General features: G+C 63.9%; 49 protein-coding genes and 4 pseudogenes (1 of these 53 running past the window's edge). 27 read left to right on the forward strand and 26 right to left on the reverse strand.

The window, feature by feature from the left end; all coding sequences use genetic code 11:
• Positions 1-192 (reverse strand): annotated as a pseudogene (locus M3I54_RS11880) (IS256 family transposase); the annotation flags it as partial.
• Positions 193-297: 105 nt separating this feature from the next.
• Positions 298-1,416, reverse strand: a complete 1,119-nt coding sequence (locus M3I54_RS11885) for a GlxA family transcriptional regulator (protein ID WP_254336019.1) — start codon at positions 1,414-1,416, stop codon at positions 298-300.
• 255 nt (positions 1,417-1,671) lie between these two features.
• Between M3I54_RS11885 and M3I54_RS11890 the strand changes: the two genes are divergently transcribed.
• Positions 1,672-1,932, forward strand: a complete 261-nt coding sequence (locus M3I54_RS11890; RefSeq protein WP_254336021.1) for a hypothetical protein — start codon at positions 1,672-1,674, stop codon at positions 1,930-1,932.
• 16 nt (positions 1,933-1,948) lie between these two features.
• Here the strand turns inward: M3I54_RS11890 and purU are convergent, their stop codons facing one another.
• On the reverse strand, positions 1,949-2,830 hold the full coding sequence (gene purU, locus M3I54_RS11895) for a formyltetrahydrofolate deformylase (RefSeq protein WP_254336022.1): 882 nt from the start codon (positions 2,828-2,830) through the stop codon (positions 1,949-1,951).
• Between the two features lie 261 nt (positions 2,831-3,091).
• Between purU and M3I54_RS11900 the strand changes: the two genes are divergently transcribed.
• On the forward strand, positions 3,092-3,610 hold the full coding sequence (locus M3I54_RS11900) for a hypothetical protein (protein WP_254336023.1): 519 nt from the start codon (positions 3,092-3,094) through the stop codon (positions 3,608-3,610).
• A gap of 10 nt (positions 3,611-3,620) precedes the next feature.
• Here M3I54_RS11900 and M3I54_RS11905 read toward each other — a convergent pair whose 3' ends face one another.
• Entirely contained in the window at positions 3,621-4,220 is a 600-nt protein-coding gene (locus tag M3I54_RS11905) for a LysE family translocator (protein WP_254336024.1), read from the reverse strand.
• A gap of 513 nt (positions 4,221-4,733) precedes the next feature.
• Here M3I54_RS11905 and traT point away from each other — a divergent pair.
• On the forward strand, positions 4,734-4,961 hold the full coding sequence (gene traT, locus M3I54_RS11910) for a complement resistance protein TraT (RefSeq protein ID WP_254336025.1): 228 nt from the start codon (positions 4,734-4,736) through the stop codon (positions 4,959-4,961).
• 536 nt (positions 4,962-5,497) lie between these two features.
• On the forward strand, positions 5,498-6,769 hold the full coding sequence (locus M3I54_RS11915; protein ID WP_254336026.1) for an NAD(P)/FAD-dependent oxidoreductase: 1,272 nt from the start codon (positions 5,498-5,500) through the stop codon (positions 6,767-6,769).
• Between the two features lie 70 nt (positions 6,770-6,839).
• On the opposite strand, the gene M3I54_RS11920 is transcribed toward M3I54_RS11915, so the two are convergent.
• Complete coding sequence (locus tag M3I54_RS11920; protein WP_254336028.1) at positions 6,840-7,259, reverse strand: ester cyclase; 420 nt, start codon at positions 7,257-7,259, stop codon at positions 6,840-6,842.
• Between the two features lie 141 nt (positions 7,260-7,400).
• Entirely contained in the window at positions 7,401-7,970 is a 570-nt protein-coding gene (locus tag M3I54_RS11925; RefSeq protein WP_254336030.1) for a MerR family transcriptional regulator, read from the reverse strand.
• Between the two features lie 74 nt (positions 7,971-8,044).
• Here M3I54_RS11925 and M3I54_RS11930 point away from each other — a divergent pair, with 74 nt between their 5' ends.
• Complete coding sequence (locus tag M3I54_RS11930; protein ID WP_254336032.1) at positions 8,045-8,407, forward strand: hypothetical protein; 363 nt, start codon at positions 8,045-8,047, stop codon at positions 8,405-8,407.
• A gap of 148 nt (positions 8,408-8,555) precedes the next feature.
• On the opposite strand, the gene M3I54_RS11935 is transcribed toward M3I54_RS11930, so the two are convergent.
• Positions 8,556-10,130 (reverse strand): serine/threonine-protein kinase, encoded by a 1,575-nt coding sequence (locus M3I54_RS11935; protein WP_254336034.1) that lies wholly within the window; start codon positions 10,128-10,130, stop codon positions 8,556-8,558.
• 42 nt (positions 10,131-10,172) lie between these two features.
• Positions 10,173-11,756, reverse strand: a complete 1,584-nt coding sequence (locus M3I54_RS11940) for a S9 family peptidase (RefSeq protein ID WP_254336036.1) — start codon at positions 11,754-11,756, stop codon at positions 10,173-10,175.
• A 269-nt stretch (positions 11,757-12,025) separates the two neighbouring features.
• On the opposite strand from M3I54_RS11940, the gene M3I54_RS11945 reads away from it, so the two are divergent.
• Positions 12,026-12,520: a hypothetical protein gene (locus M3I54_RS11945; RefSeq protein WP_254336038.1), complete on the forward strand. Its 495-nt coding sequence runs from the start codon at positions 12,026-12,028 to the stop codon at positions 12,518-12,520.
• Between the two features lie 83 nt (positions 12,521-12,603).
• Here the strand turns inward: M3I54_RS11945 and M3I54_RS11950 are convergent, their stop codons facing one another.
• The 10 genes from M3I54_RS11950 to tssB form a co-directional block, all read right to left on the reverse strand.
• Positions 12,604-12,999, reverse strand: coding sequence for a DUF4280 domain-containing protein (locus M3I54_RS11950; protein ID WP_254336040.1), 396 nt, complete (start codon positions 12,997-12,999; stop codon positions 12,604-12,606).
• 45 nt (positions 13,000-13,044) lie between these two features.
• Positions 13,045-13,590, reverse strand: coding sequence for a toxin-antitoxin system YwqK family antitoxin (locus M3I54_RS11955; protein ID WP_254336043.1), 546 nt, complete (start codon positions 13,588-13,590; stop codon positions 13,045-13,047).
• 7 nt (positions 13,591-13,597) lie between these two features.
• Positions 13,598-15,586: a type VI secretion system Vgr family protein gene (locus M3I54_RS11960; RefSeq protein WP_254336046.1), complete on the reverse strand. Its 1,989-nt coding sequence runs from the start codon at positions 15,584-15,586 to the stop codon at positions 13,598-13,600.
• Between the two features lie 49 nt (positions 15,587-15,635).
• Positions 15,636-18,287, reverse strand: coding sequence for a type VI secretion system ATPase TssH (gene tssH / locus M3I54_RS11965; protein ID WP_254336048.1), 2,652 nt, complete (start codon positions 18,285-18,287; stop codon positions 15,636-15,638).
• The gene (gene tssG / locus M3I54_RS11970) at positions 18,284-19,414 is read right to left on the reverse strand and encodes a type VI secretion system baseplate subunit TssG (protein WP_254336051.1); all 1,131 of its coding nucleotides are present in this window, start codon (positions 19,412-19,414) and stop codon (positions 18,284-18,286) included. Before tssG ends, tssH begins: the two co-directional genes overlap by 4 nt.
• Positions 19,378-21,165, reverse strand: coding sequence for a type VI secretion system baseplate subunit TssF (tssF, locus tag M3I54_RS11975; RefSeq protein ID WP_254336053.1), 1,788 nt, complete (start codon positions 21,163-21,165; stop codon positions 19,378-19,380). Before tssF ends, tssG begins: the two co-directional genes overlap by 37 nt.
• Positions 21,149-21,643 (reverse strand): type VI secretion system baseplate subunit TssE, encoded by a 495-nt coding sequence (tssE, locus tag M3I54_RS11980; protein ID WP_254336055.1) that lies wholly within the window; start codon positions 21,641-21,643, stop codon positions 21,149-21,151. Before tssE ends, tssF begins: the two co-directional genes overlap by 17 nt.
• 12 nt (positions 21,644-21,655) lie before the next feature.
• Positions 21,656-22,162, reverse strand: coding sequence for an Hcp family type VI secretion system effector (locus tag M3I54_RS11985; RefSeq protein WP_028208509.1), 507 nt, complete (start codon positions 22,160-22,162; stop codon positions 21,656-21,658).
• 133 nt (positions 22,163-22,295) lie between these two features.
• The gene (tssC, locus tag M3I54_RS11990) at positions 22,296-23,771 is read right to left on the reverse strand and encodes a type VI secretion system contractile sheath large subunit (RefSeq protein ID WP_254336057.1); all 1,476 of its coding nucleotides are present in this window, start codon (positions 23,769-23,771) and stop codon (positions 22,296-22,298) included.
• A gap of 21 nt (positions 23,772-23,792) precedes the next feature.
• Positions 23,793-24,362, reverse strand: coding sequence for a type VI secretion system contractile sheath small subunit (gene tssB, locus M3I54_RS11995; RefSeq protein WP_254336059.1), 570 nt, complete (start codon positions 24,360-24,362; stop codon positions 23,793-23,795).
• 548 nt (positions 24,363-24,910) lie between these two features.
• Between tssB and M3I54_RS12000 the strand changes: the two genes are divergently transcribed.
• The 5 genes from M3I54_RS12000 (at position 24,911) to tssA (ending at position 32,978) form a co-directional block, all read left to right on the forward strand.
• Entirely contained in the window at positions 24,911-25,405 is a 495-nt protein-coding gene (locus M3I54_RS12000) for a hypothetical protein (protein ID WP_254336061.1), read from the forward strand.
• A 101-nt stretch (positions 25,406-25,506) separates the two neighbouring features.
• A complete protein-coding gene (gene tssK, locus M3I54_RS12005) occupies positions 25,507-26,874 on the forward strand; it encodes a type VI secretion system baseplate subunit TssK (protein WP_254336063.1) in 1,368 nt (455 codons plus the stop codon).
• The gene (locus M3I54_RS12010) at positions 26,867-27,928 is read left to right on the forward strand and encodes a DotU family type IV/VI secretion system protein (protein ID WP_254336065.1); all 1,062 of its coding nucleotides are present in this window, start codon (positions 26,867-26,869) and stop codon (positions 27,926-27,928) included. Before tssK ends, M3I54_RS12010 begins: the two co-directional genes overlap by 8 nt.
• Positions 27,925-31,866 carry a type VI secretion system protein gene (locus tag M3I54_RS12015; RefSeq protein WP_254336067.1) on the forward strand — a complete coding sequence of 1,314 codons (3,942 nt, stop codon included), beginning with the start codon at positions 27,925-27,927 and terminating at the stop codon, positions 31,864-31,866. The genes M3I54_RS12010 and M3I54_RS12015 overlap by 4 nt, the downstream gene beginning before the upstream one ends.
• Entirely contained in the window at positions 31,863-32,978 is a 1,116-nt protein-coding gene (tssA, locus tag M3I54_RS12020) for a type VI secretion system protein TssA (RefSeq protein WP_254336069.1), read from the forward strand. The genes M3I54_RS12015 and tssA overlap by 4 nt, the downstream gene beginning before the upstream one ends.
• A gap of 586 nt (positions 32,979-33,564) precedes the next feature.
• Here the strand turns inward: tssA and M3I54_RS12025 are convergent.
• The gene (locus M3I54_RS12025; protein ID WP_254336071.1) at positions 33,565-34,863 is read right to left on the reverse strand and encodes an L-fuconate dehydratase; all 1,299 of its coding nucleotides are present in this window, start codon (positions 34,861-34,863) and stop codon (positions 33,565-33,567) included.
• A gap of 86 nt (positions 34,864-34,949) precedes the next feature.
• On the opposite strand from M3I54_RS12025, the gene M3I54_RS12030 reads away from it, so the two are divergent.
• From M3I54_RS12030 to M3I54_RS12050, 5 genes and pseudogenes are all read left to right on the forward strand, one after another.
• Positions 34,950-35,711, forward strand: coding sequence for a GntR family transcriptional regulator (locus M3I54_RS12030; RefSeq protein WP_254336073.1), 762 nt, complete (start codon positions 34,950-34,952; stop codon positions 35,709-35,711).
• 126 nt (positions 35,712-35,837) lie between these two features.
• On the forward strand, positions 35,838-37,349 hold the full coding sequence (locus tag M3I54_RS12035) for a sugar ABC transporter ATP-binding protein (RefSeq protein WP_254336075.1): 1,512 nt from the start codon (positions 35,838-35,840) through the stop codon (positions 37,347-37,349).
• 19 nt (positions 37,350-37,368) lie between these two features.
• The gene (locus tag M3I54_RS12040; protein WP_254336077.1) at positions 37,369-38,394 is read left to right on the forward strand and encodes an ABC transporter permease; all 1,026 of its coding nucleotides are present in this window, start codon (positions 37,369-37,371) and stop codon (positions 38,392-38,394) included.
• Between the two features lie 95 nt (positions 38,395-38,489).
• On the forward strand, positions 38,490-39,431 hold the full coding sequence (locus tag M3I54_RS12045; protein ID WP_254336079.1) for an ABC transporter substrate-binding protein: 942 nt from the start codon (positions 38,490-38,492) through the stop codon (positions 39,429-39,431).
• 286 nt (positions 39,432-39,717) lie between these two features.
• A pseudogene (locus M3I54_RS12050) lies at positions 39,718-39,897 on the forward strand (aldehyde dehydrogenase family protein); the annotation flags it as partial.
• Positions 39,898-40,029: 132 nt separating this feature from the next.
• On the opposite strand, the gene M3I54_RS12055 reads toward M3I54_RS12050, so the two are convergent.
• Positions 40,030-41,484: an aldehyde dehydrogenase (NADP(+)) gene (locus M3I54_RS12055; protein ID WP_254336081.1), complete on the reverse strand. Its 1,455-nt coding sequence runs from the start codon at positions 41,482-41,484 to the stop codon at positions 40,030-40,032.
• Positions 41,485-41,501: 17 nt separating this feature from the next.
• Entirely contained in the window at positions 41,502-42,677 is a 1,176-nt protein-coding gene (locus M3I54_RS12060) for a fumarylacetoacetate hydrolase family protein (protein ID WP_254336083.1), read from the reverse strand.
• A gap of 418 nt (positions 42,678-43,095) precedes the next feature.
• On the opposite strand from M3I54_RS12060, the gene M3I54_RS12065 reads away from it, so the two are divergent.
• The 5 genes and pseudogenes from M3I54_RS12065 (at position 43,096) to M3I54_RS12085 (ending at position 48,977) form a co-directional block, all read left to right on the forward strand.
• On the forward strand, positions 43,096-44,331 hold the full coding sequence (locus M3I54_RS12065; RefSeq protein ID WP_254336085.1) for an acyl-CoA dehydrogenase family protein: 1,236 nt from the start codon (positions 43,096-43,098) through the stop codon (positions 44,329-44,331).
• Positions 44,332-44,359: 28 nt separating this feature from the next.
• Positions 44,360-44,554, forward strand: a pseudogene (locus M3I54_RS12070) (LLM class flavin-dependent oxidoreductase); the annotation flags it as partial.
• Positions 44,545-44,751, forward strand: a pseudogene (locus tag M3I54_RS12075) (glutathione ABC transporter ATP-binding protein GsiA); the annotation flags it as partial. The pseudogenes M3I54_RS12070 and M3I54_RS12075, both read left to right, overlap by 10 nt.
• A gap of 102 nt (positions 44,752-44,853) precedes the next feature.
• Positions 44,854-45,579, forward strand: a complete 726-nt coding sequence (locus tag M3I54_RS12080) for a haloacid dehalogenase type II (RefSeq protein ID WP_254336087.1) — start codon at positions 44,854-44,856, stop codon at positions 45,577-45,579.
• Between the two features lie 50 nt (positions 45,580-45,629).
• Positions 45,630-48,977: an AAA family ATPase gene (locus M3I54_RS12085; protein WP_254336223.1), complete on the forward strand. Its 3,348-nt coding sequence runs from the start codon at positions 45,630-45,632 to the stop codon at positions 48,975-48,977.
• 126 nt (positions 48,978-49,103) lie between these two features.
• On the opposite strand, the gene M3I54_RS12090 is transcribed toward M3I54_RS12085, so the two are convergent.
• Complete coding sequence (locus M3I54_RS12090; RefSeq protein ID WP_254336089.1) at positions 49,104-50,237, reverse strand: porin; 1,134 nt, start codon at positions 50,235-50,237, stop codon at positions 49,104-49,106.
• A gap of 453 nt (positions 50,238-50,690) precedes the next feature.
• Between M3I54_RS12090 and M3I54_RS12095 the strand changes: the two genes are divergently transcribed.
• The 6 genes from M3I54_RS12095 (at position 50,691) to M3I54_RS12120 (ending at position 54,126) form a co-directional block, all read left to right on the forward strand.
• Positions 50,691-52,274 (forward strand): tetratricopeptide repeat protein, encoded by a 1,584-nt coding sequence (locus M3I54_RS12095; protein ID WP_254336090.1) that lies wholly within the window; start codon positions 50,691-50,693, stop codon positions 52,272-52,274.
• Positions 52,275-52,291: 17 nt separating this feature from the next.
• Positions 52,292-52,507, forward strand: a complete 216-nt coding sequence (locus M3I54_RS12100) for a hypothetical protein (RefSeq protein ID WP_254336091.1) — start codon at positions 52,292-52,294, stop codon at positions 52,505-52,507.
• A gap of 36 nt (positions 52,508-52,543) precedes the next feature.
• Positions 52,544-52,744 (forward strand): hypothetical protein, encoded by a 201-nt coding sequence (locus M3I54_RS12105; RefSeq protein ID WP_254336092.1) that lies wholly within the window; start codon positions 52,544-52,546, stop codon positions 52,742-52,744.
• 55 nt (positions 52,745-52,799) lie between these two features.
• Complete coding sequence (locus M3I54_RS12110; protein ID WP_254336093.1) at positions 52,800-53,048, forward strand: hypothetical protein; 249 nt, start codon at positions 52,800-52,802, stop codon at positions 53,046-53,048.
• 105 nt (positions 53,049-53,153) lie between these two features.
• Positions 53,154-53,462 (forward strand): DUF4148 domain-containing protein, encoded by a 309-nt coding sequence (locus M3I54_RS12115; RefSeq protein WP_254336094.1) that lies wholly within the window; start codon positions 53,154-53,156, stop codon positions 53,460-53,462.
• A 304-nt stretch (positions 53,463-53,766) separates the two neighbouring features.
• The gene (locus M3I54_RS12120) at positions 53,767-54,126 is read left to right on the forward strand and encodes a septal ring lytic transglycosylase RlpA family protein (protein ID WP_254336096.1); all 360 of its coding nucleotides are present in this window, start codon (positions 53,767-53,769) and stop codon (positions 54,124-54,126) included.
• 79 nt (positions 54,127-54,205) lie between these two features.
• Here the strand turns inward: M3I54_RS12120 and M3I54_RS12125 are convergent, their stop codons facing one another.
• The 4 genes in view from M3I54_RS12125 to M3I54_RS12140 are tightly spaced (at most 46 nt apart) and all read right to left on the reverse strand, a layout consistent with a single transcriptional unit that may run on beyond the window.
• A complete protein-coding gene (locus M3I54_RS12125; protein ID WP_254336098.1) occupies positions 54,206-55,510 on the reverse strand; it encodes an MFS transporter in 1,305 nt (434 codons plus the stop codon).
• A gap of 46 nt (positions 55,511-55,556) precedes the next feature.
• On the reverse strand, positions 55,557-56,156 hold the full coding sequence (locus M3I54_RS12130; protein WP_254336100.1) for a peroxidase-related enzyme: 600 nt from the start codon (positions 56,154-56,156) through the stop codon (positions 55,557-55,559).
• Positions 56,153-56,668 carry a CMD domain-containing protein gene (locus M3I54_RS12135; protein WP_254336103.1) on the reverse strand — a complete coding sequence of 172 codons (516 nt, stop codon included), beginning with the start codon at positions 56,666-56,668 and terminating at the stop codon, positions 56,153-56,155. Before M3I54_RS12135 ends, M3I54_RS12130 begins: the two co-directional genes overlap by 4 nt.
• A 32-nt stretch (positions 56,669-56,700) precedes the next feature.
• Positions 56,701-57,671, reverse strand: the 3' portion of a protein-coding gene (locus M3I54_RS12140) for an NAD(P)/FAD-dependent oxidoreductase (RefSeq protein ID WP_254336105.1). 499 nt of this gene lie beyond the right edge of the window; only the last 971 of its 1,470 coding nucleotides appear in the window; its start codon lies off the right edge, out of view; the stop codon is at positions 56,701-56,703.

Here is a 57,671-nt window from a genome sequence, read left to right on the forward strand (position 1 = left end):
GCCCAGATGCCTGTTCATCTCGGCGCCCATCGCGCGCTCGATGACGGCCTTGTTGAACGCCAGCATCAGGTCCTGGACCTCGGCGGGCGTCATCGGCCCCTTGACCAGTTCGTCAAGCAGGCCTTCAGGCAGGGCAGGCAGCGGCCCTCGGGCCGCTGCCTGCGAAGCTACCGTGCGCTTCTTCATCGGCATATCCATGATTTTTACCTCTCATGATATGCCTCGCCCACGAAATGACGGATAGGTCCCTCGCATACCACCGCGAAAACAAGAAAAGGCCAAAACGCCCGAGAGACCTCAATGCAACGAACTACCCACATCACATCCCTCAAGCCCCACCCCAGCAAGCGCAGCATCACTCCGCAACAACGCATCGAGGTCGGCCAACTGCACCGCATCCTGCCCACTACGTTGCGCACGAAACATAACAGGCGGCACCCCGAACTGCTTACGAAACTCACGCCCAAGATGCGAGGCATCCGAAAACCCGCAACTCGAAGCAATATCGGCAACGGTGCGGTCCGAACTCGTAAGTAGCCAGGCGGCTGTGCGCAAGCGCAAGACGTTGGCGAATGCGCGCGGACTCTTGCCCGTTTCCGCCTTGAAGAGGCGTTCGAGCTGCCGCGGCGAGAGGTTCAGCTTGCAGGCCAGTTCGTCCAGCGGCACATTGCGGCCAACCTGCTGCTCCATCAACAGTACGGCGCGCTTGACCTTTGGGTGCGTGGCGGGCTCGAGGCCAGGCGGGTGAGGCTGGGGCGCATTGCCCTTTTGCATTTCGCCGACCAGCAAAATGCGCAGCGCCTTTTGCACGGTCGCGTGGTCGAAGTGGCGCAGCAAAATGGCGGCGGCGACGTCGATCGACGCGCGGCCGCCCGAGCAGGTAATGCGACGCCGGTCGATCGCGAACAAGCGGTCGGCGACGATGGCGTCGGCATTGACGTTGGGGAAGCGCTCGATGAAGTCCCAATAGTGGAACCAGCTCACGCAAATACGATGACCGTCGAGCACGCCGGCGCGCATAAGCGCGAAAACGCCGGTGCAGATCCCGACGACCGTCGTCTCGCCGCTGGCCGCGCGGCGGATGTACTGCAGCGTGGCTTCGCTTGCGTGCGGGCCGGAGTGGAGCAGTCCGCCCACGACCACGAGATAGTCGACCGGCTCGGCGTCGGCAAAGGTCTCCCAAGGCGCGATCTGGATGCCGCAGCTCGCCCGCACGGGCGCGAGCGTTTCGCCGATCACGCGCCACGAGCAGCGCACCGGCTTGCTGTAGTCGCCTTCGTCGGCGGACAGACGCAGCATGTCGACAAAACCCGAGAACGCGGTCAGCGTGAAGTTCGGCAGCAGCACGATGCCGAAACGGATGCGCTCCTTGGGAGCGGCGTCGAAGGAAACGGCGGTGGCGAGTGTGTCGGACATGGAGGCACAGGAAAAAGGCGATACGGTTTCAACCAAGCTTCCCCGATATGGCCCCGAGGCGCTTGTCGTTTTCCGCCATCGATCTTCGCAAAAGCGAAATCAGCGGGATGTTGGAGGCATACAAGCCGCATGGCGGGGCGGTTCCGCCGCCCTGGCGCGTTCGTTCTAGCGGTGGCGCCGCCGCTTTGGTCAACTCGCTAGGGGGCACGCGCTCCACGCTGAACCCCGCCGAACCCATCCACGAGGCCTGTTTTCATGCCGCGCACTGAAACCGTCGAACTCAACAAACGCGCCTGTCACGGCGATGCTGAAGCCGCGCTCGCGCTGCTGGAGCAGAGCATGGTGCGCGGGCACGGGCGTATCGGGCTGTTGCGCTATCTGCAGGCGCGTTGCGTGGGCGCGGCGCTCGCGCGGCGGCATCACGACTATGCAGAGCGCGTGGCGAGCAGGATGAGCGAGGACGCGTTCGCGGCGCTGGTGGCGCAGGCGCAGCGCCGCCACCGCATGGCGGCGTGAGCGCCCATACGCTTGCTCACAGTACGACGGTGCGGCCGTCGTTGATGAAAACCCGGCGCTCGAGAAATACCCGCACGGCGCGCGCGAGCGTCACGCATTCGACGTCGCGCCCGACAGCCAGTAGACGCTCGGGGTTCAGCGAGTGGTCGACCCGCTGCACTTCCTGCTCGATGATCGGGCCTTCGTCGAGATCGTCGGTGACGAAGTGCGCCGTTGCGCCGATCAGCTTGACGCCGCGCACGTGCGCCTGGTGATAGGGGCGCGCGCCCTTGAAGCCGGGCAGGAAGGAATGGTGGATGTTGATGGCACGGCCGGCCAGCTTCCGGCTCGTTTCGTCGGAGAGGATCTGCATGTAGCGCGCGAGAATCAGCAGTTCCGAACCGGTCGAGGCGAACAGGTCGAGTATCGCGTCTTCCTGTTCACGCCGCGTTTCCGGCGTGACCGGGAGATAGTGAAACGGCAGGTCGTGCTGCTTTGCGAGCGGTTCGAAATCGCGGTGATTCGAGGCAATGCCCGCAATGTCCATTTGCAGCTCGCCCATGCGCCAGCGAAACAGGAGGTCGGCCAGGCAGTGTTCGAGCCTCGAGACCATGATGAGCACTTTGGGACGCACCCGCAGGTCGTGAATGGCCCAGGTCATTTCGTGCTTGCGCGCGACGCTCGCGAACTCGTCCCGCAGGCCCGCGAGATCGAAGCGCTCGCCCGCACCGGCCTGCACGACCTCGTGAAAGACGCAGCGCAGGAAGAAGCGCGTGCTGATGTCGTCGTCGAACACCGTGAGCTCGTCGATATAGCCGCGGTGGGCGTCGAGAAAGCCGGCGACCGCGGCAACCTGCCCGGCAGCGGCGGGGCAGGACAGCGTGAGCACGTAGCGGTGCTGCGGGTCTTCGGTGGGCATGCGCGTTCTCCTCGTGTCGTGGTGCGCCCGGTGCAACTTGCGGTTCGTGCCGGGGCGCTGGCTTGATGGCGCAAGTAAGCCACCAATCGGCGCGCGGCACATAGAACCCGCGCGCTGTTTCGCGAGAATGAATACGCCAACCTGGCGCCCACGCGACGCCAACATGAAGAAGGTCACCTTTGCCCCGATGGCTGTCGCATTCCTGCTATCCGCCGCTTTTTTCTCCGGCAAGCATGGGGCTGCGGCTAATCTGGAGCGGAGATGGAGAGTTACCTGGGTCTGCAGGCGTGGGCGTTGAACGGGCAGCGTGCCGCGCTTTTTCGCGTGCGCACATCGGTCGCCGACGTGTATATGTCAGTGAGCCGCTCGAACTACGGCAACGAGGAACGGGCCGTGGTCGAAGTGGACTGCGCGCGCTTCTTCAGGCTATGGCGGGACGAACCGCGCAGCGAGCACGCTAGGCTGGCAAACGGAAATCCGCAGATATGGCGTGCAGACCCGCGCTTCGAACTGGCGGCCGAGGGTTTCAGTTTCGGCGAGCAAGACCCCGTGCCGCTTGCAGAAGTCAGTTGCCCGGCGAGCGCCGCCATGCCGTACGTTGCGTTCACGGATGGCGTGATGCGCACCCTCTGGCTGGCCGCCTATGCAGCGAAGTCCTTTCCGGTGGAATGCGGCGTGAACGACGCCGAGGCGCTGCAGCGCCTGGCTGGAACGGCTGGCAACCGTTGGTTCAGCGTTGCCGAACTCGTTCCGCCGCAAGTCGCTAGAGCCCCAGAATGACGCGAAAGCGTTAGTGCGCGAGCGCCCAAATGAGCGACACGGAGAAGGCGCCCACTACGACGGACGCGCAACGCTGAAAGAACGCGGGACGAATGAACGGTGCACGGCCATTGCGCGGCGCGGCGCCGATCGCGATCCACGTAAGGCCAATGGGAATCAGCAAGACCGCGAAGATCGCCATGGCCTGGAGCCACGTGATGACGCTCGCGAATGCCATCGGCGGAAAAATCGAGCCGGCGAACAAAATGGCCTTGGGATTGAGCACCGTGGCGCTGAACAAAGTGCGTGTGCCGACCACGCCCTTTGCCGAGGTTTCGATCGAGTTTGCCGTGAACCAAAGGCGCAAAGCGAGCCACGCAAGATAGAGGCTGCTGGCCACACGCAGCACGTTTGGCAGCCAGCTAAGCGAATGCGACGCATGGGTGAAGCAAAGCCCCCAGAGGGTAATCGACACCAGGTAGCCGGCCAGTTCGGCGAGAGTCAGATGCGCGGAGCGCCGCAGGCCCTGCCTCAAACCGGCGGCGGCGAGCAGGGTGTTGGTTGGCCCCGGCATGAGCAGCACGATCGCGCAGCCCGAGACCATCAGCCCGATGGTGGAAATGGAAAGCATGAGGGCGATTGGGAGAATAGCGGCTCGGGTTATGGAAGGCGGCAGAGAATCTAAATTATTGATTTAAATGAAGTGCTTGATGCGTAACAAATAGTCTCAAATCATTTCGGCGCTTGCCTTCTCCATCGAACCGTATATTGCGCGAGCATTTTCCCCGTCACAAGGGCTTCGTTGAGGAGTGTCCAGGTATGCGTTTTGAATCCGATTAATTCTTCCACTGTTCATGTGAATAGGCGCTACGCGTGGCGTATTCGCGGCTATTGAAAAGACCACAGCTTAAGTTAAACGTTTGCGCACACAACAAATTGGCGGTTATTGCAGCACTGGCAATGAATCAGACGTTTCTTTACATCCCCCGCATTCGGTGATCGTTTAACAAAACCCTCAATTATTTGAAAGCGGTGCTGATAAGAACGTTGCTGTGCAGAACCACACCACAATGAAGCGTTACGCTAAAACAATTTTTGTCGCCACATCCATTGGCGGCAATGGGGTCGACCAGCCTGCTCTCGGGTGTGCGCCGCCACCCGACTTGCCATCGAAAAGCGCGATCTGGATGTTCAGACGAAGCTGTCCGGTACTATCTTCCTTGACCCGATGGCCGAATCGAAGAAAACCATCTTCGTTCAGGTGCGCAATACGGCGCGCCGCTCGGCAGCGAGCCACGAAAGCTCGATGCATAACCTGCACCAGGGCAACAGCGGCGGCACGACCGTTACCTATGCCGACGATACGGACTAGCGCACCTATCAGACGCGCATGATGCGCGTCGCGAGCAAGGTGAACCTCGACTTCAACGACGCGGTCACGCGCGCTGCGCAGTGGTTTTGTGCGAGTGATCTCGGGCGTGTTCTAAGCGCCTGGTGCTCTCCCTCCCGCAACCGTCATTCGGGCGGGCGGATACGCAACATAAAAACCTTCCTTTGGGGTTCGGCCGCTAACGCGATTAGAGTTACGTGCCTGGAAACCGTCTTTTATCCCGCAAACCACCATCGCGAGACCAGGTAACCCGTACAGCAGCTATGGGTCTGCTATGGTCAGATTGCCAAGAAATTAATAAGAATTTCAATTAAATTAACCCGATTTTCGCATTTTGATTCGGATAACGATGTATTTTTCTCAGCCTCGACTAGTGCGTTCGCGGGCGGGATCAGGCATCGTAAATGCATGGGCGGTGCGAGGAGTGTCAAAATCACAGTGTCGTCCAGCGACGTACGCTTGCATTGTACATACAGGGCGTAACAGGATGTAACAAGACGCACAGAAGGGATTGAAATATGGAAGAGAGCATTGGAACAGCAGTTACGACCTCATCCGCGCGACGCGAAGCCGTCGACGTGGCGATCATCGGCGCGGGCCCTTCGGGCGCGGTGGCTGCAGCCCTATTGCGCAAGGCAGGACGCTCGGTGCTCGTGCTGGAGCGCCAGCATTTCCCGCGCTTTTCGATTGGCGAGAGCCTCTTGCCGCAGAGCATGGCGTACCTCGAAGAGGCCGGGATGCTGCAGGCAGTGGTGGAGGCCGGCTTTCAGTACAAGAATGGCGCGCATTTCGTGTGGCGCGACGAGGTATCGTCGTACGACTTCCGCGACAAGCATACGGCGGGCTGGGGCACGACGTACCAGGTGGAGCGCGCGAAGTTCGACGATCTGTTGATCGGCTGCGCCGCGCAGCAGGGCGCCGAAGTGCGCTTCGGCCACACGGTGAGGGACATGCGCACGGGCGATGCGCCGGTGCTGGAGGTGATCGACGAAAACCAGGCGTGCTATGAAGTGCATGCGCGTTTCGTGCTCGACGCGAGCGGCTTTGGCCGCGTGCTGCCGCGCCTCCTGAATCTGGAGGCGCCCACCGGTCTGCCGACGCGCGCCGCGATCTTCAGTCACGTGCGTGACGGCCTGCCGCTGGACGCCTTCGATCGCAACAAGATTTGCATCGCGACGCACCCTGAGCACCGTGACGTGTGGTTCTGGATGATCCCGCTCGCGGGCGGCCGCTCGTCGGTGGGCTGTGTTGCCGATGCTGCCTTCCTCGACGTGCCGCAAGCGGAACGCGAGGCGCGGCTGCGCACGCTCATTCGCGAGGAGCCGACATTGAACCGACTGATCGGCGACGCGCCATTTCTCATGCCCGTGAACCAGATCGGCGGTTATTCGGCCAACGTCGAACGATTGCATGGGCCCGGGTTCGCGCTGCTCGGCAACGCAGGCGAGTTTCTCGATCCGGTGTTTTCTTCGGGTGTCACCATTGCGCTGCGTTCGGCGCACCTGGCCGTGAAGGTGCTCGATCGCGCGCTCGGCGGCGCGGCCGTGGACTGGCAGGCGGAATACGACGTGCCGCTGCGCAAGGGTATCGACACGTTCCGCGCCTTCGTCGAGCGCTGGTACACCGGCGAGCTGCAGGACATCATCTACTACCCGCGGCAGACGCCCTTGATCCGTCGGATGATCAGCTCGGTGCTGGCGGGCTACGCGTGGGACGAGAGCAACCCTTACGTAGCGGATCCGGTGCGCAGGCTCACCGTGCTGCATGAGGCGTGCAAGCTGTCCTTGTAGCGAGCGGTGAGCGCCGCATGCTGGGTTGCCGTCTGCGGCGGGTCGCTGGACCAACCCGGTTTTCGCGGGTTCACTGGCCCGGTGGACGCACCGCGCCCAGCTGGATCATCAGCCCGAGCGTGTCCATGATGAGGCGGGTTTCCTTGATCCTGGCTTCCTGAAAGCGGTCGATGACCATGCCCCATACCTTGACGGAGCGCCCCGTAGCGTCCACGCCGAGGAACGCCCCCCTGTGTGTGCCCGTCCACTCGAACCGGGTTAGCACGCGGTCTCCCTCGGTGAGTTGTTCCTCGACGCGCCAATGCATGTCCGGGAACGCAGCGCGCATCCCTCGCACGACATCCTTGAGGCCCTCGATACCGGGACCCTGGCCGGGGAACGGCACCTGCTCGACCATGTCCTCCCAGAAAAACCGCTCCGCGGCGTCGAGCTGCCCTTGATTCAGGACTTCCTCGATAAACGCGCGAACAATATCGCTTGTTTCATGCATGGAATGAACGTCTCCTGGCTGGCAAGAGTGGGAAGTGAAAGCCGGTTGCTGCAGAGTAGGCGGACAAGCGCAACGACGTGCGCCGGAGTCGCGCGAGAACGTGCGGTGGCGCACATTCGGGGTTTTGACGCTCAATGAGCTTCACGAGGCCACATGCCCGGAGGGTGGGTCGCCCGTGAGTTTCGCGCGCCGGCGGATTACCTTCACCTCTTCGGCTGTCAGCCCGAGCGAAGTGAGAAACGCTGCGTGCGAGTCGGGATTTTCTGCCTCGAACCCTGCATGCCACCTGTCCATCTCCGCCTCGTCGAAGCCTGCGCGACGCAGCAACGCAACCCAGGCATCCTTGCCACGCTGCTTTCCTCGTTGACGAAACGATGGTTGCGCGAGCAACGTTGCAATGGCCTTCTGGCGTTGTTTGAGACGCGCGATTTCCGCCGTCAATCCCATCAAATGCGCTTCGAGGATATGTGCGGCTGCATTGCCCTCGCTCGCCAGTACGTCGCGTATCGCAGCCAATGACAGCCCAGCGGCCCGGTAGGCGCAAATCGCGCGCAGGCGTTCGTGTTGTGTCTCGTCGTATAGCCGGTAGCCCGCAGCGCTGCGTGAAATCGGTATCAGCGAACCGAGCGCTTCGTAGTGCAGGAGCGAGGAGCGCGAAAGTCCTGCCTCGCGTGCCAGTCGTCCTGGAGTGAAACGAGTCAGACGTGTCATGACGGCAAGGGAAGTCTGTCGGGGGAGAGAAAACTACAGCGCGCTTCGGACCGCGCCAGCAATTTGGGCGAATAGTGTTCGGCGACAAGCGCGCGGCAATCGCCGGTAAAGGCCGGTGCGTGGGCGAGAAAAGCTTCGAACGACTGCAATGGATTCGAAGCGCCGGCATGCGCCATGAGCCGGATCAGCGCTTCGGTCATTGTACGGTGGTATCGATCTGGAGCGCCGAGATGAGCGGCGTATTGCGCAATACCAGCACAGATCCGCTCAATTGCCTCTTCCAGTGGGTAACGCTGCAAGTGAATCCACGTTACGCGCAGATGATTGCGATGATTGAACGCAGCCGGTGGCAGCTGGCAGGTGAGGAAGGCTTCGAGGAAGGCTTCGTCAGTGAGATTCCGGGTCGTTTCCATGTGTATCGACACGATGTTCGTTGAACAGAATGTCGATCGTGAAGGTGACTACAGTAGTCGGGTCAAGTGGATTGTGCGGAGATTAATATTTCGGGTCTCGTCATACAAATTGTGTCGCTCGCGTGGCCCAATGGTCACGCGGCATTCATGACCGCCATGCTGACCGCACAACTCAGAAGGCGACGGAGTGCCGGCGCAGGCGGGAGGCCTGTGATCCGCGGGTGCCGCCGAAAAAAGTCACCGCGTCGCGGGCGGAAAACGACTCGCCGTCGAACAGGCGGCGCATCATTTCGTCGAACCACATGAGCAGGATCTGGACGACTCCCGCTTGCGCTTCGCCTTTGAACAGGTGCATACCGCGCCGCGCCTGCGAATAGACGTTGACGTTCACGATTGCACGAGCCGAGGCGCCGCCCATGCCCAAATTGCGTCCGTGCTCAGTGGCGGACCATATTTCCTTGATCAGCACGGCGGTCAGAACGATGCAGCCGTATTCCTGAGGATCGACGGAGGTCACTGTGCCGTGAGCATAGGGATTGTCGCCGATCGTGCCGGGTGAAACGCCCTTGAGTCTGGCGATTGCGTTGATATCGACCTCGCGTAGCTTCGCGGTTACGATTTTCCTGGAGCCGCAGCGCAGACATTCCTTGATGTCGAGTCCCGCCGGATACTGCCGGTTGCAACTCTCACACAGCAGCACCTCCGGCGCGACGCGATAGGCCTGCTGCCAATCGTCGATATATTTCTTCCAGCTTCCTTGCTCCTGATCGTAGTAAGCCTTCTTTGACTCAAGAAACGAATCGTTCTGGAAATAGAGATTCGGGTTGGTTTTGACGTAGGCGACGGGGCTCGCTGATCGCACCATATCGTCCTGCCCAGGACTGAAAATGATGGCCTGGCCGAAGTCGATCAGCCGTAGTTTTCCACCGAACCTCATCAGGTTTTCGCCGTGAATATCCAGGTGCAGCACGCTGACATCCTGCGTCACGTCCACCGTCATGTAATGCCGGGAGAACTCATACAACTTGCGCAGGTCCTCGAACACACTGATGATGTCCGACATGTTTAGTGTCGTGTAATCGACCGTGCCCTCGCCGAGTTCTAGCAGAACGTATTCATCGCGGCCGAGCGTCAGAACGTCCACGCATGTTGTGGTCAGGGCTGCTTCGAAGTACCGCATCAGGTACTGGCTGGTTTTGTCGAGACGATTTCTAGGCGTGGGGCCGCCATAACCGGTCACGGTATACGAGTCCCTGACAAAGTGTTTGACTGCATACCGTTGCCCGTTTTGCTCTTCACCGAGAAAGACTGCGCCCCCCATCCCGCCCTTGCCGAGCATACGGACGATGCGGATTCGCTTGCCGGTTTTCGGAAAGACCACGTTGTTGGGATCGAGCTTCGTTGCGTATTCCTGCGCGTCGTCGGACAGTTTGGGGAACATCGCAGCCGGAAATTGAGCGAGCATGCCCTTGAGAACGGTCCCCGCCTGCAGGACCTTCATCAACTCCCGGGCGACGATATCCCCGTTGCGGCGCTCGAATTTTTCGAGGAGCTTCCAGGTCTGCTCCGCGGTTTTGTGAGAGCCGTGCGTGCGCTGGTAAGCGAGCAGGCGCGTCGTGACGATGTCAAAGCCATGCGCGCGAAATTCGTCGAACTTGCCCGTCACCCTGGCGACCGGTGTGACGGCTCGCTTGCTCGCAGACGTGTTCCAGGCCTGGTAAATGGATTCTGCTTCACTGCGTCCCATCGTCTTCACCTCCGCTAATCGCGCGCGATACTCGTCTGCCAGTCAGAAGTTGCCGAAGAAGCCGCGCGCCGCGACCATGCAGAACGGCGCGACGATGTCGGCGTGGTAGGCCTGGAGGACGGCAGAAAGGCCGCCATCCGTTGCGCCGGCCTGAACAGCCTGAGTGGCGACCGATGCCTTGGCCTGAGCGAAGCCAGCTTTCACAGCAGCAAACGGATCGCTCGCGCCCGGAACGGAATCGACATCGAGCACGCTCGTCAGGCCCGGCGCGACGTTGGCGTTTTTCCAGTAGGCCTGCTCGATCGCCGCATTGAAAAAGAACACGGTTGGGTCGAGATGGCCGCCACATAGCAGCACGGGCGAGCGCGGCACCCAGCTACGCAGATCGTTGCGCTTGAACGCCTGACGCAGCGGCTGAGCCGGACTGGCAGCCGGGGCCATCGCTGCGGTCGGCGAGGGATACGCGCCATCCGGGTTGACGATCTGGTCTTCGAGGATGCTCAGACGATAGGCATTACGCACGAGATTCGCTGTGCCGAATCCCAACGCGAATAGCGGCGTTAATTCAGCGGGCGCCAGGGGCGGGGCAAGAGGCGGCGTCAACGAAGCGAACTGTGGCGCAGGCGGCGTGCTGCTGAAGAGCTGCGTTGCGGGCAGTTTGCCTTCGGCGAACAACGTATCCATTGACGTGACGCTCGGCAGCAGGTTCTCTATCCCGGGGGCATAGGCCGCCTCGAAAAAGTCGCCTGGCTTGCGATAGATATTGCCGTACGCGTGCTGGTAGCTCGTGGTCACCAGCACCGTAAAGATCGTCGAGCCGAGGTCGACCTCGCCCTGGACCAGAGCGTCGGCCATGGCGCCCAGCGCATAAGGACCCGAGCCGGGCGCGGAAGCCGTGACATTGATGCCGGCCGCCTGCAGCGCGCGGTGTGTGGCGAGCGCCACGTAGCCGCCCTGCGAATACCCGGTGACGAACAGCTTGCCGTTCTCACGCGTTTTGTTTGCCGGATCGGGCAACGCCATCGCGAAGCGGGCCGCGCGTAACGAATCGATCACATCGGCGGATTGCTGGTCGCCGTTCAGATAGGGGTGGTACGGCAAGGGGGAGCCCGCGTAGCCGGCATAGTTGCTTGCCACGACGATATACCCTTGCGCTGCGTAGATCGCCGCCACGGCAATGCCTTCGCCCGCGCCGTCGCCGTTGGCCGGGTCCGTTTGCGTAATGTCGGCGATGTTGTAGTTGCGGTAGGTCGTGGTTCCGTGCGCGTACAGCATGAGGGGGCGCGGCCCCGTACAGGACGCGCCGCCGCCAGGGATCATCAACGCCGCGCTCGACATGGTGGGTTCGCCCGCACCGCCTATCGTGAGGTAGCGGAAGTACTTGATTTCGATGTCGCAGCGGGGCGTGCCGGCAATCTGCAGCAATTGCTGACCGGTTGCGTTTGTCCCCAGCAGTTTGGTGAAGTCGCCCGCGCTCAGGCGCAGGCTCGTTCTCTGCTCGACTAGCTGACCGCGGAAAAAGCAGCTCAACCCGCTGCATGTCGAACCCGCCTGCACGATAACGCTGGCACTCGACAAAAAGAAAGTCAGAAGTACCCAACCCGTCTTAAGAATCGCTCCTCGCATCTCACGCTCCGTTTTTGTTGGTGTTCGGAAAATGGGGCTGCCTTGCAGAGTCAAACGAGTATAGGTAAACGAAATCGCCGATTGCTACTTGTTGCGGGAACAATTTTCCTATGAAGCGCTCGATGAAGAATGTGCGCCGGTGTTTTCAGGCTGACTGTGATCCTATGTAATAAAACGTCTATTGTTCATAAAAATAAAAGGCGAATTATGATCCGACGGTCTACTATCTGTTGAGAAATATCACAGAGTCAATTACCAGGAGATTGGCAATGCCTCTCGTTTTCTCGAACATCAAAACGGACTGGGACAATGCGGTAGCAGTAGGCGGAATCCTCCCCGCGGCTGCCACCTACGACGACGCGACAGACGAAGGCGGCACCCTCATTTACTTGCCATTTGAGCTCCAGAACGAGAAATATCACATCACGGTGCCGCTCGCGAGTGGCGGCGTGGCGAATTCCTGCCACGTAACCGCGGAGCGGCCGAAACCTATTCATCTAGATACCACCAAAGGGAAGAAAGCCGGGACGACATACACCGTGAAGAACATGCCGACCGCGTATTACGATTTTGTTATTAGCGGCGGCCCTGTACCGAATGTTGTGTTTTCGCATACAAGCAAAGTCGAGATCATCGGAAAGGGGCCTCAGAAAGTCTTCAGTGCCAGTTTCACGCCCGTTCTGACCAACGCGGTGCAGGACATCATGCGCACCTTTGCGGTACACATGCTCGGTCTGGGATCGGCGCATGCAACGCCGGGCTAAAAAACAGATCGAATCGAAACGATCGTGGACGTGTCGCTTCCCGTCGGCGTCGCGCCGAGTGTCCTGTCGTCGCCGAACATACCCTACGGAACAAGCGTAGACACCTGCCCCGGTTGCACCACCTTGATCACACCGCCCCAGATACAAATGAGCGTAGCCTGAGCATCCAGCGCCGGCATGGCGCCCAGCGTCACGGTTGGTGCACCGCCCGGAATCCACGGCGACGGCGTGGCCGGAACGCAGGGCATGGGCGTGAAAACGCCCAGCGCCGCGGCAGTCGCTGCGATCACCGTGGGATTCGCCGGGCTCTGGCACAGGGCGAACGGGGTGATATTGGCGATGGGAATCGAGTCGGCAATCGTCGCGGCGGGCACACCGCCCACGAGCACGCGATTGACGGGGATGACGTTCAGCGTGCCCGGTGCGCCGCCAAAGGAGCATTGCAGTGTGGCGCCGGCGCAGACTTGCGGACTGGTCATCGTGTGCCTCCTGGTGTGTTGCCGTGCCAACGTATCAGGCTGAAATCAGGCCGAAGACGGATTAGCGAGCGATTGCCACCATTGCTTCCAGCGTGGCAGAGGCTTGCCGTCCGCCGCTATCGGACGGCGGTCGTCGGTATAGCGTTTCGCCGCTTCGAGCGGCTTTCCGGCGTTGAACGGCTGCCGCAGCGCCAGGCAGCCATTCGGATGGAAGCGTTGCAGAACGCCATGCAGCTTGCCGTTGCGGTAATGCGCTTCTTCGAGCAGCGTGCCGTCGGCAAGCCAGGTGCGCGAGATGCCATGCAGCACGCCGTGCGCGTAGTGCGCCTCGCGCTGAATCTTGCCGTCGGGAAAGTAGAAAAGCGCCTTGCCGTCGAGCTTTCCGTTCGCATACTGCACTTGCGCCGAGGGATTACCCTCTTGATAGAAATAGGTGGCCGGACCGCTGAGCACGCCATTCGCATAGCGAATCATTGCGACGGGACGTCCTTCCGCCTCGATGCGCACGGGGCCGTGCAGCGCGCCGCCCAGCGTCGCGCCTTCAATGCGCGTGTCGTCGCGTTCTATCGTGACCGGTTGAATCGTCTCCATGCTCGCCTCAGTTGATCTTCACAATGCCGCCCTTGACCACCAGCATGCCGCCTCCGTCCACCGTCTGCTGCACGGCGCCTTTGTTCGTCACGCTCTGCGCCTCGTTCGAAAGCGTGCCGTCCGACTTGTTGGTCAGCGACGTCCCGGCCTGATTCGTGAGCGACACACCGGCCTGATTCGTGAGCGACGCGTCGCTCTTCGCCGTGAGGTTGCCCGTGCTCTGCAACGTTAGCGTGCCGCTCACCTTGATGGTGAGGTTGCCGTCCACGGTGAGCGTCATGTTGCCCGTCACTGTCTGATCGAGATTGCCGCCCACCGTGCGCGTTTCGTTGCTGCCGGCTTTCACGGTGCGTGCGCCTTTGATGTCGACGGTTTCGTCGCCGGTCTTGACCGTCGTGCTGCGGTTGCCCTGTTCGACCGTGAGGGTATCGTTGCCTTCCTTGATCGTGTGCGCGCGGTCATTCTTGATCGTGCTCGTTTCGTTGTGGTCTATGGTCCACGTGGCGTCGTTGATCACCTTGGCGTTCAGGTCCTTTTGTGCCTGCAGGAAGATTTCCTCGCTGTCCTGCTTGTCTTCGAAACGCAGTTCGTTGAAGCCGCTGCCGCCTTTGGAGGTATTTGTCTTGATACCGGACTGCGTCTGGTTGTCGGGCAGCGTATAGGGCGGCAGATTCGCGCCGTTATACACGCTGCCCGTAATGAGCGGCCGGTCCGGATCGCCGTCGATGAAGGTCACCACCACTTCGTCGCCCACGCGCGGCATGAACTGCATGCCAAAGCGCTTGCTCGCCCAGGGCTGCGCCACGCGAATCCAGCACGAACTCTGTTCGTCGTTCTGGCCGTCGCGGTCCCAGTGAAACTGAACCTTCACGCGGCCATACTGATCGGTCCACAATTCCTCGCCGCTCTTGCCGACCACCGTCGCGGTCTGCGTCGGCATGAAGGGGCGCGGCGTCGTGCGCGCCGGCCGCCAGGTCGTCGCGAACGGAAACGCTTCGAAGCGGTTGCGATAGCGGTTGTGATCGGCTTCGTGGATCACGCTGCGCACGACCCATTCGATGTTGGCGTCGCTGGATTCGTGATCGGCGAGCGTAAAGCGGCAGCCCGGCGCGAGCGCGCGGCAATCGCTTTCGGCAATGAGGATTCGCGTGGGCGCACGCAGCGCGTCCACACGGTGTTTGGAGAGCGTGGAGCCATCGCCGCTGGTGGCGTAGCGCCCCGGATACTCGTATACGCTGTGTCCGTTCGATGCCGCTTGTGCCTGCGAATAAAGTTGCGCGGTCGGCGTCTCCCACGCGTAGTCGGTATGCGAGAAGAGGCCGGTGGCCGTCTCTTCGACGACCTCGCAGTGGACAATCTGCGTCGATTCGCGCGCGCCGCTCGTGCCGCCCGTGTAGTGCAGCGTCGCGTCGCCGGGCAGGGGCGTGAAGGCATCGTTGCTGTCGGCAATGACAAGCGTATGGCTGCCCGTATCGTGGCGGAAGAAATAGAACCAGCCTTCCTCTTCGCAAAGGCGGCTCACGAACGCGAAGTCGGACTCCGTGTACTGCACGCACCATTCGCGCGTAGCGGCCGCGCCCGTGACCGAGAACGAGTAGTCCGTCAAGCCGTGCCCGCCGAATATCGCCTGTATGATCTCCTGCGCGTTTTTGCCCTGAAATATGCGGTTGTTTCGTGAGAGCGTGAGCAGCCACAACCATGAACGCAGTTCCAGCGTGAAGTGGCTGGCGTCTATCGTCGAGGGCAACTGCGCGGCGCGCGTGCACACGGCGTCGATGAGGCGCGGCGACTCGCCCCACGCGAGCGAGAGCGTTGCATGGTTGCCCGTCATGCCCGAGGGCGCGGGCGGCGGCAATCCGCCATGGGCGTGAAGCGTCAGCGTGGCGGGAGCGTCCAGTGCCTCGCGCGCCTCGAAGCTGGCGGGAAAGAGCGTGCTGAACGCGTTGCCGGTGAGGCTGATGCGCGCATCGGTATCGGCGGAGATGGGGCGGTTCATCGCGGGGATTATGTTGAGTTGAATGCGGTGTGGCAGGTCCCATGCATCGTCATTCGAGCGCCCACTGCGCGAGCGTGCCGACCAGCTCGTTCATGAGCACGTTGTCGATCTCGCGCGCACCGCCCGCTGCGCGGCAGCGCGCGAGCACGGCGTCGATGATCCTGCTGTCGAAGGCGAACTGTTTGCCCGTGGCGTCGCGGTAGCGCATGCGCAGTTGTTCGAGTTTCTTTTCGATGATGGCGCGCAGTACTGTGTCGTCGAGCGCGGCATAAGGCACGGCGGTCATGCGCGCGAGGAACGCCGGGCGAAACGCGTGCAGCAGTTCTTCGTGTAGCCGCCGCGCGAAGGCGTCGGTCGCAAGCGTTGCGGCGGGCGTACTCAACAGCAACTCGGCACCGACGTTGCTGGTGGCGAGGATCACCGTGTTGCGAAAATCCACCACGAGCCCGGTGCCGTCTTCCATGACGCCCTTGTCGAAGACGTTGTAGAAGGCTTCGAGCACGTCGACATGCGCTTTTTCGATTTCGTCGAGCAGTACGACACTATAAGGACGCCTACGCACGGCCTCGGTGAGCTGGCCGCCGCTCGCATAACCCACATAGCCCGGCGGCGCGCCGCGCAGCTGCGAGACGGCGTGCGCTTCCTGATACGCGGCGAGGTCGATCACGATGAGATTGCGCTCGCCGCCGTAGAGTGCATCCGCAAGGGCGTAGGCCGTCTCGGTCTTGCCCACTCCCGTCGGCCCCACGAGCAGGAATACGCCTACCGGGCGCAGCGGGTCGGCGAGTCCCGCGCGCCAGGCCTGGATGCGCATCGCGATGCGGTCGAGCGCCGCGTCTTGCCCGACGATGCGCTGCGCGAGACGGCCCTTGAGCGTGCGCACGGCGTGGGCTTCGTCGGCGAGCATCTTGCCCACGGGAATGCCGGTCCAGTTCGCGATCACGGCGGCGATGGTCTTGGAGTCCACGCAAACCGGCACCATGGGGTCGTCGTCGCGAATCGCTTCGAGGCCGCTTTCGAGTCGCGCCAGTTCGGCGGCGAGGTCTTCGCGCGGGTCGGCCTCGTTGTTCTCGTTCGCGTCCGCGTTATCTGGCGGTGCTTGTGCGCCGTCGTTGTTTGCATCGCGAGGCGCTGCGTCGAGGGCGGCCAGGCGCGCGCGGACCGCGAGAATCTCGCGCACGGTAGCAGCCTCTTCACGCCAGCGCGCCTCCAGCGTCTCGACGAGCGTGGCGTTGTGCGCATGTTCGGCTTCGAGCGTGGCGAGGCGCTGCGTGTGGTTCACGCCGAACACCGTCTCCGTGCGCAGGCGCAGCAGTTCGTCGTCGAGCGCGCGCTGCCGGTGTCTGGCGGCTTCGAGTTGCGGCGGCGTGTCGTGCTGCGCGAGCGCCACGCGCGCGCACGCGGTGTCGAGCACGGCGATCGCCTTGTCGGGCAACTGGCGCGCGGAGATGTACCGATGCGAGAGTTTCACCGCATCGACGATGGCGGCGTCGAGGATCGTTACGTTGTGGTGCGCTTCGAACTTTTGCGCCAGCGCGCGCAGCATGGCGACGGCCGCGGGCTCGTCGGGCGCTTCGATCTGCACGAGCTGGAAGCGACGCGCGAGCGCGGGGTCGCGCTCGAAGTACTTCTTGTATTCGAGCCACGTCGTGGCCGCGATCGTGCGCAGCTCGCCGCGCGCAAGGGCAGGCTTGAGCAGGTTCGCGGCGTCGCTGCCGCCTTCCGCGCCGCCTGCGCCGATCATCGTATGGGCCTCGTCGATGAAGAGCACCACGGGCCGTGGCGAGTGCCGCGCCTCGTCGATCACCGCACGCAGGCGCCGCTCGAACTCGCCTTTCAAACCCGCGCCCGCCTGCAGCAGCGCGAGGTCGAGCATGCGCAGCGAGACCTCGGCAAGCGGCGGCGGCACGTCGCCCGCCGCGATGCGCAGCGCAAGACCTTCGACCACGGCCGTTTTGCCCACGCCCGGCGCGCCCACGAGTAAGGGGTTGTTCTGTCGCCGCCGCAACAGGATGTCCAGCGTCTGGCGGATCTCCGCATTGCGTCCGATGATCGGGTCGATACGTCCGGCCCGCGCTTCGGCGGTGAGGTCGAGCGTGTATTGGTCGAGCAGGGCAGGCGATGGTGCCACCGGCTCCAGAGCACCGGTCAGCGGGGGAACGCTCGCATTGTCGTCTATGGCCGCTTCGAGTGGTGCGATCTGCGATGTTGACGCGAGCGGCGCGGCCGCTTCGATCGGCGCGAGCCAAACGGTGAAATTGGCGCGCAGCGCAGCGCTCGCCACGCGAAGCAGCGTGGGTGCCCCATGCACGGCGCGTGCGCGCAGCGCGTCGTTTTCGAGCAGCGCGATGAGCAACGTCGCCGCGCGCACGCGCGGCTGCTGGAGCACGACAGTGGATTGCACGAGCGCGTCCTGGAGCCATACGAGCAGGTCAGGCGAGAACGACGGCATGCCCGTGTTGCCGCGCTTGAAGCGCGCGATAGCCATGCGGATTTCGGCGGTGAGTGCGGCGCGGTCCACGCCGAAGTGCGGCAGCACGCACGCGAAATCGCCGCCCTCGGGTTCGGCGAGCGCGAGCAGCCAGTGCTCGATTTCGACCACGAAATGCGTTTCGCGCAGGCATTGCTGTGCGGCGCGTTCGAGGGCTTCGCGCGGCTCGCGCTCGAGGCGCGCAACGAGCGTCTTGAGATCGAGCGTCACGGCGCGGAACGCCCCTGAATGTCGTCGGGCGCAAGGCACGTGAGGCGCGCGGGCGCCGATTCCGCCGCGCCGGCCCAGGCGGTCCAGCCTAGCCTCAGCGGCGCGTGCCGCGAGAGGCGCGCGCGCGGCAATTCGCCTGCGGCGAGCTGCAGTTCGAGATGCACCTTGAGTTCCGCGCCGAACCACTCGGCTGCCAGCGAATGCAACGCTTCGTGGGCAGGCGCGCCCGGCAGGAATGCTTCGTACTGCTCACGCCTGAGCGGCCCCAGCCGCACGCGTATGCCCTGGTGTTCGTCCCAGATCCTCGTGCCCGCAACGGCATCCTGGCCGAGCCGCCGGTTGCGACCGCCGGAGCCGATGGCCGTGCGGCTCGCGGGGGGCAGCGTGCGCCAGCCGCCCGCGAACGGTGTGGAGCGCACGTGTACGCGGAAATGATGGAGCACCATGACGTCGAAACCCGCGAGCGAACGCCGGCGGTTCGCGAAGAGGCCCGCGCGCGCCAGCACGGCGCGTAGGTCGTGCGGTTCGGGTAGCGCTGCCGCTTCTTGCGCCGCGCGGTTGCCCCAGGCGCGGGCGTTCAGCGAGGCGTTGCCCGTCAGCGCGCGCAGCACGACATCGGCCGAACGCTGCGCCGTAGCGGGCAGCGGCTCGGCGCTGCGGTACTTGCGCTGCGCACGATAGAGCAGCGCAAGCAGCCGATGCTGGAAGATGTCGAGAAACGCCGCTGCCGAGCGGTCCTTGCGGCGCAGACGGTCCTGCAGCCATTCCTGCCATGCACCGGGCAGGGGGCCGTTCGGGCCGCCCAGCGCGAAGGCGTTGACCTGGAGCTGGGGCAGTCCCGCATGCACGGATCGTGCGGACAGCTCTTCGCCCGCCTGAGGCGCGAAAGCGAGTGAGCGCGGCAAGCCGTGCCGCAATGGCCCGAGCGCGCTCGCCGGAAACGCGGGAGAAAGATTGCCGCTCAACGCGAGCGCTTCCTGGCCGGGGTCGAGCCCGGTGCCGAGCGGCTGCGCATGCGGCTGCAACAATTCGAGCAGGCGCACGGCCTGCGTGAATTCGAACGCGTGCGGTTCGTCGAACAGCCGCTGCGTCAGAGAACGAGCGGGCTGCCCATCGTCGGCCGCCATGTGCGGATCTCCCGACCGTCGCGCACGAGCGAGGTCTGTACGAAACGGTTGACGCTCGCATAGAGCGAGAAGAATTGCGCGAGCACGCCAGAAAAGAGCACGGTGCTCGCGCCCACAAAGCTCGCTTCGTCGAGTTCGATACGCACGCCGAGTCCATTGCGCCAGCCGCGCCAGCGGTCCGTACCGACATGCGCGACGATGGGTTCGCTCGACACGGCCACGAGTCCCGCGATCTGGCGCTGCGAAGGGGCATGTGCGCCAAGATTGTGGAGCATGAGCATTTCGCGCAGCGACTGCAGCGCCTGCGGGCCCTCCACGATCGACGTGTGATTGAGGACGAGCTGCGACACGAGACGCCAGCGCGACGTGCCGTCGAGCGCGGCCACGATCTGCGGCGTGGGCCGATGCGCAATGCGCACGCTCGCCACGGGGCCCGGCACTTCGAACGACAGCGCGGCGCCCGGTGCGAGCCGGTGGGCCAGATGACGATTGGTGCACAACAGGTCCGCAGTGAGCGTGCGCGCCGCGGGTGCAGCGGGATCGAAGCGCGTATCGACGAACGTGAGCATGACGTCGCTGCCGGGGCGCGACGCATGCAGGCCGCTCACGCGCCGCGCGTACCAGTACACAGCCGAATCCGCGCCATGCATCGAGCCATACCAGGGCGGTACGTCCGTCACCGTGCGGCCCGCCACGGCTCGCACGTTGCGCACAGCGTAGATCTCGGTGCTCGATTCGCGATGCGCGTCGGGACTCACGCGCATTTCGCGCGCCGTGCCGTCGGGCCGCAATGGTTCGGAGGTGCGCGCGAACAAATTGAGCGCGGGCGCGCAGCCGAGCTGGATATCGTGCGTATGCAAGGTGAAGCGCCCGCGCGGGGCAGCCGTGAAGCCGATCACGAGATCGAGGCTATCGAGCGCATCGGCAGGCGGCTTGAACGGCAGATCGAAGAACGCGAACTTCTCGGGAAATGCGAAGTACTCGACCAGCAGACGGCAGGCCGGATGCGCGCCGTCTTCGAGCGGCAGGAGCGCGTTTTCCTCGTCGAAGCCAACCGGGGAGGGCAGGCCTCGTTGCGCGCGTAACGTACCCTCGGGCATCTGCAGCCAGGTGGCGGCGCTGTGCGCGCCGAGGAGGTCGTAGAGCGCGGCGGAGGTGACGGGCGACCCCGTGAGGCGCACGCGCAAGCGCTCGATCGGCAGCGCGCCCAGCTTGTGCGGCCCGATGCCCCGCAGCGTGAGCCGCAGCGCCGATTGCAGCGACGCATTGCCGGTGAGCGCCTGGGCTTCCTCGGCGTCGAGCAACTGGGCCGCGGCGAGGGTGATCGGCCACAGCGTGACGTCGCTGCTCGTGCGCCAGTGGATCGTCGCGCCGCCCGCGTCCACGTGCATGAGGGAGGTGTCGCGCGGCACGCGATACCCCGCAGCGATGCTGCCTTGCGTGGGGTCCGGCTCGAACTGCACGATTGTCATGGAAGGCACGGGCCGCGACGCGTAGGGATAGAACTGTTCGAGCAGGCCGTCCGTGAGCGTGGTGTATTCGTCGTCGAGCGTGCGCTGGATGCGGGCGGTGAGCACCGCGAAGCTTTCGATCAGGCGTTCGACGTTCGGGTCGGCGCTCTCGCCGGGGCCGAGTTCGAGCCGCCGGGCGATCTTCGGATAACGCTGCGCAAAGCCTTCGCTCGCGCGGCGCAGATAAGTCAGCTCGCGCTGGTAGTAGTCGAGCAACTGCGCATCAAGCGAGTCGTTCATCGACGATCCCGATGGACTGCGTTTCTCCGTCCTGCCCAGCGACGTAGGTGACGACGTGCTCCACGCCGTCGCTGCCGCGCAGCGTTCCCCGAATGCGCAGGCACAGGCGCCACGGCGCGGCGGCGTCCGCTTCGATTTTCACGCGCGGGTCGCGAAGGCGCGGCTCGAACGCGCGGATGGCCTCGGCCACTTCGCGCTCGATCACCGCCCGGTCTTCGGCGCGCGCGGCGCTTTGACCGCTCCAGTCGGGCAGGCCGTAAAGCAGGACGTCCGGCGCGCGCGGCATGCGCGGCGCGCCGCGGCGCGTGTTGAGAAGGCGCAGCAACTCCGAGCGGACCGACGCGCGCAAGCCGGCCGCGTCCAGTGTGCGCGCGGCGAGTTCGTCAACGGACTCATGCGCGTCGAAAGGCGCGTCGTCGGCCAGCCGCTCGAAGAGCGGCATGGGCGCGATAGCGATGAAGGCGCGGACGTTCGCCATAGGCGGTGCGCGCTAGCTTGCCGCCTTCACGACCTTGTTCGCGGCCAGGTCCCATGTGGTGGCCGCCGTGCCTTCCTTGGTGGCGTCGTCTTTCTGCGCGGTCAGTTCCCACTTGATCTTCGTGAAGTTCAGCGAGAGCGTTTCCACGGGCTTGCCACCCGCGCCGCCCGACACGCTCACGTTGCTCAGCACGACATTGTTCAGCGTATAGGTGATGAACGGCATGATCTTGCCGTCGCTTTCGGCTGCGTTGCGGCCCACCACGACGGTCGCGCTCGCAATGGCCTTGCCGGAGCAGCAATATTCGTTGAGCGTGGGCGTGGCGACGTCAACGAACTTCGTCACGGTGAATTCGCCGAGATGGGGCTTGCCCGACGTGCGCTCCGAGTTGCTGACGTCGTTGGTCACCTGCATCGCCACGTTGTGGCTGTATGACATCAACTCGATCTTGTCGGTATAGCCTTCCAGCGTGCACTCGCCTTTGATGTCGCCGCCCAGGTCGAGAATGATCGAATCCATGGTTTGCTGCTCCCGAAGCAGTAAAGAACTACGCGGGCCGCGTGCGCTGCGCCAGGCGCGTTCAGGGACCAGGGGCGCTCATGCGCCGCCTGGCCGTCGTCTCTTCATTGAATCGCTGTCTTTCGCGGGTGAATCAGGCGGCCGCCGGCGGCGGCAGCGTCGCCACGAGCCGGATCGAGGCAGTGAGTTCCTCGAGTTGGAAGTGCGGCCGCAGGAACACCGTCGCGCGGTACGCGCCGGGTTTGCCCGGCACGTCGGTCACGTCCACGCGCGCCTCGCGCAGCGGATACTGGGCCTTGATTTCCTGCGGCGCGTTGTCGTTCACGAGCACGTAGTCGGCAATCCACGTGTTGAGATAGGCGCGCACGTTGTCGCGCGTCATGAAGCTGCCGACCTTGTCGCGCATGATCGCCTTGATATAGTGCGCAAAGCGCGACGCCGCGAGGATATACGGCAGCATGGCCGAAATGCGCGCGTTCGCCGTGGCCTCGGGCGTGTTGTAGAGCGCCGGCTTGCAGGCGGTCTGGCCGCCGAAGAACACCGCGAGCCCTTCGTTCTTCTTGTGCACGAGCGCAATGAAGCCGAGCGAGTCGAGCTCCTTTTCGCGGCGGTCGGTGATCGCCACTTCCGTGGGGCACTTCATGGCCTTGTCGCCCGAAGCCGTCTGGAAGATATGGTCCGGCAAGCGCTCGACCGCGCCGCCGCCTTCCACGCCGCGAATCGCGGCGCACCAGCTGTATTGCGCGAACGCGTTGGTAATCCGCTGCGCAAGGGCGTAGGCGGAGTTGCCCCACAGATACTTCGAGTGGTCTGTGCCATCGACATCCTCGAAGAAGTTCATGCCCTCCACCGGATTGCTGTCCGGATGATAAGGACGCCGCATCAAGATGTGCGGGAGCGTGAGCGCGACATAGCGCGAGTCTTCGCTCTTGCGGAATTCGCGCCAGCGGGCCATGTCGATCGTCTCGAAGACCTTGGACAGATCGCGCGGCACGCCTAGCTCCGTGAAGCTCGACATGTCGAACAGTTGCGGGTGGGCCGCCGAAATGAACGGCGCGTGCGCGGCGGCGGCCACGGAGGCGAGCTTTTCGAGCAGGCTCACGTCGGGCGTCTGGCGCGTGAAGTAGTAGTCGCCCACCAGCACGCTGAACGGAAAACCGCCGAACGTGCCGTATTCCTCTTCGTAGATCTTCTTGAAGAGCGCGCTCGTGTCGACGTCGATGGCTTTCTCGAGATCGTTCTGCAGGTCTTTCTTCGAAGCGTTCAGGAGGCGCAGTTTCAGGCGCGTGCCCGTTTCGGAGCCTTTCACCAGAAAGTGCAGCCCGCGCCACGACGACTCCAGCGCCTGCATGTCGGGGTGGTGCAGCACCTCGTTGAGCTGCTCGCTGATCAGCTCGTCGATCTTGCGGATGTGATCGTTGATCATCGCCACCGTGTCGCGGCTGATGGTCATGTTCTTGTCGAGCACCTGTAGGGCGAACTCGGCGAGCAGCTCACGTGCGTGCTGCTGCTGCTCCTCGTACTGCGCCATGCGTCCTTCGTGAACGATGCGGTCGAGCAGCGTGACCGTACCCGCCTGCTCGGTCGCGGCGGCCTGTATGTCGGACATGATTGTCTCCTCGCGTTGGGCTTAGCTGGCCGGCGTGTCACTGGAAGGGCTGGCAGGGGCGTCGCCCGCGGGCGGCGGCAACTGCGCAGTCGGCGTGTCCTGCGGGTGCGCCGAGCGGATTTCGCTCAACCCCTTCGGGTCATGCACCACTTCCTGGAGGAGCTTGTCCAGTTCGTCGTTGCCGTCGAGCTTGGTGAGGAGGTCGCGCAGGCGCAGCCGCGCGTCGTAGAGCTGTTTGAGCGGGCCGATCTGCTGAACGATGCTCACAGGATCGAAGTCGTCGATATGCTCGAACTTCAGCTCGACGTTGACCTTGCTGCCGTCGGCGGCGAGCGTGTTGTCGACCTGCAGCGTCACGCGCGGCCCGATCGACTTCATCACGTCGTTGAAATTGTCGCGGTCGATGTCGACGAAGCGGCGCTCCGTCATTTTCGGCAACGGCTCGACAGGCTTGCCGGACAGGTCGGCAAGAATGCCTACGACGAGCGGCAGCTCGCGTTTTTCGATGGCATTGCCCGTTTCGACGTCGTACGTGATCTGGACACGCGGCGGTCGGTTCCGTTCGAACCAGTGCTGGGTACTGTCGGCCATGGTCACCTCGGTGGCGGTCGTTCTTCTATTGCATTGTGTAAGAGGAGGAGATGCGCGTTTGTCGTCAATCTGCCCTTTTCATGATGCATTTTCTTTAAGACGACAATGCCCCGCAAAACGTAATTAAACGATTGCCAGGCGCATTCCCGGTCCCTCAGAAAAAACACAGCTAAAGCATGCCCCGGATTCGTCAGACGAGAGCATTCACGGCGTCACGCGTTCGCGCTGCGTGCTTCTTCACCTTGTCCTTCGTCGCGCGAGTCGTGAAGATAGACGGTCACGACTTTAGGACAGTAAACGGGGAAATTCAAAGTATATTTACGGCGCATAGACCCAATTCCTTTCAAGTTTATTTACGCATTGTTTTTGAATTGATCGATTAAAAATCGTTATTGCAATGACGCGTGAGGCGCTTGTAGACTACGCGCGAAACAGCTTGCGCAGCGGAACATGCGTCTTGATTAGAAATACGAACTAGCATGAATTCTCCTGCGCGCGGGCAGGAGGCATCGCGGACAAGAGGCGGCGCACACAATGGGGATTGCGCAGTGATCACCACGTTATTCGCCGGCGCGTCGCGCGCCGCGAAGCCGTACGGCTGGCGTGCAGCCACGCTGGCGTTCGCGCTCGCGCAGGTGCTCGCGGGGTGTTCGTCGCTGCCCAAGGTACAGGTAGATACCCTGGCCATTGCCGTTTCCACTCAAGCGAATCAGGACACGCCCATTGCTGTGGACGCCGTGCTCGTGCGCAATCCGCAACTGCTCGACGCATTGCTCGGCCTGCCTTCGGCGAAGTGGTTCGCGCAGCGCGATCAATGGCGCCGCGATCATCCCGAGGACATCACGGTCGTGTCGTTCGAAGTCGTGCCGGGCCAGCAGATCGCGGCGGCGCCGTTTCCGTTTGGCGGCAAGCGGGGCGCAGGCGTAGTGGTGTTTGCTGACTACCAGACACCGGGCGCGCACCGCGTGAGGCTCGACACGGGGCCCGCTCACGCGCTGCTGCTGCTCGGAGACCAGGATCTGAGCGTGCAGGCCGCGCATTGAGCAACGAGACTATGTGACGCAACTGTGTCACGCGACGGTGTCACACAGCGGCGCAGCAACACTAAACGACGAAACGTTTAGCAATAGAAAGCAAACACATCATGCGAACTTCGTTTCCCGATCCGGTCTGCTGGTTTGACGGCATGCCCTTGCTGCCGCAGCATTTCCAGACCCAGGCGCTGCACGCGGCGGGGCACGCCGCGTTGCTCGCCGGCGCCGCGCGCGCGCATTACTGGGGCGTGCTCTCGCTGGAGCACGACGCTGCAGGGCTCGCCCAGGGGCTCGTGCGCATCAGCGCACTGGAGGCGATTCTGGCAGACGGCCTCGCCATTCGCCACACGCCGTACGATCCCGTGCTGGAGATCGACGTGAGCCACGCATTCAGCGCACCGGACGAGGAGGTCACGATCTATCTCGCGGTGCCGCCCCTGTATCGCGGCGGGCAACTCGATCCGCAGGCCGGGCGCTACACCCAGCGCGAGAGTCCGGACGTTCCCGATCTTGTCTCGGGCGGCGAGCCGGCTTCGATCACGACGTGGTCGCCGCGCCTGCACCTCATGACGGATCTCGGCCGTCACGAATTCGACCGCTTGCCGCTCATGCGCGTGAGGCAGCAGGGCGGCGGCGTCGCGATTGCGGACTACGCGCCGCCGTGTCCGTTCGTGCGCGCCGACTCGGTGCTCGGTCAACGCGTGATGCAACTGCTGCTGCACGTGCGCGAAAAATGCGTGTTTCTGGCCGGGCGTTTGCAGGCGGCGCAACGCGCGGAAGAGCGCGACGACGCGGCCCAGATCGAGCGCCAGCTTTGCGCGCTCTGGAGCCGGCTGCCCGAAGTGGAGGCGACGCTCGTCACCGGCATCGCGCATCCCACCGAACTGTATCGCGTCGTTGCCGGCATGACGGGCGCGCTCGCGGCGCTGCGTCCCGCGCGCGGCGTGCCCGCATTCGCGACGTTCGATTACATGGCGCTGCTCGCGTCGTTCGATCCGCTGCTCCAATGGGCCGACGAAGCGCTCGCGACGATCCGCCAGGGGTATCGCGTGCGCGCGTTTACCGAGGAGGGCGGCAGCTTCTGGATCGCGCCGCCGTTCGAAAGCGGCGGCAACGTGGCGCGCGAACTCGTGATCGGTTTGCGCATGCCGCCCGACGCGGGCGAGCACGACGCGAGCATGTGGCTCGATCATGCCGTCGTCGCATCACGGCCCTATGTGCCCACGCTCGCGCGGCAACGCATGCGCGGCCTCGCGCGCCGGCGGCTCGCGCGCGAAGAGCGCGCAGCGTACGCCACGGGCGACGACACGACGCTCTTCGCGGTGGCCGTGGAGGACGCGTGGTTCGACCGCGCGCAGCCGTTGTGCATCGAGGTCCGCACGACCGTGCCGGGGCGCGCGCCCTGGGCTGTGCAACTCTTCACGCCCACTGGCGACGCCGCCGACGACGCACGCCAGGCGGGAGCCGATCATGTTTGATGCCAGCGACCCGAGCGACGAGCGCCTGCCGCTCATGCGCGCGTTCGTCGTGGCGTTCGCGTTCGCGGAGAACGCGCGCCTGCGCGCGGTCGCACAGGCGGCGAATGCAGCCAGCGCGGCGAACGCCGCGAGCACAGAGACGCCCGCCGATCCCCAGCGCGATGCCGACGCGCTCGCCACGCAGTTGCAGTCCGCCACACGCAAGCTCGCGCGCGACGCGATGGCCTGGACCGGCGCGGCGGGCGAAGCGGACATCGCCGCCGCGCAGTACGCCTATGTCGCGCTCCTCGACGAATTGCTGTTGTTTTCGGCCTGGAATGGCGCGAGCGCGTGGGAAACGTATCCGCTCGAAGCGCGCATTTTCGGCACGCGCGCGGCGGGCGAGCGCATTCCGGCCGCCATCGAAACCTTGCTCGCGCAGCGCGATCCGGCGCAGCGCGATCTTGCCAACGTCTATCTTGCCTGCCTCACGCTAGGCTTTCGAGGCCGCCTGCGCGGCGAGGCGGGCGCCTTGCGACACGACCAGTTGCGCCACGCGCTATTTGCGTTCGCCATGCAGCGCGACCCCGAGCCCGACCGGCTTGGCGCGCCGCTCGAACGCGCCGCACTGGCGCCGCGCGAAACACGTCCGCTCACGCAGATGTTTCCAGACCGCGCACGCCTCGCGCTGTTCGTGGGCGGCGGATTCGCGGTGCTGCTCGGCGTGTCGCAGCTGCTGTGGCTCTACGCGACGGCGCCCGTGCGGCCATCCGTCGAACAGTTCGAAACGGTGTCGATCGCGCAAGGGCGTCCCGCGCAGGCAAGCCATACGAGCACCACGGGCATGGTGCTGCCGCGCGCACGGCCGGTGCGCAGACTACGGCCACCGGCTCCGCCCGCCGACGTTCAGGCCATGCCGCAAACTCAGGACACACCCGCGGCACCGACGGTTTCCACGATACCGCCCGCCACGCTCGCGCTCGTGTCACGGCGCGTCGTCACGGTGAGCACCCAGAACGCCGACGAAGCCAGCGAGGAAAGCCCGGACGCCACGCCACGCGGAGCACGGCCATGACGACCACACTCGTAGTCGTCCTGATCGTCCTCATCGCGCTGTTGATCGTGGGGCTCGCGGCCGCACTCGTCGTGCGCTGGTTGCGCGCGCGCGACGAACGCAGGCCGCTGCGCAACTTCTCCGCCATGATGCGTACGGCGCACAACGCGATGGGTGTGCGCGATCCGTACTCGGTGCCGCGCGTGCTGGCTACGGGCGCGCCCGCTGCGCTCGACGCGCTGGCGCTTAGCTGGCGCCTCTCGCCCGTTGGCGAGCCGGCCTGGTTTGGCAGGCTCTGGCACGATGCCGAAGGCATTCTGATCGCGGAGCCGGGCGAGTCGCTCGGCGCGCGTGCGGCCGCCGAGCGCCGGCGCGGCTCGACCGGCGGGCGCTTGCTGCGCGGCTTGTTGCGCAACCGGCCGGGCCGGCCGCTCGACGCGCTCGTGTGGGTGATCGCGCTCGATACGCTCATCGACGAAAACGGGACCGCACGCGCGGACACCGACGCGGCGCTCGAAGCCTCCCGCACGGTGCTCGCGCTGCAGCGTCAACTGGGTCAAATGCTGCCGCTCTACGTGGTGGTAACGGGCTGCGACGCGCTGCCGGGCTTCGATGCACTCGCGGCGCGTCTGCGCCGCGAGCGCATCGAAACGCCGCTGGGGTGGGCCTCGCCGTATGCGCCACGGCGCGCTTTCGAACCCGCATGGGTGGACGAAGCCTTCGCCGACATGAGCCGCGCGCTCGCGGCGACGGTCACCGAAATGGGCACGCTCGACGGTGCGCTGGACGGCGACGTGTTCCTGCTGCCGCAGCGCCTCGACACACTGCGCGAGCCGTTGCGCGAGCACATCGAGCCCACCTTGCGCGGCGCCGCCGACGGCACCGCGCCGCTCATGCGCGGCATCTGGTGCGTGGGTGCAATGCCGCTGGCGCAGGAGCGCGAGGAGCCTGCTATCACGAACGCAGCGCGCAAGGAGGCGCGCGCCGCGGCGGCGCCGGCCTTCGCGTCGCGTCTCTGGCATGACTTGCTGATGCCGGGGCAGGGACTCGCGCTCGCCATTCCGCGCGTGCTCGCGCTGCGCATGCGGCGCTACCGTATCGCCACGTTCGCCGCGATCGCGCTGGGCGTGTGCTGGTGCGTGGGCCTGGGCGTAACCACCTGGCACGTGCGCAGCGACGCACGGGCGCTGGCGAGCAGCTACGACGCGCTCGCGCTCGCCAGCGTCGCGTGGCACGAAGCGGGCGCGAGCACCAGCGAAACGGCGGCGGCGAACGCGCTGGGCAGCGCCGCGAACGCCTTCGTCAAGGTGCCGCGCTGGCAGCTCGCCACGCCGTTCATGCCGCTTTCGTATTTCGGCCTGCGCCGCCGGCTCGACGACGCGCAATACCACGTGCTGAGCGGGCTCGTGTTCACGCCGCTGCGCGCGCGGCTCGTCAGCCGTCTCGCCGATCTGAACTGCGACGACGCCATCGAGTCGAGCGACAACGCGAGCCTCGCCGCAGCCGCACGGCGTCCCCAGGACCTGCCCGAGTACACGCAGGGCATCCGGCTCGTCACGAACGCGGCGCAGACCGAGCGGCTGATCACGAACTACAACGATCTGGTGGAACGCGATTCGGGCAACACCGTCATGCTCGCTCAACTCATGCGCGGTGCGGTGGGCGTAAGCTTTTCGCCCGATCATGTGGCCGACCGCGCGGGGCTGGACGACGCCGTGCGCGCGACCGCGGTGGAAGGCGGTCAGTTGTCGTTCGACGGCACCGAGGCGCGCGCCGCGCAAGCGCGCGCGAGCGTGTGCTTCGAGGAGACCTTCGACCGCTGGTTCGACGATATTTATCAGGACTCCTCGCTCACGACGAACGCCGCGCAAATCCAGGCCATGCTCGCCGATCTCAAGGCGCCAGGCGCCGTGCCGACCACCGCTTCGCTCTCCGAACTGGCCACGCGCATCGACACGCTCGCCACCCAGGTCGACACCGCGGACCACGGCTGGGCGGGCACGCACGGCCAGGAACTCGTGCCGGGACTCACGGCGACCTTCGACACCGCAAAGGGACTGCGCCTGATCGGCGCGACACCAGTGGCGAGCGTGCTGGAGCACGAACAGAGCGAACAAAGCGCGTTCGCGGCGCGCTGGCTCGCAAGCGGCAACCTGCCTGGCGTGCTGGCCTCCAATCCAACCACAGGGCTGCAACTGGCGCCGGACCTGCTGCCGCTGCGCGACGCGTTGCGCACGCTGCTCGGCCAGTCGTTCGTCGCAGGCGAGGGCAACGCGGCGGCCGAAATTCGCGGCGTGGATGCCGACTCGGCGCAGCGCGCACTGGCGATCCTGCCGGCCTACAAGCAATACTCCGCTGGTCTTCTCGCGCAAGCGCCCGAAGCGTGGCGCGGGGCGCTGCTCGCGGCGGCGGGCAATGCGACCGTGCACAGCATGGTGGCCGCGCTTTCGGCCCCCATTGCCACGGCGGCAACGACGGCGGCCGGCGCGCGCAACGTCGCCTATGCGCCGCAAACGCAGGGCGCGCCCTTCGACACGCTGCGCAAGAACGCGACCGATCTCGTGGAAGCGTTCGACTCGCTCGGGCGCGCCGATCTCGCGCAAGCGGTCGCCCTGCGCGTGAGCGACGCGGCGCTAGACGTGCTGCGCTCGACCGATGTCCAGCTGCAATCGCTCGAACCGTTTCGACCGCTGCGAGGCGACTTCTCGGCGTGGAACGGCAACGCGGGCGGGTCGATGCGCGCATTCGGCGCCGCCACGCCCGAAGCGCTGCAAACCTACCTTGCCGCGCAGTCGAGTGCGGTGGCGGACACGGCCACGCTCGCGTCGAGCGCGCTCGACTGGTTGAGCACGCAGAACCCGCCGCTCTCTACTGCGGACGCGCGACTCGTGGCGCGCTGGAAGGCGCTCTTCGCGGACCTCGCGCAATACCGCGCGCGCAGCCCGGCGAGCGCGCTGGTAGCGGTGCCGTCGATCATCTCCAACCAGCTCGACAAGATGGACCTCGACACGTGCAGCGCCTCGCTTGCGCAGGTGGACGTGCCGGGCTCGGGCGACATCGTCGCGAGCGCGGGCATGCGGCTCGTCTCGTCCGCGCGCGAGCGCTGCTACCGGTTGCAGATCGGCACCGGTGGGGAGGCCTACGAACAGCTGCGCAGCTATTTTGCGCGCTATCTGGCTGGCCGCTTCCCGTTCTCCGCGGATGCGAACGCGCAGGCCGCCGACCTGCGGCAGACGGCGGCCTTCGTGGCGCTCCTCGACGCGAAGCTCGCGGACGCGCAACGCGGCATGAGCGCCGCGGCGGCGAGCGGCGGCCCGCAAGCGGGCGCGCAGCAGTTTCTGGCGAAGCTCGCGCGCGCGAAGCCCTGGCTCGACGCGCTGGTGGCGCGCGGCGCGGACGGCGCGCTCGTGGGCGTGGACGTGGCGGTGGATTGGCGCATCGATCGCGCCGACGAAGCCGGTGCGGACCAGGTCATCCAGTGGTCGCTCGCGAGCGGCAGCCAGACGCTCGCCTGGCCCGCCGCGGCTGGCGCGCCGCTGCGCTGGGCGCCGGGCCAGCCCGCCGCGCTGAGCCTGCGCTGGGCGAAGGACGGCCCGTGGCGGCCCATGCAGGACGCTTCGCAGCCAACGCTCTCGGTCGACGGCGAAGCGGCCACATGGGCGGCAAACGACACGTGGTCGCTATTGCGCCTCGTGCGCCTGCACGCGGTGCCGGACGACGGCGTGGATACCGGCACGGGCGCGGGCAACGCGCGTATGGTGCTGAGCGTGCCGGTGCGCGACCGCAACGGCGGCACGCAAACCGCGCGCATGTTCATGCGTGTGGGCATGACGGGCGCGTCGAAAACGGCGCTCGTCTGGCCCGACCTGCCATACGCGGCGCCGGGCTACAGCGTATACGGCACGCCTGCGGTCACCTATGGACCGTATCCGTCGAGCACACAGGCGGGGCGCGGATGAACCCGGCATTCGACATCGAAGCACTCGTTCAACCGATACCTGGCGGCGCGCCAGCCGGCGTCTCGCTCCTGCATGACGCCGCCTTCGACGCCATCAAGGCGGCGCGACGCGAGGACGATCCGGCATTGCCAGCGGGCATCTGGCAAACCACGCTCAAGGTCGCCGACTGGGCCGCCGTCGAAGCGGGCTGCGAGGACCTCATCGCGCGCCGTAGCAAGGATTTGACGCTCGCCGCATGGCTGGGCGAGAGCTGGCTGCATCGATATGGATGTGTTGCCTTGCCGGATTGCTTCGTGTTGCTGAGCGAATTATGTGCGCGCTATTGGGACGACATACATCCGCTGCCGCGTGACGGCGACCTGGGCTTTCGGGCAGCGCCGCTCGCGTGGGTTGCCCAGCAGTTTCCGACCTTGCTTGGCGGCCGGATCGCGTTGTGCGCGGGGCCCGACGGATCTGCGCTGACGCTTGCGCGCTGGCAGGGCGCGCAGCGCGAAGCGGTTGCGCTGAAAGACCGCAAAGATGTGCCGGCCGCGAAGCGCGAGGAGGCTGCACGCGTCGCGCAGGCATTGGCGCAGGCCGCGCATGCGGCGGAGCCTGCCGCGTTGCGCGACGAGTTGCAGGCGTTGCGCGCGGCTCGCGCGCCCATTGCGAAACTCGATGTGTGGTGCACGCAACGGCTCGGCGCGGAGGCACCGTCATTCGGAGCGCTGCTGGAGACGCTGGAGCGCATGGAGAGCGTGTTGCGCGACTGGCTCACGACGCATCCCGAGTGGGAGGACGTACCGATGGTTGAGGCTGCATCGATTCAGGAACAGGCGGTGGTCGAGCCTGCGGCGGTTCAGGTTGCTTCGGCTGGCGCGGTGCAGGAGCCCGCTGGCCCGAGGAGACTGGATGCACCTCAGTCGCGCGATGAGGCGTATCGGTTGCTCGCTATCGTTGCGGACTACCTCATGCGCTATGAGCCGCATAGTCCTGTGCCTTATATGCTCAAACGCGCGCTCGACTGGGGCGGTAAGCCGTTGCCGGAGCTGCTGGCCGAGCTGATGGCCGGTGAGCGGGGCAGGGCGTTGGGGGTGGCGCTTGGGTTGTTGCCCGAGCGCGGGGATGTGTAGTGGTTCTTTTGGGCTCCTGTTAATACCGACTGGGCATGCTTGTTTTCGTGTCGGTCTGCCTGGGTTGCCCCTGTGCGGGGCGGCACCTCCTTTCTTTGCCGCGGCAAAGAAAGGAGGCAAAGAAAGCCGCTCACACCGCCAATGCCTGTCCCCTTGCACCCCTCGCCGTCATGGGTAGTGGCTCCGGAGCGTCTGTCACCTCGCACCTTCCAGGTTAGTGACAAGGCGCTCATTCATCCCGCTGCTCGCTGCGCGCGCTGCGGATGGGTCTGCCAGGGAAACCGGGTGGCACGCGTGAGCATTCGCGAAAATTCATGTGCCCCACTGGTGTCTGGTTATGCCCTTCGGCGCGCGGAGCGACGCCGGTGGTATGAGCGCCTTGTCACTACCTTTGAAGGTGCAATGTGACAGACGCTCCGGAGCCACAGGCATAGACGGCCAGAGGTGAACTGTGGCAGGCGCTAGCGGTGTGAGCGGCTTTCTTTTGCCTACTTTTCTTTGCCGCGGCAAAGAAAAGTAGGTGCCGCCCCGCACAGGGGCAACCCAGGCATACCGCCGCGAAAACAAGGAAAGGCCAAAGCGCCCACTAACCCCGCCAAGCCTCCCCCTCAGGAAAATGATACTTATCGAGCGATTCAGCAATCATCTCAATGCTATAACCAGGCCTCTGAGGCGGCATATACCGCCCATTACGAATCACGACAGGATCAACGAAATGCTCATGCAAATGATCGACATACTCGAGCACGCGGTTCTCGAGCGAAGCCGAAACGCACAAATAATCGAACAGCGAAATATGCTGCACGTACTCGCACAGCCCAACGCCGCCCGCATGCGGACACACGGGCACACCGAACTTCGCCGCCATCAGCAACACGACGATCACTTCGTTAAGCCCACCTAACCGACAAGCATCCACCTGACAAAAATCGATCGCCTGCGCCTGCAACAACTGCTTGAACATCACCCGATTGTGACAGTGCTCGCCCGTGGCCACCCCAATCGACCCCAAACGCCGGCGAATTTCCGCATGGCCGAGAATATCGTCGGGGCTCGTCGGCTCCTCGATCCACCACGGGTCGAATTCCGCCAGGCGCCGCATGTTCGCCACCGCTTCGTCGACGTCCCACACCTGGTTGGCGTCCATCATCAGCTTCAGGTTCTCGCCGATTTCCTCGCGCAGAATGCGCGCGCGCCGCACGTCTTCGTCGAGATTGCCGCCCACTTTCTGCTTGAAATGCGTCCAGCCCAGCGCGACGCCTTCCCGCGCGAGGCGGCGGATCTTGTCGTCGTCGTAGCCCAGCCAGCCAGCCGAGGTCGTATAGGCGGGATAGCCCTGCGCGAGCATTTCCGCTTCGCGCGCGCCTTTCGTCTTCGCGTGGCGATGCAGGATCGCGAGTGCCTCGTAAGGCGTGATCGCATCGGTCACGTAGCGAAAATCCAGGCAGCGCACGAGTTCCTCCGGGCTCATGTCCGCGAGCAGTTTCCATACGGGCTTGCCAACCGATTTGGCCCACAGATCCCACACCGCATTGACGACTGCCGCCGTAGCCAGATGAATCGCACCCTTGTCCGGGCCGATCCAGCGTAATTGGCTATCCGAAGTAAATGCGCGCCAGAATGCGCCCATGTTCGCGGTTATGTCTTCGAGCCGCTTGCCGACGATGAGTGGCGCCAGCGCATTGACCGCCGTCACGCAGATTTCATTGCCACGCCCGATGGTGAACGTGAGGCCGTGCCCTGTGAATTTGTCTGGGGAATCGGTTTCGAGCGTCACGTAAGTCGCGGAATAGTCCGGCGCGGCGTTCATGGCGTCGGAACCGTCGAGCGAACGCGAAGTGGGAAAGCGGATATCGCGAACGGACAGCCTGCTGATCGTGGTCATTCGAACTCCCTCTGGAAGGGACGGCTTTCGGGCAGGGGAAAACCAGGCGTTTGCACGCGTTGACAACGCTGAATCTGCTACCTAGCATGCTAGCATGTCTTCTCAAAATCAAGCGCGCCGTGAACTCTTCATCCGAAGTGGCGAGTGTCGCCGGCAATCCTTATGTCGCACTGCAAAAAATTAGAGGCGGCGAGCGCGGCAGCCTGACTGACGCGGTCGAGCAGGCGCTGAGAGAAGCGATCGTGACGCTCGCGCTGGAACCCGGAATGATGATCGACAAGATGGCGGTCTGCGAACGCATGGGCGTGTCGCGCTTTCCGGTTTCCGCCGCGCTGGCGAAGCTCGCGCATGCGGGTCTCGTCGAAGTTTTGCCGCAGCGCGGCACGCGCGTCAAGCCGATCGCGCTAGACGATATTCGCCAGCATCTGTTCATTCGCAGCGCGCTAGAAGTCGAAACGGTGCGCGGCGTCGCGCGCATGAAAGACCGCGCCACGATCGACGCACTGGCAGCGAATCTCGAAGAGCAGCGCAAGGTCGCCGGTAATGGCCAGCGTCTCGCGTTTCATGAGCTCGATCTGGCGTTTCATGAAATCCTGCTCGACGCGGTGAACCTGCCGCGCGTGAAAGAGATCGTCGCGGTGTCGCGCAACGCGCTGGACCGCGCGAGGCAATTGCTGGCGAGTCCCGAGCGTCTCGTGCACACGCTCGACGAGCACGAACGGATTTTCGAGGCCATTCGCGCCGGCCGTGCCGACGCAGCGGCAAAAGCGATGCACGACCATCTCGATCAGGTGATCGAGGAATTGCACCGGTCCGCGAAAGAACGGCCGGATCTATTCGCACCTTAAGCACTTTGGTCTTACGTCGAGCAACGCCCGTACTTCAACCACCTTCGTGCAGCGCTGCCAGCCACGCCGCGCACGCGATCAAGGGGCCCCGGTAATGTGTCTGGCTTTTCTTCGCGGATTAGCGCCATGACGCCGCTCATCTCCGTCAACAAGCTGAGCAAGAGTTTTCCCGGCGTGAGGGCACTTCATGAAGTGCAATTCGAGCTCATGGCGGGCGAGGTGCACGCGCTGATGGGCGAGAACGGCGCGGGCAAGTCGACCTTGATGAAGATTCTCGCGGGCGTGTATACGCGCGACTCGGGCGACATTCTCTATGATGGCCAGCCCGTAGCGTTCGCGAGTCCGCGCGAGGCCCAGGCCGTGGGCGTCGGCATCATTCATCAGGAACTCCAGTTGATGAATCACTTGACCGTCGCGCAGAACATGTTCGTCGGCCGCGAACCGCGCGGACGTCTCGGGCTCTTTCTCGACGAAGACAAACTCAATGCGCAGGCACGCGCGATTCTCGCCCGCATGCACGTGCAGCTCGACCCGCGCACCGTGGTCGGCTCGCTCACGGTTGCAAGCCAGCAGATGGTAGAGATCGCCAAGGCGCTGTCGTACGATTCGCGCGTGCTCATCATGGACGAGCCGACTTCCGCGCTCAACGACGCGGAAATCGCCGAGCTTTTCCGCATCATTCGCCAGTTGAAAGAGCGGGGCGTGGGGATCGTTTACATCTCGCACAAGATGGATGAGCTCAAGCAGATTGCCGATCGCGTCACCGTGCTTCGCGACGGCGAGTACGTCGCCACTGTCGCCGCCGCCGATACGAGCGTGCAGGCCATCATCGGCATGATGGTCGGCAGAACGCTCGCCGATGTCGCACCGTATCAGGGTCCGGCGCACCAGGGCGAAGTCGCGCTCGAAGTGAAGCATCTGAACGCCGGCTCGCTCGTGAGGGATGTGAGCTTCACGTTGCGCAAAGGCGAAATACTGGGCTTTGCGGGACTCATGGGCGCCGGCCGGACCGAGGTCGCGCGCGCCGTGTTCGGCGCGGACCCGGTCGAATCCGGCGACATCTTCGTGAAAGGCGCGAAGGTATCGATCAAGACGCCGAGCGACGCCGTCGCGCACAGCATCGGGTATCTCTCCGAGGACCGCAAGCGCTTTGGTCTCGCGACCGGCATGGACGTCGAATCGAACATCGTGATGTCCAACCTCGGCAAATTCCTCTCGCTGAACCTGTTTCTGCGCCGTATTCAGATCCGCAAGACGGCGGCGCATTTCATTAATCTGCTCGCCATCCGCACCCCTTCCGCCACGCAGCCGGTGCGTCTGCTTTCGGGCGGCAACCAGCAGAAGATTGTCATAGCGAAGTGGCTGGAGCGCGACTGCGACGTGCTTTTCTTCGACGAACCCACGCGCGGCATCGACGTCGGCGCGAAAAGCGAGATCTACAAGCTGTTGCGCGCGCTCGCCGAACAAGGCAAGGCGATCGTGATGATCTCGTCGGAACTTCCGGAAATCCTGCGCATGAGCGACCGGATCGTAGTGATGTGCGAAGGCCGTATCACTGGCGAACTCACCGCCGGCGAGGCGACCCAGGAGCGCATCATGCATCTCGCGACCCAGCGCGAAACCCTGCAAGCGGCATGAGCCTCAAGAGGTCGAATCCATGACTATGCAATCGGATACTGCGGCGCTGGCCGACCAGAAACGGTCGTCCGGCCTGAAGGCGCGTATTTTCTCGCCCAATGCGCTGCAGAAAATGCTCGCGTTCGCCAGCCTGATCCTGCTGCTGATTTTTTTCAGCTTCGCTTCGCCTGCATTCATGCAGATGGACAATATCCTCGGCATCCTGCAGGCAACCGCCGTGAACGGCGTGCTCGCCATTGCCAGCACGTTCGTCATCATCACGGGCGGGATCGATTTGTCGGTCGGCACGTTGATGACCTTTACGGCCGTGATTTGCGGCGTGTTTCTGACCTACTGGCATTTGCCGATGTGGATCGGCGTGCTCGCCGCAATCGGCACAGGAGCGGTGTGCGGAACCATTTCTGGCACGCTCACGGCGAAGATGAAGATCCCGCCGTTCATCGCCACGCTGGGCATGATGCTGCTGCTCAAGGGACTCTCGCTCGTCGTCTCGTCCGACAAGCCCATCTATTTCACCGACACCGAAAACTTCTACATGATTTCGCAGGACTCGCTGATCGGCTATTTCCTGCCCAGCGTGCCCGTACCGAACGCCGTGCTGATTCTGTTCGTGCTCGCCATTGTGAGTTCGATCACGCTGAACCGCACGGCGCTCGGCCGCTATACGTTCGCGCTCGGCAGCAATGAAGAGGCCGTGCGCCTTTCCGGCGTGAATGTCGATCGCTGGAAGATTGCGATTTATGGCCTCGGCGGCGCGATTTGCGGCATTGCAGGGTTGCTGATCGCTTCTCGCCTGAACTCGGCGCAACCAGCGCTTGGCCAGGGCTACGAGCTGGAAGCCATCGCGGCGGTCGTGATCGGCGGCACGTCGCTGAGCGGCGGCTCGGGCACGATACTCGGCACCATCATCGGCGCTTTCATCATGAGCGTGCTGACCAACGGCCTGCGCATCATGTCGGTCGCGCAGGAATGGCAGATCGTGGTGACGGGTCTCATCATCATCCTCGCGGTTTACGCGGATATCCTGCGGCGCAAGAAGCGTTAAAAGAGGAGACGGAAGAAGCACGGAAAGAACGGGGAGTAAAACAAGGCTCCCTCAACGGCTGGAGGTCTATGGCCCACCTTAGGAGGAGAAATGTCATGTTGAAAAGAAAACTGATCAGTGCCGTAATCGGAGTGGGCGCGCTCGTGGGCGCGTCGAGCTTGACATATGCTGAGGAACCCTACATTCCAGTCATTTCGAAGGGCTTCCAGCATCAGTTCTGGCAAGCCGTGAAATCCGGCGCGGAACAGTCAGCGAAGGCGAACAACGTCAGGATCACGTTCGAAGGCCCTGAAACCGAGGCTATGGTCGACAAGCAGATCGACATGCTCTCGGCCGCGCTCGCCAAGAAGCCACAGGCTCTCGGCATCGCCGCGCTCGACAGCAAGGCCGCCGTTCCGCTGCTCAAACGCGCGCAGTCCAGCAAGATCCCTGTGATCGCGTTCGACTCGGGCGTCGACAGCGATATTCCGCTCACGACCTGCGCCACGGACAACCTCGCCGCCGCCGCGCTCGCCGCCGACAAGATGGCGGAGATGATCGGCAATGCCGGCGAAGTCGGCGTGATCGTGCATGACCAGACGAGCCGCACGGGTATCGACCGGCGCGACGGCTTCCTCAACGAGATGAAGACGAAGCACCCGGGCGTCAAGATCGTTTCCGTGCAGTACGGCGCGGGTGACCACCTGAAATCGGCGGAAATCGCCAAGGCCATGATTCAGGCGAACCCGAACCTCAAGGGTATTTTCGGCGCCAATGAAGGCTCGGCGGAAGGCGCGGCGATCGGCGTGAAGGAGTCGGGCAAGAAACTGGTGCTGATTGGCTTCGACTCGGGCAAGGAGCAAAAGGAAGCCATCATGTCCGGCCTGATGGCGGGCGCGATCACGCAGAACCCGGTCGGCATCGGCAAGTGCGTCGTCGATTCCGCGGCGAAGGCGCTGAAGGGCGAAACGCTACCCAAGAAAATCGACACGGGCTTTTACTGGTACGACAAGACTAATATGAGCGACCCGAAGATTGCGGCGGTGCTTTACGACTGATGGGTGTGGGTCACGTTTAATGCGAAGGGGAAGCGCTGCGGCGCTTCCCCTTTCGTTTCTGCGGCACGCTTCAGTCCGAAACCGTAGCCCCTGCCGGCGACCGCCGGGGGGAACGCGAACCATCCTTCGAAGCGAACACGTAGTAGGTCAGCGCGGTCGCGACGAGGCCAACCATCCACGAGACATCGGCGTCGCCCACGATCGACGCCAGCGGGCCGTGGAGAAAGCTTTAAGCGTTCGCCTCGAAACTGGCGACAGCCGTGAAGGAGCTGAAGGTCGGGCACGGGACGTGGCGAGAGAAGAGACGTTCGGCCCGCTCGCGCCGCTGTTCCGTTTCTCGAGCGACGAAGAAGTCGTGAAATTGACGCCGTTTGGCGGCGTGAAGCAATCGGGTCTGGGCAGGGAAGGGTCGCACTACGGCATCGATGACTATCTCGTCATCAAGTACCTGTGCATGGCGGTTTGATCGCCAGATACACCCAAAAAAAGGGCGGCGTCGCTGGGAAGATAAAGTCTCAAGGCTGAAAGTGAAAAGCGGAGACCTAATTCGAAATCCGGTCTCCGCTTTTTTTACCGCTTCAATCGTGCGCGTGGCGCCTTATGCCGTTGCCGTTCCGCTCGTCGCGGCAATCGCCCACTGCGGCGCATCCTGCAACGCAACGGGGCGCAGGAAGCGCTCGATCGCCGCATAACCGACCGAGGTGGTTTGCGGCTGCGTCGACGCGGGCCACGGGCCGCCGTGCTGCTGCGCATCGCACACGGCGACGCCCGTTGGCACGCCGCCAAACAGCACGCGACCTGCAATATGTTGCGCAGCGACTGCGAGCGCGCGATTGGCCGGCGTATCGGCTTGCGCGCCCCACAGCGTGACCGTGAGCGAACCTTCCACCGCGGCAAGCACGTCGAGCGTCTGCGCTTCGTCATGCACCTTCACGATCAGCGCCGCCGGGCCGAACATCTCTTCGTGCAGCGCCGCGTTGGCGATGAACGTCTGCGCGTCGGTTTCGAACAGACGCGGCGCGGGCGCGGCGGCCTCTTCGTCCTGTGCCGGCGCGGCGAGACGCACGCGTACGCCCACCTGGCTCGCGATATGCGCGGCGGCGCTTTCGAAACCGCGGCGCATGGCGGTCGTGAGCATGGCATGCGGCTTTTGCGTGGACAGAGCTTGCGCCAGCGCCTCGGCGAAGTGCTCGCCGTTTTCGTCGTCGCGCACGACGATCAACCCCGGGCTCGTGCAGAACTGCCCGCAGCCCATCGTTATCGAGGCGGCGAGTGTCGCAGCGGGCGTATCGACGCCTTCCGCCAGCGCTTGCGGCAGCACGACGAGCGGATTGATCGAACCAAGTTCGCCATAGAAGGGAATCGGCCGGCGACGCGCATTGGCCGCGCGCCACAGGGCCACACCGCCTTGATACGAGCCCGTGAACGCGACCGCCGCGACATCGGCATGACCGACGAGATGCACGGCCGCTTCGCGCGAAGCCTGATCGACGAACGCGATCACGCCTTCGGGCAAGCCCTGTTCGCGCAGCACACGCGCGGCGAGCGCATGCACGCGGCGCGACAGTTCGGGATGGCCCGAGTGCGGCTTGACGATCACGGTGCAACCCGCAGCGAGTGCAGAGGCCGTATCGCCGCCGAGCACCGAGAAAGCAAACGGGAAATTGCTCGCCGAGAACATCGCGACAGGCCCGAGCGGCACCTGCACGCGCGTGAGATGCGGGCGGCCTGCGGGCGGCGCGCCGGGCACAGCCGCGTCGTCGACCTGGCGATTGGCGATGCCTGCTTCCACGCGCTCGGCGAAGCCGCGCAGCTGAAACGCGGTGCGCGCGAGTTCGCCGTTCAAACGCGCGGCGCCAAGCGACGTTTCTTCGTCCGCGATGGCGACGAGCTGGGCGGCGTCGCTCTCGAGCGCGTCGGCGAGACCGCGCAGCAGGGCGCTGCGCACGGCGCGCGAAGCCGCGCCGTAAAGGGCCTGTGCTTCCTGCGCGAGCGCGGCGGCTTCGTCGATATGCGCGAACGGCGCGGTCGCCACGTGATTTTCTGTCTGCATTACGTATTCACTCCGGGTTAAAAGAGACCGCGCTCGGCGAGATTGGTATAAAGGGCGCGCACGCCGAACGTCCACGGTTCGATTTCGGTGCAAAGGCGCACGGTGTTGACGATGGCGCCAAGCGGCGGCGCGCTGATCGTGACCCGGTCGCCGAGGTGATGCGTGAAGCCGCCGCCGGGCGCGTCGCGGTCCTTGATCGGCGAGAACATCGTGCCGAGGAACAGCATGAAACCGTCCGGATACTGATGGTGGCGGCCCCATGCCTGCGAAACGAGATCGAGCGGGTCGCGGCTGATTTCCCGCATGTGGCTCACGCCTTCGAGCAGGAAGGCGTCGTCCGTGCCTTCCACGCGAAGCGAGACGCTGGTGGCGCGAACCGTATCGAGCGTGAAGCCTTCGTCGAATAAACGAATGAACGGGCCGATCGCGCATGAGCCGTTGTTGTCCTTGCATTTGCCGAGCAGCAGGGCGGAGCGGCCTTCGATATCGCGCAGATTGACGTCGTTGCCGAGCGTCGCCCCGACCACGTCGCCGCGGCTGTTGACCGCAAGAACGATCTCGGGCTCGGGGTTGTTCCACGCAGAGGCGGGATGCAGGCCGATATCGGCGCCGAAGCCCACGGCGGACATCGGCTGGGACTTCGAGAACACCTCGGCGTCCGGACCGATGCCGACCTCCATGTATTGCGACCACGCGCCACGCCGCTGAAGTTCTTCCTTCAGATTGATCGCGGCCTCAGAACCCGGCTTGATTTTCGAAAGATCGGCGCCGATCAGTTTCGTGATTTCCGCACGGACGTCCTGCGCTTTGGCAGGATCGCCGCCTGCCTGCTCTTCGATGACCCGCTCGAGAAGACTCACCGCGAAGGTCACCCCGCAGGCCTTGATTGCCTGCAGGTCACACGGCGCGAGCAGCCAGGGGCGGTCCGCCGGGCGATCGCCCGCGAAGCTGTGTTCGAGCAGCGCCTCGGCCGTGCCGAGCGGCTCGCCGGGCGTATGCCGCACGACATCGAGCAGATCGTCGTAATCGAACAAGTCGGCCGTGGTAGGCGCCACCTGCGAAATATCGAAGACCATACCGCCGCGCACGACGACGACGCAGGGTCCGTCGCCCTCCGGGGTGGGCCGCCAGACGCGGCCGACGAGCAGCGCGCTATCTAGATCGTGCGGAAGATAAGCGGATGTTGAGGACATGGCAGGCATTCCGGAGTGAGCGTGGCGACACGCATCGTAGGGCGGATGCGCGTGCGCGTCCAAAGGAACACCTCTTTGTCCAACAGGGTGGACGATCGGGCCGCCCCTGTCGAATTGACCCGGCGGCGGCTTGTATTGCGGGTTAGAAGAGGTGCTTGATACCGGCCGACACCGCAACCTGTACGGTCAAAGAACGAATCGCGAAACAGGTCCGCGCAAAGACGTGATTTGCTTTGGCCGCAAAGTCTTGCTGCCCGATTGCGCGGATTGCAGGCCAACGCAGACATGCGAATAACAAAATTCGAATTCCGTGGTTAGTCGCGGGCAATGCGCTCCCTATACTTTTCCTCTTGGCAAAACGCCTTGTGGCCGCCCGAGAATCAAATCAATTCGCGGGCCTGACAAAAAGGAAAACTCCATGTCCGCTCTTCCCACTCAACTTCCGGTGCGCGGTCGCGCGGCCAGTTTGACGTTGCAGGATGCGCTCGCCGGCTTGCCATCACTCGCGAATGACATCGGCAAAGAAGCGGCGGCGCGCGAAGGACGCCGCGAATTGCCCTTCGAGGGCTTCGACGTGTTCCGGCGCTCAGGGCTGGGACGCCTTCGGTTGCCGGTGGAATGGGGCGGCCTGGGCGGCTCGCTCGTGGACGAATTCGACGTGATCGCGACGCTGGCCGCGGCCGACAGCAATCTCGCGCACGCGCTGCGTATTCACTACGACCAGACCGAAGCGCTGCTGCTTTCGACGCGCACGCCGTTCAACGATTTGCAGATCCAGCGCGTGATTGACGGCGCCATTTTCGGGGGCGCCTCGACCGAGCTGGGTACGTTGCGTCCAGGCGAATACACCACAGCGCTTAGGCGCGACGGCGAGCATTACCGGCTCGACGGCCGCAAATACTATTCGACCGGCACGGCCTTTGCCGACTACGCGCGCCTGAGCGTGCTGAACGACGAGGGCCAGCCCGTGGTGGCGATCGTGCCGGTGCGGCGCGAAGGGCTCACCGTGCTCGACGACTGGGACGGCATGGGGCAGCGCATGACGGCGAGCGGCAGTCTCGTGTTCGAGAATCTGCTGGTGCGTGCGGACGAGATCACGGAACGCGGCCTTGCCACGCTCGCCGGCCGTCATGGCGGCGCGCTGCGGCAGCTCCACCTGGTGGCGGTGGCCGCGGGCATCGTCCGCAATGTGGTTGCGGATGCAAAGCGCTACGTGCTGGAGCATGGGCGACCCGTACTGCACAGCACGGCGCCCTCCGCGCGCGAGGATGCCTTCATTCAGCAGGTCGTCGGCACGCTCTCCGCGCACAGCCATGCGATCGACGCGTTGGTGCGCGAGAACGCCCGCACGCTCGACCGATCGGCGCATGCGATCCGCGCGGGTGCGCCAGACGCAGATCAGCTCGTGCTGGAAGGCGCCTTGGCGACGGCGCGCACGCAACTCGTGGTGAGCAAGCTGGCGCTCGAAGCGGCCGAGCGCCTGTTCGAAGCCGGCGGCGCGTCAGCCACTTCGCGGGTGCAAAATTTCGACCGGCACTGGCGCAACCTGCGCACGATCTTCAGTCATAACCCGCTCCTGCACAAAGCGCGCGTAGTGGGCGACTACGCCTTGAACGGCGTGACGACACACCTCACCGAAGGCCGCGTATTTTGAAACCCATGATCCGGGGAGTATCCACGAAATGAGCCGAGCTTCGGCGACCGTAGGGTCGCGCCGCCTGCATTTGAACGCCAATATCCTGCATTCGGGTTTCGTGCCATCGGCGTGGCGTCTTGCCGATGCCGATCCTCGCGCATTCGTGGACGTGGCGCACTATGTGCGGGTCGCGCAACTTGCCGAAAGCGCGAAGTTCGATGCGGTCTTGCTCGCCGACAGTTGGGGCTTTCCATGCTCTTCATCTCGCACGATCTCTCGGTCGTGCGCTACATCGCCGACCGTGTACACGTGATGCAACAGGGCAACATAGTCGAGAGCGGCGACCATCAGGACATCTGGCGCGCGCCGTGCCACCCGTATACGCGTGTGCCGCTTGCCGCGATTCCCGGGCGCGAACTGGGAGCCGAAGCGGCCTGAAGTGCGCAGGGTCATGGCGCCCGGGTAGTGGTGCAGCGCTCAGCGAGAATTCTGTTCAAGTGCTTCAATGTGCGTTCCGATCCACGCCACATTCCGCCCCCTATGAAGAACCCGACCGAAATCAAGGCCCTCGTATTCGACGTCTTCGGCACCGTTGTGGACTGGCGAAGCGGCGTTGCGAGGGAGGCCGCTGCTTTTCTGCAGCGCCACGCGCCGAACCTCGATGCTTTCGAGTTCGCCGACGCCTGGCGCCGCGAGTATTCGCCTTCCATGGAGGAGATCCGCAGCGGACGCCGGCCATACGTGCGCCTCGACGTTCTGCATCGCGAGAACCTCGTGAAGGTGCTGGCCCGTAGCGGTATTGCCGGAGTGACGGACGCCGTGATCGACGAACTGAACCTGGCCTGGCATCGCCTCGATCCATGGCCGGATGCGGTCGAGGCGCTGAATCGCCTGAAGCGCCGCTTCATCATCGCCCCCTTGTCGAACGGCAACATCCGGCTCATGGTGGATATCGCGAGGCGCGCCGGTCTGCCATGGGACGCCATTCTCGGCGCCGAAGTGGTGCGCGCTTACAAGCCCTCGCCGCAGGTGTACAGCGAGACGGTGGACATTCTGGGTCTTGCGCCCGCCGAACTGTGCCTCGTGGCGGCGCATAACGGCGACCTTGCCGCGGCGCGCCGGCTCGGCCTTTCGACCGCTTTCGTCGTGCGGCCGACCGAGCACGGTCCTCATCAAAAAACAGACCTGAAAGCGGAGCAGGCGTGGGATTTCGTGGTAGACGATTTAAACGAGCTTGCGAGCCAGCTTGATGCCTCGATAGATTGAGCTTTTAATGGTAGTTGCCATCGAGAGCGTCTCTCGAGATCAGGGGCCATATGCGCTGCACAAATTGTGGCTTCGAATGCCGCGAGGGCGCGAGATTTTGCGAGCAGTGCGGCACCATCGTCGCTCAGACGCCGTCGCTCCGCTCCCCTGCCGATTACACGCCTTCGCACCTGGCCGAGCAGATCCACGCTGCGCACGCGGCCCTCGAAGCCCGCGGGAAGGCCGTCAGCGAACGTAAGACCATTACCGCGTTGTTTGCGGACATGGCCGGCTCCACGGCACTCATATACGGCCTGGATCCGGAAGAGGCGCATCGGCTGATCGCTCCCGTCCTCGAGTTGATGATGGAGGCCATTCACCATTACGAGGGTTTTGTAGCGAAATTGCTCGGCGACGGCATTCTGGCCCTGTTCGGCGCGCCGATCGCGCACGAGGATCATCCGCAGCGGGCCCTCTACGCGGCGCTCAGAATGCAGCAGGCGATGCGCCGTCATAGCGACCGCATTCGCCTCGAGCGCGGCATTCCCTTGCAGATCCGGGTGGGTGTCCACACCGGAGAGGTCCTCATGCGGTCCATCCACAAGAACGACTTGCAAGCGGACTATGACCCCGTCGGCAACACGATCCACATCGCCTCGCGCATGGAGGCCATTGCTACCCCTGCGTCGATACTGGTGAGCCAGTCCACCTACAGGCTGACCGAGGGCTATTTCGAGTTCAAGGCCTTGGGCCAGACACAGGTCAAAGGCGTGGTCGAGCCGCTTGCCGTCTACGAGGTGCAGGGGCCGGGCGTGCTACGCACCCGCCTTCAGGTGGCCGAGCGGCGCGGGTTGGCCCGGTTCATCGGACGTGAGCCTGAACTCGATTCATTGCGCAGGGCGCTCGATGCGACGCGCGCCGGGCAATGCAGCATCGTCGGCGTAGTCGGCGAAGCGGGCGTGGGGAAATCGAGGCTTTTTCACGAGTTCAAACGCTCGGCGCTAAAAGGGTGCCTCGTGGTGGAGACGTTCTCGGTCTCGCACGGCAAGTCGTTCGCGTATTTGCCACTCATCGAATTGCTGAAGAACTACTTTCAGATCACCTCGGAAGACGACGAACGGCGATGCCGCGAAAAAGTGACGGGCCGGGTACTTTCCCTCGAACGCAATCTCGAGGACGGCGTGCCGTATTTGCTCCATCTGCTTGCGATCGGCGAACCAGGTCCGGCTCTCGCGCAAATGGATTCGCAAATTCGGCGCGACCGTACCTTTGAAGCGATCACGCAACTCTTCGTGCGCGAAAGCGCGAACGAACCCGTCGCCCTGGTGTTCGAGGACTTGCAGTGGCTCGATAGCGAGACGCAAGCCTTTCTTGCTTACTTCGTTGAGCGCGTATCGAGTGCGCACCTTCTGTTGCTGCTGAACTATCGTCCGGAGTATCGGCATGACTGGGGCAATCGCGCCGGGTATGCGCAACTGCTGCTTGACCCACTGGATCGTGCCGATGCGCAGGGGCTCATCAGCGCGCTCGTCGGCGACGACCGGACGCTCGTTGGTGTCAAGCAGCATGTGCTCGACAAAACGGAAGGCAATCCGTTTTTTATTGAAGAAGTGGTACAAACGTTGGCCGAGGAACACGTGCTCGTGGGGGAGCCTGGTCACTACCGAATGGAAGCGGCACCGGCTGCGCTACATATCCCGACCACGGTGCAGGGCGTGCTCGCGTCGCGTATCGATCGGCTGCTCGCCGCAGACAAAGATCTGTTGCAGACGCTCGCGGTAATCGGGAAGACGTTTCCGGGCAATCTTGTCCAGTGTGTCGTCGACCTGTCCGACGATGAACTGTACGCGAGCTTGTCACGTCTGGAAGCGGGGGAGTTCATTTACGAGCAGCCCGCTTTTCCAGTGGTGGAATATGGCTTCAAGCATGCGTTGACGCAGGAAGTGGCAGGCAGTTCGATGCTTGCCGAGCGTCGCCGGCTGCTGCACGAACGCATCGGTCAGGCGATAGAGGCGCTTTTCCATGGACGTCTCAAGGACTACTGGAACGAGCTCGCCCATCACTATAGCCTCAGCGGCAACGTACCGAAAGCGGTCGAGTATTTGCATCGCGCCGGTCAACAGGCGTGGCAGCGCTCGGCTAACTCCGAGGCGCTTCGCCAACTCGGCATGGCGCTGGATCTGCTCTCGGGCCTGCCTGAAACGCCCGAGCGCGCCGATCGGGAACTCGCGTTGCGACTCGCCATCGGGCCAGCCTTGATGGCCGCGAGAGGATGGGCCTCGCGCGACGTGGAGGCGACGTATTCGCGCGCTTTGGAACTGTGCAGGCTGGCTGGGCAAACGCCGCATCTGTTCCGCGCTCAAACCGGGCTGCGGATGTTTTATCAGTTGAGCGCTGAATACAAAACGGCCAAAGAAATCGCTGAGCGGCTGCTCGAACTGGCAGAGCGCGCTGAGAATCCCACGCAAGTCATGGAAGCGCATTATCTGCTTGGCATGAGCTTGTTCAGGCTCGGTGAGCTTCCATCCGCACATGCCTACCTTGCCGGCTTGGGGAAGTCTTCGCTGCTGCAGGACACCGGGCACCTCGATGAGGAAATCTTTGCGCACGGGCGGGATCCGCGAAGCGTGGGCGAAGGCAGCCTGGGCCTCGTTCTTTGGCATATGGGTTACCCGGACGGGGCGTTAAGGCATGCCGAACAAGCCCTCACTCGCGCCCGCTCGTTACATGATCTGGTCAGTCTCGGACAAACGCTCATTTTCAAGGCCGAGCTTCATCAATTGCGTCGCGAGGCCACGCAAACTTATGCCTGCGCCGAGGCCGCCATCGCCCTTGCGACGGAGCAAGGCTTTCCGATGATTCTCGCGTGGGCGACCATGCTCCACGGCTGGGCGCTATCGGAGGCAGGAAAAAAGGAAGAGGGTATTGCGCAACTGCGCCAGGGCCTCACCGACTATGAAGCGACAGGCGCTCGCCTTGGCCGCTCGTACTTTCTGGCGTTGTTGTCTGAAACCTATGCAAAAGCGGGTTTGCGCGACGCCGGGCAACATGCGCTGGCCGACGCAATCTCAGCTTGCGAAACGTCGGACGAACGGTATCACGAAGCCGAGTTGTACCGCCTCAAAGGCGAGTTGTCGCTGCTTTCAGTGGGTCTTTCCACCGGCACAGCCGCGCAGCGCGATGCAGCGCAGGCGAGTTTCAACAAAGCCATGGCAACGGCTCGTCGCCGGGGTGCGAGATCGCTCGAGCTTCGTGCGGCGTTGAGCCTGGCGGCGCTTCTTGGGGAAGAGGGAAGCATGCATGCAGCCCGGCAGATACTCGCCCCTGTTTATGACTCGTTCACGGAAGGTTTCGGAACGGCAGACTTGCGAGACGCCAGGGAATTGCTTGACGCGCTCGCGGCGGGCATGGATCGATAATCGCTTGTGTTAGCGCGCCAGCTCGGCTTATCTGGAAAGCACGCGGGCAGGCAAACACCAACGCGTCTGCCTGCCCGTGCTCAGATCGCCGCTTGCGCGGCGCTCACGTTTCGAGCGATCGTCGCGTTAGAAGCGATGACGGATACCTACGGTCGCCACGGCTTGCGAGTTCGAATCCGACGCGGAAACGCCCATGATGTCCGCGTGAATCTTGCCCTCGCCATCGACGACACGCTGATACGCGGCTTCGGCGTACAGGTCGGTGCGCTTCGAAAGCGCGTAGTCGCCTTGCAGCGTGAACTGGTGGAACTTCGGATTCACGCCTTCCAGGCTCGCGTCCGTGTACGTATAAGCGCCCGACACCGTGAACGCAGGCGTGAACGCATAGCGGCCATTGATTTCGTAGTTGGCGAAGCGCGCGCTGTTGCCCGCGAGCGAAGTCGTCGTGCCGGCGTTCGCGGAGTTGATGGCCGTGAGATTGCTCAGCTGGGTTTGCGTGAACACGAAGCCCACGTTGGCCGCGCCGAAGGCGTAGTTGAGACCCGCGCCATACGTGCGCTGACGCGAAGCGGAGAAGGTGGCGTCGTCGCTGACCGCGCCGCTGCTGTTGATGCTCGAACCCGAGTTGTTCAGCTGAAGATAGCCCGCACCTGCCTTGAGGCCGCCGAACGAGTACGTGGCGCCGAGGCTGTATGCGCGGTTATTCGCGAAGCCGCCCGCGGCGTTCGAGAAGCCGTACAGCGCATTGAACTTGAGGCCGCCGTAGTTCACGCTCTGGTACTTGAGCGAATTGCTCACGCGGAACGAGTTGTTGAGGTTGTCGTTGTCGTACGGGTGTGCGGCGAGCGTGCCGCCGTACTGCGTGCCGTTCAGCGACAGTGCCCCCAGGTTGTCGACCACGCTGTCGTACTGACGACCCAGCGTGACCGCGCCGGCCTGGTCGCTCGAAAGACCGACAAACGCCTGGCGGCCAAACATGCGGCTGCCTTGCTTCGCCGCGCCGGTCGAAATACTGAAGCCGCTCTCGAGCACGAAGATCGTCTTGAGGCCGCCGCCCAGGTCTTCGCTACCGCGCAGGCCCCAACGGTTGCCGTTCAGCGCGCCGCTCGACTGTTGCACGTTCGAGCTGCCCGACTGGTTGCTCGTGTACAGGACGCCCGCGTCAATCAAGCCGTAAAGCGTAACCGAGCTTTGTGCGTGTGCGGCGCTGGCGAAAGAAGCTGCGGCGACTGCGAGAGCGGATAGGGTGTTCTTTTTCATCGTGACTCCATTGCTTTGTTTTTCGCCCGGAAGCGAGCGAGCGCGGAGCATAACGCGATACCCGGAATGAATTTCATAAATTGTGGCATGCATGCCACGATTATTGTCTAACATTGCTCCTTACCTATTCCAGACTATTACATCGGCGGCTTGAAGGATCGAAATATCGCGTAAAACAAGGGGCTTTCTGCGCGACCATGTGCTGCGCGCAACGCGCTTTTTTTTGCATTCGGACAGCAATTTTTAGAAACATCTTGCGATCGATATTCATGATTATTACCGTGGATGAATAACGGGAAGAAATACGCGTTGTTCCACGTTTCGATTCGACTGCGCGCTGCCTTATCATGTTTCCCGGCGACGTGGCGCGACCAAACTGAGCGCGCGCGGCTGAGGTAAAATGCCACCTTGAGTCCTCATCCATGCATACGCGCGCGAGCGCCCCGCGTTCCCATGACTGACACCATCGTTGCACTGCTCGCCCAGGCGAAGCAGCATTTCACCGCCGGCCGCATCGACGCTGCGGAGCACGACCTGCAATCGATCCTGCAAGCGAATCCCGATCACGCGGGCGCGCTGGAAGCAATGTCCTTTGTCTACGCTACGCGCGAGGATTACGTGCGCGCCGCCGAATACGCCTGGCGCGCAGCACAACCGGACGCAACGCTTCCCGAGCAGTTGCAGCAGGCCGCGCGCATTTGCCAGCTTGCGCAGCGTCACGCCCACGCTGTCGCGCTCTACGAACGCCTGCTTGCGCTCGCGCCCGATCACGCCGAAGCGCTGCATGGCGCGGCCATGTCGCATATCCAGCTGGAGGAGGCCGAGGCCGCGCTCGCCTATCTCGCGCGCCTGGCGCGCCGTTATCCGGGTTCGGCGGAAGTGCACTACAACCGCGGCACGCTGCTCGGCTCGCTGGGCCGTTACGATGAGGAACTCCACGCGTATCGGCGGGCGATCGAACTCAAGCCAAATTTCGTCACCGCGTACGTGAACCTGGGCGTCGCCTTGCGCGACCTCCATCGCTTCGACGACGCGCTGCGCCAGTTCAAGAAGGCATTGTCGATCGACACAAACGACGCAGGTGCGCGCACGAACCGCGCGCAGACCAATCTGCTGCTCGGCGAATTCGAGCACGGCTGGCGCGAATACGAATGGCGCTGGCGCGACGGCACGATGACGCACGATTTCCCCGACGCGACGCAATGGAAAGGCCAGCCGCTCGCGGGCAAGACCGTGCTCGTGCACGCGGAACAGGGTCTCGGCGACACCTTGCAGTTCGTGCGCTTCATCGACCGTCTGCACGCGAAGGGCGCGAACGTAATCGTGCGCGTGCAGGACACGCTGGCGCCGTTGCTGCAGAACGTGGTGGGCGCGGCCAGCGTAGTAGGCGATTCGTCCGCGCTGCCTGCGTTCGACTACCACGTGCCGATGTTGAGCCTGCCGCACGCACTCGCGCTGCGCGAAATGGATTTCGCGACTTCGGGCGCGTATCTCAACGCAGACACGGACGCTGCGGCGCGCGCGTCGTGGTCCGACATAATCGGCGCCGAAGAGAATGGCGATCGGCGGCTGCGCGTGGGTGTGGTCTGGTCAGGTAGCACGACGCACCTGAACGATCGCAATCGCTCGATGCCACTTGCGGAACTCCTGCCGCTTTTCGACGCCGATGTGCGCTTCGTGTCGCTGCAGAAAGAACTGCGCGAGCGCGACCGCGCGAGCATGGACGAACTCGTGCAGCGCGGCCGGCTGATCGACGCCGGAGCGCGCCTGACGACGTTTTCGGCGACGGCATCGCTCGTCGCGCAACTCGATCTGGTGATCGCCGTCGATACGGCAGTCGCGCATCTGGCGGGCGCGCTCGGCAAGCCCGTGTGGATTGCACTGCCGTTCACACCGGACTGGCGCTGGCAACTGAATCGCGACGACAGCCCGTGGTACGCCGATGCGCGTCTATTCCGCCAAACGCGCCGCGGCGAGTGGGCCGACGTGGTGAGTGCATTGCGCACGGCGATCGATGCGCGGATCGCTGCGCGATAGACCACCACGAAAGCAGCATGATGATCGAGCATTTGCCGACCATCATGCCCGCCAGCGGTGGCATTTCGCCGACGGATCGCCCGACCTGTCGGCAATCGCCCAACATCGCACAGCCAAGTGATGGCCTCGCCCCAACTCGCATCATCGCGATGCACGTGGGGACGGGCGCCGCGCGGATCGCGCCCGGCTGGCATGACATCTGCATAACGTCTTGCAAGCGGCTGGCCGCTTGACTGTTCCTGCAGCCGTCCTGCTCAAGGAGACCCATCATGACTGCGCTAACCATCCGCGATCTTCAAAAGTCTGTAGAACTCGATCGCCGGGAAATGGCCAGGTTCCAGGGCGGCCGGATGAAAATCATCGGCCAGCACCCCGGTTCACTTCTCACATCCGCCGATGGCGACCCTGTCGGCGTGTATGTCGACGGCGTGCTGGAAAACTCCGTCGGCGACGGCTACTACCACGGTTGAGTGTCCAACGATACGTGAAGCGCAGAAGCGCTGCGGTGTAACCGGAGAGGCTGACGTGGACCAAACCTGGCTGGGTATGGTTGCCGGCACGATTGTGCTTGCGATCGCTGTGGCTGGCGTGACGGCGCACTACCTCCGTGAGCGTCGACGGGCCGATTTTCTGCGCAATTTCGATCACCACGAATGGTGGCAACGGACCCACGGTGCCGCCTGCGCTTCAGGTGGATTCGATGCAGGCCGCCGGGCAGTGCAAACAACAACGTGGCGGACACAACGAACGGGGAATCAGGCCTCCGTCAAGTAATGGAGGCCAGCGGGGACGCGGGAAAATTTTGCGAGAGCGTATCGAGCCTGCGCATCGGTTCAGCCTTGTCGCACCCTATGTTGCAATCTTAAGAGGTAGCTCATTATGAAATCCCTTGGTCAAACCTTCGTTATCCTTACCGTCCTGGCTGCTCCGGTTGTGTCGTTCGCACAATCGAACAGCGGCGTGACGCCGGAGCAGGTCCGCGCCGAGCTTATCCAGCTCGAACAGGCTGGCTACCGCCCGGGTGACGGCGACAACACAAACTATCCAGCTGATATCCAGGCTGCCGAAGCGCGCGTGGCCGCGCAGAACGGCGCGAGCGGATACGGCGGGATGCCAGGTGGTGGTGCGTCAGCGTCTGGTGCGCCCACCGCTGGTGACAGCATGAAGCCGATTTACTTCGGCCAGTGAGTCATGGCGTTGACGAGCCCCTTCCTCCGAATCGAGGGGGCTCTTTGCGGGGGACCTGGCACGAAATGAGGGTCGGACTTACGCGCCCATTGCATGAAACCTGAAAAGTTGCCAGTATTTTATGTCGTCCGGGCACGCGGTATGCTCCACATCTTTGAGAGAGTTGAGCTACCGCTCATTGACTGACATGTGGTCTATAACGCCATCCCTGCGCTATACGAGCGTTTTCGCAATCTGTGTGTTATTCACAGCTTGCGGGCAGATTGCGTCCAGGCAAGCTGCGTGCAGGGTCGACACCTGCCACATGCGACACGAGGTGGTGCAGTCCGGCGAGGCCTCATGGTATTCGGAGAAGTTCCAGGGGCGCGAGACCGCAAACGGAGAACACTTCAATACCGGCGCAATGACGGCTGCCCATCGAACATTGCCGCTCGGCAGCTACGTGCGCGTCCGATCCGTGGCAACCGGAAAGTCGGTTGTCGTGCGCATCAACGATCGCGGCCCCTACGTCAAAGGCCGAATCATCGATCTCTCTTATGCCGCGGCGAAGACCCTGGGTTTGACCGACGCACGGTCGATGCAAGTGCAGATCGAACGTGTGGGGAACACGTCGAACGCAGGGACGGAGTCAGACGGCGGCGGAATCTTGACGACAGGAAGGTGACGTGAGGGGGGCGCGTCACGGCACGCTCCAGTCGCAACATCCTCGACTTCCCCCCTTCAACCTGGAAAAGCCTACCGTATCATCCGGTGGTTTGAGCGGCGCTTGCGCTGCTCTGCCTGAAATGGCTCGGCTTCAGCGCCACAACGGCCACGAGACTGAGCGCGACGCCGATCATCACATAGAGCACCGGTGCCAGCGGCGAGCCCGTGAGCACGATGAGCCAGGTCACGAAAGTCTGCGCAAAGCCACCAAAGATCAGGACAACGACGTTATTGACCACCGCGAGCGATGTCGCTCGCGTGCGCTTTGGGAACATCTCGGCAAGCGTCGTGCAATAGACGCCGAGGAAGGTCGCGCTCAACACGCCGATCACGATCTGCGCGACCAGGAGCCGGGAGACGGACGGCGCCGCCACGATCCACGCATAGAGCGGATAGATCGCAACCAGGTAGGCGCCCAGCGAGCCGATCAGCAGCGCCTTGCGGTCGTAGCGGTCGGATAGCGCGCCCGCGATCGGCGTAACGATCAGCATGACGATGGCCGCGATCATTTGCACCATGAAGCTTTCCGAAACGGGCAGCTTGAGAACCTGCTTCGCATAGGTGACGGTGTAGCCGAACGTAACGTAAAACGTAACGGTGCTCGCTACCACCATGCCCATGCCGATCAGATAGTCGGACAGTCCGCGCTTGACTGCAGCCGCTTCCGTCGCGCGGGTGAGCGGCGTTGCGTGGATGCGCGCATAGGTTTCGCTTGCGTGGCGGCGCAGGTAGATGGTCAGCGGCGCGATGAGCAGGCCCACCGCGAACGGGATGCGCCAGGCGCCCGCGAGTTGCCGCTCGGGCGTGAACACCTGGGTGACCATCAAACCGAGCGCGGCGCCCAGCATCGTCGACATGAGTTGTCCGCTCATCTGCCACGATCCGTAGAAGCCGGAGCGATTCGGTGGCGCCAGTTCGATCAGGAACGCTGTCGACGTGCCGAATTCACCGCCGATCGAAAAACCTTGCAGCAGCCGGGCCGCGAGCATCAGGAGCGGCGCGGCGAGACCGGCCGTTGCATAAGTCGGCGCGAAGGTCATGATCGCGGCGGCCAGCGCCATGATGCCCATGCCGAGCGTCATGGCCGCCTTGCGGCCATACGTGTCGCCGTAGAGACCGAGCAGCACGCCGCCCACGGGCCGCATGAAAAAGCCCGCGCCGAAGAGGGCCGTGGTCAGCAGGATCGCGTTCAGATCCGCGCCCGCTGCGCCGTGCGAGGCGGGAAAGAACAGCTTGCTGATGATCGGCGTCATCGCTGCAAAGATGGTGAAGTCGAACCACTCCATCGCATTGGCCAGCACGGCGGCCACGATTACAGGCTTGATGCCAGGTTGAGTGCCCATCGGCTATCCCCGGGTATTGGTTGAAGGACGGTCCAGCGTTGTGCGGTCAGGGGGCGGGTGTCTGCTCGGGAAATACGGGTTCGCCGAGATTGAGCATCAGCCGGTTCGCCCACGCGAAAATGGCAATCGAATGGATCAGGTCGAGAATTTCGGCGTCCGTTAGGCCTGCCTCGCGCAATGCGCGCAACTGGGTCGCCTCGATCTCGTTCGGGTGCTCGGTCAGCGCGGCCGAGAAGCGGGCGATCGCCTCCTCGCGCGTTGTCGTGCCGGCGCTGCGAGGATCGGCGAACACCTGCCTGATTACGTCGTTGCGCTTGGCGAGCTGCTCGAAACGCTGAGCGTGCACCGACGCGCAATACACACAGCCGTTGAGCCGCGAAACCACGGTGGTCGAAAGTTCCCGTTCCGCGCGAGGCAAGCCGCCGGGCGCGTACATGATCGCGTTGAACGCGGCGGAACGCTGTCGCAGGATTTCTGGCTGATGCACGAGAAACCGGTAGTAATCCGACACTTTTGCCTTAGGGTGGCTTTCCTCGAGAACGGCGATTTGACCCGTGGTGGCCTGGTCGAGGTCGACGACGTCGAGCCACGCGTCCCATTCCAGCGATTCGTTCGTGAAGCCATGCGAACGGATAATGTCGGTCATGATGCGCGCTCCAGCTGCTTGAGGGCTTGCAGACCCGCGACGAGGCGCGTCTGGTACGACAGAAAGGCGATCAGCTGCGCGAGCGCGACGACGGCCGGCGTCGTCAAGCCGGCGGCGGGCAGCGTCTGCAGCGCGGCCTTGTCGCCAGCTACCGGATTTTCGATCAGCGTGCGCGTGAATGCGAGGATCGCGCGCAGGCGCGGCGCAGAGAGATCCTCGGGCGCGCCCGTTCCCACGGCGGCGAGCGTCGCCGCATCGACTTCGTGTGCGGCCAGTTCGGCGCGGTAGTGGACAGCGAGCGCCGGCGAGGGCGCGAGGCGGCTCGCGTAGAGCGCGACGAGCAGCCGCTCGACCAGCGTGAGGCCTTCCAGCGCGGGGTCGAACAGCGCGTCGTAGCTGCCCTGCGTCGCTTCCACCACCTTGGCGCGCTGGTACCGCAATGCACGAGTGGCCGAGTCGGGCGCCAGGTCGGCAACGCGATCGATGATGTCGTCGTCAGTGTCATACGTCATGGTCAACTCCGGAATTCTGCAGATTCACGCGCTCATTTCGCTTCGCGCTCGGCGAGTGCCGCAGGCGGTGGCGCGGGCGTCCATTCGTCTCCTTCGATTTCCGGCTCGGCGAAGGCTGCCATATTTGCGTAGTGCAATTCGACATCCTCGCGATAGAACGTCGCGGCAAGCCCTTGTGCGAGCCGCTTCGCGCCTTCGCTAACAGCCGGAATATCGCCCGACAGCGCGCCGTGCGAGAGCGTCGCGGGCGCGCAAAAACAGTGGATGCGTTCGAGTCCGGGACACGCGCCGGGTGTCTTTTCCTGGAACTCGAACACCGGTCCGAGGTCGGGCGAATCGGCAAGCTCAATGTCCTCGTCGCCGGCAGGCGACGCGTAGCGGTCTTTCCACGCACGAACGTGGCGGGCAAACGGCGCGAATTCGGGGCGGCTCGCCAGATCAATGCGGAAGCCGGTTGCGAACACCAGGAAGTCCAGTGCGAAGTCACCTTTCGGCGTGCTTACATGCAGCTCGTCGTCCACTTGTTCGATACCGGTGATTGGCGCACCGAGGTTGAATCGGGCGTTGGCGTGGCCGGACACGCGCAGCGTACTGCCGCGTGGCGGCGGCACCTGCTGCACGTTGATGTAGTGGCGGATGCGCCACTTCCACTCATCGGACAGCGCAACGTGGCCATGCGTGAGGCCCGGATTGCCTGCGCCCTTGCCTTTGTTGATGCGCGGGATGTCTGCGCGGCGAATTAGCAGATCAACCGAGGCCGCACCCGCTTCCAGCGCGGTGGCCGCACTATCCATCGCCGATGCCCCCGCGCCGATGACGCCGACGCGCTTGCCGCGCAGCGTGCCATAGTCCATGACATCGGACGAGTGGGCGTAGAAGCGGCGCGGCAGATCGCGCACGAATAGCGGCACGGAAGGGCCGCCCAGGCCGTCGCGGCCCGTCGCGAGGACGACGTGGCGCGCATGGATGGTCTCGCTGCCGGCGGCGCTCGTCACAGACAGCG

The sequence above is a fragment of the Paraburkholderia sp. CNPSo 3274 genome (genome assembly GCF_024206475.1).
In the GTDB taxonomy this organism is placed as follows: Bacteria; Pseudomonadota; Gammaproteobacteria; order Burkholderiales; family Burkholderiaceae; genus Paraburkholderia.

Coding starts and splice junctions, on each gene's coding strand:
- M3I54_RS11945 (WP_254336038.1), top strand. CDS start 12,026: ATGCCTCTCGTTTTCTCGAACATCAAAACGGACTGGGACAATGCGGTA.
- M3I54_RS11915 (WP_254336026.1), top strand. CDS start 5,498: ATGGAAGAGAGCATTGGAACAGCAGTTACGACCTCATCCGCGCGACGC.
- M3I54_RS12090 (WP_254336089.1), bottom strand. CDS start 50,237: ATGAAAAAGAACACCCTATCCGCTCTCGCAGTCGCCGCAGCTTCTTTC.
- M3I54_RS12055 (WP_254336081.1), bottom strand. CDS start 41,484: ATGCAGACAGAAAATCACGTGGCGACCGCGCCGTTCGCGCATATCGAC.
- M3I54_RS11890 (WP_254336021.1), top strand. CDS start 1,672: ATGCCGCGCACTGAAACCGTCGAACTCAACAAACGCGCCTGTCACGGC.
- tssG (WP_254336051.1), bottom strand. CDS start 19,414: ATGGCGGCCGACGATGGGCAGCCCGCTCGTTCTCTGACGCAGCGGCTG.
- M3I54_RS12060 (WP_254336083.1), bottom strand. CDS start 42,677: ATGTCCTCAACATCCGCTTATCTTCCGCACGATCTAGATAGCGCGCTG.
- M3I54_RS12040 (WP_254336077.1), top strand. CDS start 37,369: ATGACTATGCAATCGGATACTGCGGCGCTGGCCGACCAGAAACGGTCG.
- M3I54_RS12135 (WP_254336103.1), bottom strand. CDS start 56,668: ATGACGTATGACACTGACGACGACATCATCGATCGCGTTGCCGACCTG.
- M3I54_RS11905 (WP_254336024.1), bottom strand. CDS start 4,220: ATGCTTTCCATTTCCACCATCGGGCTGATGGTCTCGGGCTGCGCGATC.
- M3I54_RS12015 (WP_254336067.1), top strand. CDS start 27,925: ATGACGACCACACTCGTAGTCGTCCTGATCGTCCTCATCGCGCTGTTG.
- M3I54_RS11885 (WP_254336019.1), bottom strand. CDS start 1,416: ATGTCCGACACACTCGCCACCGCCGTTTCCTTCGACGCCGCTCCCAAG.
- M3I54_RS12115 (WP_254336094.1), top strand. CDS start 53,154: ATGAAATCCCTTGGTCAAACCTTCGTTATCCTTACCGTCCTGGCTGCT.
- M3I54_RS11940 (WP_254336036.1), bottom strand. CDS start 11,756: ATGCGAGGAGCGATTCTTAAGACGGGTTGGGTACTTCTGACTTTCTTT.
- tssA (WP_254336069.1), top strand. CDS start 31,863: ATGAACCCGGCATTCGACATCGAAGCACTCGTTCAACCGATACCTGGC.
- M3I54_RS11955 (WP_254336043.1), bottom strand. CDS start 13,590: ATGGAGACGATTCAACCGGTCACGATAGAACGCGACGACACGCGCATT.
- M3I54_RS12085 (WP_254336223.1), top strand. CDS start 45,630: ATGCGCTGCACAAATTGTGGCTTCGAATGCCGCGAGGGCGCGAGATTT.
- M3I54_RS11960 (WP_254336046.1), bottom strand. CDS start 15,586: ATGAACCGCCCCATCTCCGCCGATACCGATGCGCGCATCAGCCTCACC.
- M3I54_RS12065 (WP_254336085.1), top strand. CDS start 43,096: ATGTCCGCTCTTCCCACTCAACTTCCGGTGCGCGGTCGCGCGGCCAGT.
- M3I54_RS12030 (WP_254336073.1), top strand. CDS start 34,950: ATGCTAGCATGTCTTCTCAAAATCAAGCGCGCCGTGAACTCTTCATCC.
- M3I54_RS11900 (WP_254336023.1), top strand. CDS start 3,092: ATGGAGAGTTACCTGGGTCTGCAGGCGTGGGCGTTGAACGGGCAGCGT.
- M3I54_RS12100 (WP_254336091.1), top strand. CDS start 52,292: ATGATGATCGAGCATTTGCCGACCATCATGCCCGCCAGCGGTGGCATT.
- M3I54_RS12120 (WP_254336096.1), top strand. CDS start 53,767: ATGCGACACGAGGTGGTGCAGTCCGGCGAGGCCTCATGGTATTCGGAG.
- M3I54_RS12125 (WP_254336098.1), bottom strand. CDS start 55,510: ATGGGCACTCAACCTGGCATCAAGCCTGTAATCGTGGCCGCCGTGCTG.
- M3I54_RS11935 (WP_254336034.1), bottom strand. CDS start 10,130: ATGGGACGCAGTGAAGCAGAATCCATTTACCAGGCCTGGAACACGTCT.
- purU (WP_254336022.1), bottom strand. CDS start 2,830: ATGCCCACCGAAGACCCGCAGCACCGCTACGTGCTCACGCTGTCCTGC.
- M3I54_RS12025 (WP_254336071.1), bottom strand. CDS start 34,863: ATGACCACGATCAGCAGGCTGTCCGTTCGCGATATCCGCTTTCCCACT.
- tssF (WP_254336053.1), bottom strand. CDS start 21,165: ATGAACGACTCGCTTGATGCGCAGTTGCTCGACTACTACCAGCGCGAG.
- M3I54_RS12080 (WP_254336087.1), top strand. CDS start 44,854: ATGAAGAACCCGACCGAAATCAAGGCCCTCGTATTCGACGTCTTCGGC.
- tssB (WP_254336059.1), bottom strand. CDS start 24,362: ATGGCCGACAGTACCCAGCACTGGTTCGAACGGAACCGACCGCCGCGT.
- M3I54_RS12045 (WP_254336079.1), top strand. CDS start 38,490: ATGTTGAAAAGAAAACTGATCAGTGCCGTAATCGGAGTGGGCGCGCTC.
- M3I54_RS12095 (WP_254336090.1), top strand. CDS start 50,691: ATGACTGACACCATCGTTGCACTGCTCGCCCAGGCGAAGCAGCATTTC.
- M3I54_RS12130 (WP_254336100.1), bottom strand. CDS start 56,156: ATGACCGACATTATCCGTTCGCATGGCTTCACGAACGAATCGCTGGAA.
- M3I54_RS11985 (WP_028208509.1), bottom strand. CDS start 22,162: ATGGATTCGATCATTCTCGACCTGGGCGGCGACATCAAAGGCGAGTGC.
- M3I54_RS12010 (WP_254336065.1), top strand. CDS start 26,867: ATGTTTGATGCCAGCGACCCGAGCGACGAGCGCCTGCCGCTCATGCGC.
- M3I54_RS11925 (WP_254336030.1), bottom strand. CDS start 7,970: ATGACACGTCTGACTCGTTTCACTCCAGGACGACTGGCACGCGAGGCA.
- M3I54_RS11950 (WP_254336040.1), bottom strand. CDS start 12,999: ATGACCAGTCCGCAAGTCTGCGCCGGCGCCACACTGCAATGCTCCTTT.
- M3I54_RS11920 (WP_254336028.1), bottom strand. CDS start 7,259: ATGCATGAAACAAGCGATATTGTTCGCGCGTTTATCGAGGAAGTCCTG.
- M3I54_RS12035 (WP_254336075.1), top strand. CDS start 35,838: ATGACGCCGCTCATCTCCGTCAACAAGCTGAGCAAGAGTTTTCCCGGC.
- M3I54_RS12105 (WP_254336092.1), top strand. CDS start 52,544: ATGACTGCGCTAACCATCCGCGATCTTCAAAAGTCTGTAGAACTCGAT.
- tssC (WP_254336057.1), bottom strand. CDS start 23,771: ATGTCCGACATACAGGCCGCCGCGACCGAGCAGGCGGGTACGGTCACG.
- tssE (WP_254336055.1), bottom strand. CDS start 21,643: ATGGCGAACGTCCGCGCCTTCATCGCTATCGCGCCCATGCCGCTCTTC.
- tssK (WP_254336063.1), top strand. CDS start 25,507: ATGCGAACTTCGTTTCCCGATCCGGTCTGCTGGTTTGACGGCATGCCC.